The following is a 57,621-nucleotide window of genomic DNA, read 5'->3' on the forward strand; positions in this document are numbered from 1 at the left end:
CAGCGCGCAGGCAACGACCGCGGGGGATGCCCCGGACTCTGTCCAGCCCAGCGCTTCCGTTACGAAATGACGATGCGAGTCCAGCAACCCTAACGCGATTACCCCCGCCGTTACGATCCCGAACCAGATCAAGTACCCCTGAACGTAACGTTTGCCGCTATAGCCCTGCTCCAGCAAAATATATAACGCGTTGACGATTAAGCTGTAACTGGCGAGAATGACGCCGAATTCGAACCAATGTATTCCGGATACGGCAGCTCTTAAATCCGGCGCTAAAGCATATTGCAACGACAGCGCGATCGCGATATTAGTAACGACCATGACCACGGATTGACCGATTCTCGAGCCTACAATGACCGATACCGGGATCGGATACGCGCGCAGGATGGCCAGCTTCTTAGTAAACAAGTCGTTGCGCCAGATGCTGAAGATCGTGCAGTTCATGACCGTACCGAATATAGGGACCAGAACGAGATACAACCAATCCACCATGACGCGCAGCCCTACCGCAACCTCGTCTCCGCTGAACAATTGTCCAACGTTGATGCTCATCACGCTTCCCATATAGAGGCTAAATGCCAACGTTCCTAATACGCCTAGCCACTCTCTGCGCCACAAATGACCGGACAGCATCCTAGCAGCCTGCCAGTAACTCATCTGATCTACCCTCTCCCCACATTGTTCATGTGTGTATAACGATATACACACTATAATATGGAAAACGCTGGTCGTCAATCTCGGTTCTGAGATTATGCTCATAAAGATTAGTTAAACAGGAATCCCCCGCTTCCATCGCGAAAAGAGAAAGGTGCGAATTCGACATCGTCTCACGCCAGGAAAGCGAGGAATCACCATGTACCGGAAACTCATAACGCTCCTAATACTAACCGTTCTCCTATCCACGCCGCTCACGCCTCTCTCGACTACGCCGCTTTCTTCCGCCGCGGACAACGGGACGGACAGCGGACTCCCTTCCCGCAGCGGCGAACAAATCGCGGACATGTGGGCTAAGCTTATGCATCCGAAAGCCGATTTCAAGAAGCCTTATTCCGTTGCTCCCAAGACGGTTAAACCTTATAGCGCAGGTGCCTTGCGCGCCGATTATATCCAAGATGGCGTGAACGCGGTCAATTTCTATCGCTTCATCAGCGGACTCCCCTACGACTTGAAAGCAACCGCCGCGCTCAACGCGCAAGCCCAGTATGGCGCTGTATTGCTAGCGGCCACCGGTTATTTAACCCATACGCCCAAAAAAATTAGCGACATGCCCGATGACTTCTATAAGCAAGGCTACGACTCGACTTCATCGTCCAACATTTATTCCTCCTACGGGTACGACGACCATATCGTCGCGCGCTCGATCGATGCATACATGGAAGATTCCGATGTCGGCAACCTCGACAGAGTCGGACATCGCCGCTGGATTCTGAATCCGCCGTTGCAGGAGATCGGCATCGGACAAGCCGAGAGCGCCGACGATACGAGCTTCTCCGCGCTGCAAGTGTTCGATATGAACCGCAAGACAAAGGTAGATTATCATTACATCGCCTACCCTGCGGCAGGCTTGTTTCCCATCGAAGCGTTCGGGGCCAACTATGCTTGGTCGGTAAGCATTAATCCGGACGAATTCGCCGATCCGATTAAGAAGAACATCCAAGTTACGCTGAAACGGCAGCGCGACGGCAAGCAATGGACGATAGCCCCCGGCAGCTATAACGCGACGGTCAGCGGCGCTTATTTGAACGTCGAGAACAGCTACTACGGTAGCGGCCCGGCCATTATTTTCCGACCGGAAGGCGTCGATGCTTATCGCGCTGGCGACAAGTACGAGATCGCGATTACAGGGCTCAAGTCGACTAGCGGAGCCTCCAAAACCGTTCGCTACACGGTCGAGTTCATGAGTGCCGAGCACTATGTCCCTAGCGCCGCGACTACGCCAGCGACACGCTTCACCGATATTGCCAAGCACTGGGCGAAAGCCTCCATCGAATGGGCGGCGGGTAAAGGAATCGTCAGCGATATTAAAGGCCCGTTCAGACCCGAAGACGACGTGAAGGAAGAAGAAATGCTCAAGATGCTACTGGCTTCCCAGGGCGTTCCGATCCCTCCGCCGGACGACGGCGAGGAGTGGTCGACTAATTATTATGACTATGCGACGAATAACGGGTATAATTTAGCTGGGAGCACTGACCAGAAGCTCCGGCATCTACCGATGGACCGCCAGTCCGTCGCCGAGCTCATCGCCGCGGCCAAAGGTTTGAACTATACCGGCGACAGAGCGATCCAATATTTGCTCGACAACGGCTATTCCAAAGGCAAGACGGCCGCCACCGTCGCAGGCTACGCGGGAAGCGATCCGCTGACCCGTGCCGAAGCGGTGCAATTCATCCGTAACCTGATCGAAGCCGGCTACACCTTATAAGCGAGAGGATAGATTAAGAAGATGAAACGCAACGGACCTTCGCCCCGCCGCCAAGGCGGGGCTTTACCGCGCAAGACGACGCCCGCGAGGCAATTCGCGGTAACCGAACCGACCGAATTGCTGCTTTTCCTGCTGGACAAGCTTGCCGGACAAGGGCGCAACTCTGTAAAATCGATACTAGCGCACGGGCAAGTGTCGGTAGACGATCGCGTCGAGACGAAATATAATCACCCGCTTAAACCCGGACAGATCGTCAGCATCAGCAAAGACAAGAAAACGACGGCACCGGGGCTGATCGGGCTGCGCATCCTGCACGAGGACGATGACGTCATCGTCGTGTACAAAGATGCCGGACTGCTGTCTATCGCGACGGAGCAGGAAACGGAACTGACCGCTTACCGACAACTAACAGCGCATGTCCGATTGAAGAACGAGAAAAACCGGATTTTCGTGTTGCACCGGTTGGATCGGGAAACGTCCGGCGTCATGATGTTCGCCAAGAGCGAACGCGTACAACAGAAGATGCAAGACAACTGGAGCGAGGTCGTTAAGGAAAGATCTTACGTGGCTTTAGTCGAAGGATTAGTGAAGAAGTCGCAAGGCACGATCACCTCGTGGCTTAAGGAGAGCTCCACGCTGAAGATGTACTCCAGCCAGAACTCGAACGACGGCCAGCATGCCGTTACGCATTACAAGGTGCTGAAGGCGAGCAGAGCGTACTCTCTGCTCGAGGTGAATTTGGAAACCGGACGCAAAAATCAAATTCGCGTGCACATGCAAGATATCGGTCATCCGGTCGTAGGGGATAAGAAATACGGAGCAAAATCGAAGTCGATCGGCAGACTCGGCTTGCACGCCCGTGTGCTCTCGTTCGAGCATCCGACGACAGGCCAGCTGATGCGCTTCGAATCGCCGATTCCGAAGCCGTTCTTAAGCCAGTTCGCGGAAGATTCCGCGAAACATTAAGTTGTAACGCGCGCCTATTCCAGGCGCGTTTTTTATTTACTTGTACTTGAACACGATGATGCCCGCGATCATGATGCCGATACCGATCAAACGGTTCGCCGAGATCGCGATACGATCGACGCCGAATAGTCCGTAACTCTCGATCGCGAGCGTCGCGATAAGCTGTACGATCAGCATAATCGCGATGGCGTACGCCGGACCGAGCGCGGACACCGATTTCATCGCCGTGAACACGATGACGACGCCCATGCAGCCGCCGAGCAAATACAGCTTGTTCACGGACCCCAGCTTAACCGCGCCGCCGTCCTTCAGCATCCACAACACAATAAGCGAGAGCAGAAACCCGGTCCCATGCACCCACGTGTTCGTGAACCAGAAGCTTGTCTTCTCGCTTAGCCTCACGTTGAATATCCCTTGCAAGCTGACGAACAAGCCCGCGACTATCGAATAGATGATGCCTATCATATTGCTTCCCCCGCATTCAACTGTACAAATTCCCGTTCGAGAGCGCCCTCAAGCGATCGAGATCTTTAATGAAGAGCGCGCCCCTCTTTCGTTCCACCAATCCGTCTCTCGCGAATTGCGTAATGACCCGGTTCAAATGCCGGTAGCTCGTGCCTAACAGCTCCGCGATTTCCGTAAGTTTGGACGTCTTCAGCTCTTCGATCTGCTCGCGGCCGTTCTCGTCCGACGTAATCGACACGAGGTAACTCGCGAATCTCGTCTCCACAGGGTAGAGCAAATTCAAGCTCGAAGCGTTCGAGAACGTATCCAGCTTGTTCGCGAGCTGCTTTACGATGAACCGCAAAAACGCGGGGTCTTCGTTCGCCGTATCCGCCATCGCTTGCCGGCTAATGCCGATGAAGCAAGTCTCGTTCACCGATTCTACCGTGCTTCTGGCAGGAATATCGCTGAGCATCTCCAGATCGCCGATCGTGCTAAGCGGATTATAAAATCGGATTAGGATCGACTTCCCGTTGGGCAACACTTTGTAAACCTTTATTCTTCCTTCAACGAGCAAAAATAAATGCATAAGCTGATCCCCGGACGAGCAGATAATCTCTCCGCGGTCGAACGAGAACAGCTCCATTGCCCGCTCCGTCTTCCTATCGAACAGTCCGCTCAGCCGATGAGCGTCCATATAGCGCTTTAACGCATCCGGATCGTTGATTTTCCTCATCCCGTCGCGACCGCCTCTCTTGCGATTCATTCTAGCGTAACGGTAACGAGAACCGAAAGGACATATGTCCCATCGGACCGCTAACCGCGAAAATCAAGCACTGACCGCAAGTCGGGCATCCCGCCTTGCGCCCCGAACTTCGTCACGGAGAGCGCTGCGACTTTGCCCGCAAACCGAACCGCATCGGGAAGCTCGCTCCCGCTTGCGATCGCGTAGGCAAGCCCGGCGTTGAACGCATCCCCCGCGCCGGTCGTATCGACGACATCGACCTTATAACCCGCGACGAATCCGCTCTCACCATTTTCGTCAACAAAGGCGCACCCTTTAGCTCCGAGCGTCGTTACTACATTCCGAACGCCTTGCCGTTGCAGCCCTCTCATCGCTTCTACCACATCTTCTTCGGCCGCAACGTTCCCGCCGACGACCCCGAGTTCGATTTGATTCGGCGTCAAATAATCGATCTCCCTCAGCAACGTCTCCGGCAAAGCTCTGGCTGGAGCCGGATTCACGATAACCGTCTTTCCCAAGCGCTTAGCCGCTCGAACCGCGTGTATTACCGTCTCCATCGGAATTTCTAGCTGAACGAGCACGACATCCGCATTAGCAATTACATCGATATTAGCATCGACATCGCTTGGCATGCATAATCCATTTGCGCCCGGAATGACGATAATCCTGTTGTCTTGCTCCGCAAGTAAAATAGACGCGACTCCCGTAGGCGCCTCCGCGACTCGCTTCACGCTATCCATATGTACGCCGGCTTGCCGCATAGCCCCGATGATCTGATCGCCGAACGCGTCTTGTCCGACCGCGCCGACCATCGTCGTATTCGCGCCCAGCTTGGCGAGCGCATAGGCTTGGTTTGCCCCTTTGCCGCCTGGAACGAAGCGCACGCTTGAACCGAATTTCGTCTCGCCGGCTTGCGGCGGAGTGTCCACCTCGACGACGATGTCCATGTTCAAGCTTCCGATAACGGCAATTTTCGGCTGTTTACTCATCACGGTCTCTCCTTCGCGCAATAGAATAGGGTCGCCCCACTAGCCGCAAACCGGCCAACGAGACAACCCTATTATCGCTTATTAATACTCTTTGGTGTTAGTCGTGCTAAAGTCGTAAATCGTATAAGCATCCGTAATGATCCACGAGCCGTTCTGATATTCCAGCAGGTACTGGATATCCGACGTTACCGGCGCCAGCTCGTAGTCGCTTTCCATGCTCGCCGTCGCTTCGTTCGTCTCTTCGCGCACTTTGACCGAAGCCGTATAGCTGTCGTTGCCGTTCGCATAGAGCTGGAAGCTATCCAGGTCGTAGGTCATTCGCGTCAATTCGCCGATATACACTTCGCTGTAGTACTCGAGCGAGGACAAGTTATTGTTCATCCGCTCGAGCATATAATCGTTCAAGTTGGTAGCAAGCGCCGGGTTTTTCTCTTGCGTCGCCTGCATCCAATTTTTCACGAAATCGTTCGAAGACGTCATAATCGCTTCCTTCACGTCATCCGTCAACGGGTCGATATGGAAGCTCATCTCTTCGCTCGAGACCGGCTGCTCTTCGCTCTTCACCGAACCCCAAGGATATTCCGCTTGCACGTACATCGTGTTCGAACCGTCCATCGCGATCGGTCCGATTTCCTGATTGCCGTCCGCCTTCAGGCCGATGTCTTTGCCGTTAATATAGATTTCGGCGGAAGCGTTGTCCGAATACACGTAGACGTAGTCGCCTTGCAGATCCAGGAGCACTTCGTCGTCGTATTCCGCCATCGGGAACAAGCTGACGTTCTGCTTGTTCTCGAGCGTCGTGTACTCGCCCTCATAGACGACTTTAACTTCGTAGTTGCCTGGCAGAAGCGGTCCGACTTCGACTGCCGAGCCGTCCGCTTCCACCCCTGCCGCTTGCTCTCCGTTTACTACGATTTGAGCGCCTTCGAAGTTCGAGCTTACCGGAATCATATAACGTTTGACCTTCAACTCGTAGTCGTTATAGAGCAACCACTTCTTCTTGACTTTTTTCTCCAAATAGACGAACGGCGCATCGTCCTCCGTGCTGAACGTCTCGACGTCGCCGGATTTGAGATCCGTCGCCTCGGAACGGAGCTCTTCGACGAGATCTTGGACGACGTCCTCGTTGTCTTTGAGGTAAGCAGCCATCGCATCGGCGGTCTTCTGATCGAGCTTGATGTCTTCGTTGGACGCCGACAGAAGCTTGTACAGCTTCTCCCCGTCACCTTCCGTCGCCATCTTCTCGAATTTGGTGATGAGACGATCTTCGTCGGTCATGTATTTGCCGAGGAAATAAGCGCCTACGACAAGCAAGATGACAACGACTCCGCTTATGATCGAGATGATAGCTGCTTTCGAGAGCGGCTTTCTCGGAAGATTAGCTGTCAGTGGAGGAAAATCATCCGGTTGCACCGGCGGGAATAACGGCTGTTGACCGTTATCCTGCGGCTGGTACTGATACTGCGGTTGCTGCGGCGCAGGCGCGTAATATTGGGTTGTCTGCTGCGCTTGCGGCTCTTGCGGCTGCGAAACCGCCGAAGCCGTCGGAGTGCCGCACTCCGGACAGAACGCGAAGTCTCCGTCCATTTTGTGACCGCATTGTTTGCAGAAATGTATAGTAGAGATGCCAATCACCTTTTTCTCGCATAATCGTCGTGCGCTGGCTAGTTGCTACTTGCTTAGTTCAACATGTCCAAGAGATCGTTAAGCCCACTAAGCCCCGAATCATCATCGGAGCTATTGTCGCTGCCGCCCATGATAACTCTAATCAGCATTAATCGGAATACCATCACGTAGATATTGCTCAACACATCTTTTAGTAGGAAAACTAGCAGGACCGTAATAGCGATGGAAAGCAATGCGCCGTAGAATGCATCCAGTCCGCCCGTGTTCTCCGACTTATAGCTGTATACCGTAAAGCCGATCCCAAGAATCCATGCTACAATGCCGATTCCGAGAATGCTAATATCGAACGTCAAATTTGCGTCCATCAAGGACAATAAGAAAGCAACGAAAACAATCGCTACTGCAGGAACCGAGTAAGCGCCAAAGCGTGCTAGCACTTCCTTGTAGCTACGTACGACGTTGCCAAACTTCAAAGTTACGAAGATAAGCGTGTTTGCCGCGAGAACGATGAAGAGCATGAAGGCGAACGGCCGAAGCGCGAATTCACCAAAAGGAACGCTTTCCCCATTAGCATTGCTTTTAAACAAGAAGTACACGGTTAGCGGAGCCAACAACGCGAAAAGCACCAAAGAGATGATGCCGCTGGCCATTTGGCCGGCGTTCGTCTGCTCGCTGACGCGCATAGGACGCTTCAAAGCTTGTCCGAACAAGTTGAAAAATTGGTTCGCGACTTGCTTAGCTTGCTGCAGCTGCGGGTTCGGTTGATTGAATTGCGCCGGTTGGCCGTATTGCGGTTGAGCTTGCCCTGCATAAGCGCCTGGCTGCGCATAAGGAGGCTGCACTGCAGTCTGTTGTTGCGGTACGCCTTGCGGGAAACCTGGGTTCGCCCCTGCGGCGGCCGCCGCGGCTTCTAAACTAGCGCCGCATTTAACGCAAAATTTACCTGATTGATTGATATGTCCGCATTGAGTACATTGCACGTCCGAATCATCCTCCATAGAATGAAATAGATAGGAAATATCTCCTAATTAATCATTAGTATTATAGTGGGAATTAGGCGTTAAGTCTATGTTTATCACTTAAAGATGTTCCAAAGAATATCAAATCTCGCTATAATATTTATCTAATCTGCATAATTCGACCTTCCTGCGTACAAATATACAACTCCCCGTCGGCATCCTCTCCGAACGAGGTAAGGTTCTCCTCTGACGCCAATAAGTCCAACACTTCCGCGGATCCGTCCTCCCGTTGCCGGAGCACCCAGATCGTGCCGGAACCGTAGTCGCCGAACACGTACCAGCCGGTCAAATCCGGCCGCGACTTCCCGCGATACACGTAGCCGCCCGTTACCGATACGCCCGCATCTCTGCCGTACGTGTAGATCGGCTGCTTCAGACCGTCCGTCTCGCAGTTTTCCTGCGGATTAAAGCATGCCGTTCCCTCTTGAATGCGCCAACCGTAATTGCCGCCCTTCTCCACGAGATCGATTTCCTCGTAGCGGTTTTGCCCGACGTCCGCCGTCCATAGCTTCCCTGTCGCCTCGTCGAAGCTGAATCGCCACGGGTTCCGAAGACCGTATGCGTATATTTCGGGCAAACCGTCCTTCAAGAAAGGATTGTCCGCGGGAAACCCGTACGATAACCCTTCCGCGAATCGATCGACGTCGATTCGCAATATTTTGCCGAGATAGCTGTTCAAGTTCTGCGCATTATTATGAGGATCTCCGGCGCTGCCGCCGTCCCCCGTCCCGATATACAAGTAGCCGTCCGGACCGAACGCCAACTGGCCGCCGTTGTGATTCGCGTAAGGCTGCTTGAACGTGAGCAATTGCTCCTCGCTCAACGGGTCCAAACGCTCGGGATCATCCGCGGGGGCATCGAACCGGGCAATAACGGTATGCGTCTTCGTCGTATAGTTCACGTAGGCTTTCCCCGGATCGTTCGGATGGAACGCCAAGCCGAGCAGTCCCTGTTCGTCGCCTTCCGCATAGACACGGTCCGAAATATCCAGGAGAACTGCCGGTTTATCCTTCGGACGATCGAGATTCATGCCGACGATACGCCCAGCTTGTTCGATTATGTAAATGTCGCGCGGATGATCTTTGCGAGTAGCGAAGCCGACGGGGCGTTCGAACGTCGTCTCGCCGAATAGCGCGTGCAGCGTAATGGCTTCGGGCGTTCCCGCCGCCTCCGTTGCCTCCGTTTCGGTCGGGCTCGCCGAAGTTGCAGGTGGCTCCGAAGAGGCGTCCGGGGTCGTTTCGTTCGTCCTTTTCGGTTCGTTCGATGCAACCGGTTCGCCGTCCCCCTTCGGCTCGTCCGATCCGAAGCATGCGGTCAAGCTGAGCGCGAGCAGCGCGCATACGAATATCAATTTCAGGAATTTCATTCCATCTCCCCCTTTTCCATGATTCTCGCATAGGGATCACAACCGCACAACAAAAAAAACCTACCCGTCATTTCGACGGATAGGCTTCCATTTTGCGCAGCGTCTCGCCGTACTCCCAGCTGCTGAAGTGATCTTCCCAGATGATATGGTACAGGTTATCGTGAACCTCCATAATAATACCCTTCGTGCCGTCCTTCAGAAACTCGACGCTATCCCCGATCTTCAACATGCGCTCTTCCCCTCTCACCCGAGTCGAAAAACGATGCCGTGCCCACCCTTAGGGTACACCCACTTGATGTTCTGATGCGGACACCCGATCCGGCAGCTTCCGCATTCGTGACAGCCCTCGTAACCGACGTGCATCCGGATATCTTCCCACTTGTACACCTCTGCCGGGCAGAAAATGGTGCATATTTTATCCGGGCAACTCGTCAAGCAGACGTTCGCGTCCATTACGTGCAAGTGAGACTGCGTATCCGCGTTGAACCTCAGCAAATACTGCTTCTCTTCAATGCTTGCGGCTTTACCTGCCGCAGACGGTTCACTCATCACTTCATCACTCTCCAAGCCCGATAAAAGTCTTTGGCTATTCTGAATTTCTGCCTAAAGTTGCCGATGTCGCGCCAAATCTTCTTCTGCTTCTCCCGTTTCGACGCTCCGTCGACCGTGAGCATCTGGCTGGCGGCGCGGTTCATCATCGGAATGTACTGCTCGAAGTATTGCGGGAACTTGTCGAAATGATGGGTGGCGTCCTTGTACTTCTTCATATCCTGCCCGACGAAGCTTCCCATGAGCGACTTGCGGTACTCATCCAGCGAAGCTTCCGAAAAATCCTCGCGCCCCTTGGCGGCGATAATCGTCTCCGCCGCAAGACGTCCCGACGTCATCGCCATGTTCGAACCTTCGCGGTGGATCGCGTTAACGAGCTGAGCCGCGTCTCCGACGACGAGCACGCCCGCGCCGACGACCTTCGGAATCGACTTGAAACCGCCTTCAGGAATCAAGTGGGCCAGGTACTCCTGCGGTTCGCCTCCTTGGATATAAGGTCTAATCATCGGATGCCGCTTGACGTACTCCATCAATTCGTATGGTTTTATCTTATGCTTGATAAGTCCGGATAGTAACGTTCCGACGCCGATGCTCAGCGTATCTTTATTCGTGTACAGGAATCCGGTGCCGAGAATGCCTTTGGTCGCGTCTCCGAACAGCTCGATCGTGCAGCCTTGGCCTTCTTCCAAGCTAAAGCGGTCCTCGATGATCTTCTTGTCCAGTTTCAAAATCTCCATCGTGGCGAGCGCGACTTCGTCCGGACGGAACTCCTTGTGGAAGCCGAGCGACTTGGCGAGCAGCGAGTTCACGCCGTCCGCGAGCACGACGACATCGGCCCTGATTTCTCCGTCTGGCCGGTCCGTACGCACGCCGACGACCTTGCCGTTCTCGACGATGCAGGATAGGACGACCGTCTCGCAGACGAGCAGCGCGCCTTGCTCCACCGCCTTCTGAGCGAACCACTGATCGAACTTCGCGCGGAGTACCGTGAAGTTGTTGAACGGCTCCTCCGCCCATTCCATCCCTTTGTAGGAGAAAGTGACCGCCGAAGCTTTGTCCATCATCATGAAGCGTTGCTCCACGATCGGTCGCTCAAGCGGCGCTTCCTTATGGAAGCCTGGCACGATGTCCTCCATCATTTTGCGATAGAGCACGCCGCCCATGACGTTTTTCGAACCCGGGTACTCGCCGCGCTCGATCAATAAGACGCTGACGCCTGCTTTCGCCAGCTCGTAAGCGCAGGCAATGCCCGCGGGACCAGCCCCGACTACGATCGCGTCAAACTTTTCCGGCATCGGCCAACTCTCCTTTCGTTAATGCGGTTTTGAAAGCTTCGATCAAGAGAGGCACGATGGCGAGCGCGTCCCCGACAATGCCGTAATGGCAACATTGGAAAATCGCCGCGTTAGGATCCTTGTTAATCGCGATGATGAGTCCGGAGTTTTGCATCCCTACGATATGCTGGATAGCTCCCGAGATGCCGATGGCGAAGTAGATCTTAGGCGTTACCGTGACGCCGGTCTGGCCGACTTGGTGGTGATGCTCGACCCATCCTGCTTCGACGACGTCGCGGCTTGCGCCCACCGCGGCCCCGATCGTCTCCGCGAGCCGATGTATAAGCTGGAAGCCTGCAGGTCCGCCGAGCCCTTTGCCGCCGGCGACGATAATATCCGCCTCGTCGATCCGCACGCGATGCGTCGTCGCGCGGACGATCTCCAGCACCTTCGTACGGATGTCTGCTTCCTCCAGCGGAATCGATTCTTCGATTACCGTTCCCGCGCGGCCGGGCTCGCGAGCGAGCGGCTTCATCACCTTCGCGCGAACGGTAGCCATTTGCGGTCTATACTTCTTGCATAAAATCGTCGCCATAATGTTGCCGCCGAACGCCGGTCGGCTAGCGAGCAGTAACCCGGTATCCGCCTCGACGTCGAGCTGGGTCGTATCCGCCGTCAGTCCGGTCGGCAAGTCCGTCGCCACCGCGCTCGCGAGATCTTTGCCGGTCGACGTTGCTCCATACAGCAAAATTTCCGGCTTATGCTTCTCCACGCAGGCCAAGATGGCACGCATATACGTCTCCGTTCGATAGTGACGATAGATCGGAGCATCGTACACGTATACGACGTCCGCCCCGTATTCGAACGCCTTCTTCGCAAGTGGCGTTACGTTATGCCCGACTAGTACTCCGGCCAATTGCGTGGTACGCTTGTCCGCCAATTGGCGTCCGGCTCCTAACAATTCTAGCGATACGGGTACGATTTCTCCGTCTTTTACTTCAAGGAATACCCACGTTCCTTTGTAATCGCTGAAGTCGCTCATTGCGTACCTCCTGTTGGCTGCTGGATAGCCGCCGGGGCGGTGAACAGCTCTTTACGCGTCAGCAGAACGTCCAGCAGCTGCGCGACTTGCTGCTGCGCCTCGCCTTCGAGCAGCTTGCCGCCTTGCGGCTTTTGCGGTGCCCAGACGGAGCTGACGATCGTCGGCGATCCTTTTAAGCCTAGCTGCGTCCGGTCGATGTCCGGCAAGTCGTTCACCGACCAGATGATCGGCTGATAACGTGCCGCCTTAAGCATATTCGGCATGGAGGAGTAAGGCACGTCGTTAATCTCTTTCTCTACCGAGAACAGACAGGGTAGCGTAGAGCGAATGACCTCATATCCGTCCTCGAGCTTCCGGTGCACGATGGTGTAGCCTTCCTCCCGGTTCACTTCCGCCACTTTGTTGACCGAAGTAAGGGGAGGCATGTCTAGTCTGCGGGCAATGCCCGGACCGACTTGGCCGGTATCTCCGTCGATCGTCATTTTGCCGCAGATGATAAGGTCGATCGGACGCACTTCCGCCGCGATTTTCTCCAGCGCCTTCGTCAACGCGTAGCTGGTAGCGAGCGTATCCGCGCCCGCGAACGCCCGGTCTGTAATCATGTACCCTTCGTCGGCGCCGATCTCGATGCACTTCTTGATCGCTTTCACCGCCGGCGGCGGCCCCATCGTCAATACCGAGACGACGCCTCCGTAACGGGCGCGCAATCGAACAGCTTCCTCCACCGCATGCGCGTCGTAAGGATTCAAGATGGCCGGCGCGCTGGAACGGTCCATCGTATTCGTCTTCGGGTTCATCTTGATGATCTTCGTATCCGGCACCTGTTTAATGCAGGCGACGATATGCAACATACGCTTCACCCTTTCGGCAGCCATGCGAACTATTCCGATGCTATCGATCACTCTAATATATTAGCGGTGTCGCGCGAACATGACTGGGTTTGTCCGATTGCGCATTCAACTGCCGGTTGAATGTTCCCTAAATTCAATCGCGAGGTTATTGTTCCCTCTAGCGCAATCCAATAGAATGGGGGTAATTAAGGAGCGTGAACGCGATGAAGCAGCAGCTCGCACGGAACATTAGCACTTACCGTAAAGAGAGAGGGTTAACGCAGGAGGAGCTCGCGCAAATTCTCGGACTGTCTTTTCAGGCCGTATCCAAATGGGAGAACGCACAGACGATGCCCGACATCTCGTTGCTTCCGGAGCTATCGAGGACGTTGCAGGTAAGCATCGATAAGTTAATGGGATACGTATCACAGCAAAAGCCGATTACGATCTATGAGGAAGAATACAAGACGGAGGACTATTACTGGGGTACGGAGCCGAACAGCGCCTGTTATGAAGTACTTCGGAAGATTCCTCCGACGAGGCGGCTGCGGTTGCTGGACATAGGCTGCGGGGAAGGGAAAGACGCGGTGTTTTTCGCGCGGAACGGTTACGAGGTAACCGCGTTCGACGTGACGGACGCCGGCGTCGAGAAGACGAAGCGGCTCGCCGATCAGGTCGGCGTACACGTCCATGCGTTCAAGGCGGACCTATTGGATTATCGTCTGGATACACCCTTCGATATTTTGTACTCCAGCGGCGTTCTGCACTATATGAAGCCGGAGTTCCGAGACGAGATTTTCGCTAACTATAAGCAGTTCACGAACGAAGGCGGCGCGCACGTCTTTAACGTATTCATCCAAAAGCCGTTCATCGCCCCGCCCCCCGAAAAAGAACCGAACGCTCACAAATGGTACTCCGGCGAACTGCTCGCCCACTATCGCGACTGGCTTATCCTGGACAGCTCGGAGATCGTGTTCGATTGCAACTCCTCGGGCATTCCTCACCAGCACGCGATGAGCAAGATTATGGCTCGGAAGGTGAGCGCACAAGGCAGGTAGAGTAGGGGTTACTGCATGAACAGCTCGGTTGCGGCGAAATAAGCACATATGGTGATGTTATTTCCTAGGAAATGATCGATTTCGACGATATTAGCACTCACATTCGCTGCCACAGATAACAAAAAAACTGCCCCAGAGCCATAGCTCTGAGGCAGTTTCTCTTTTTACCCGAAGATCGCGTCGATAACCGGTTTCGTATGTCCGCCTGGATAGCAGAGATACAAGAGCACGTATACCGTTACGCCGGTGATCGCGGTCGCGAACCAGATGACCGCCGTCTTGCGGCCCCACTTGCGATGCTTCGCGAAGCTTTTGCGGAACGCTAACGTCAGCGTCGTAATGCCGAATATCGCAGCTACCGTCGCAAGCACGATGTGGAACAGCAAGAAGACCAAGTAGATCTTCTTCAGACTTTCCGGCCCGTTAAACATCGTATTGCCGACGAAGATCGTACGCGACACGTAGATGATGAAGAACAAGGAAGCCGCGACGGCAGCCGCCAGCATCACTTTCTCATGCGCCTCGCGCTTGCCCTGAATAATAAGGCGCCAACCAATCGCTACCAAAATCCCGCTAAGCGCGATAAAGCTCGTACTGATTAATGGAAAAATATCGAATACCGACATGTAAGGTCACCGCTCCATCGCTACGTCTTTACTAATACAACTATAGCTATTGTACCTGCCCCGACGCCCTACTTCAACGGTTCGACACAGGCGTCACACATTGTTCATTCCTGCCGGATCGACGCCCGCAAGCTCCATGGACGGTTCGTCCTCGCTCGCACGCTCTCTGCGATACCATTGCATGAATACCATATACAAGGCGACCGCGTTCACGAATTCCTGCAGAAGCTTCATAATAATGCCGCCGAGCTGTTGATCGTCGTGCGCGCTCATCATATTGAAGAACGCCGGTCCATCGAACTTGCTTAACATAGCCGCCGGATCGCCGGATACGCAATAGCCCATCGCCTTAACCCACACCTGCGGATCGTTGTACACCGCGAACAAAGGATTTTCCGCGAAAATAATCATTACGCAAGCCGGCGTCAGCAGCAGCCCGCCCAAGAAAATATAGCCAAGCGTGATAAGCGGCGATATTCTTCTCCACTCCGGTACCGGCAAAAACACGTGCCACCACATAATGATCGAGGAGATGAGAAGCGCGATATAATACAGCCGGTGCACCGTAAAATGAGTCATGATCCAGTCGTGATTGTCCGGCATGTGATAGAACGAGAATAGCAGGATGAACAATGCCAAGCTTACGATCGGATTCATGAACACACGTAGCGGACGCCAGAATTTAAGTCCGAATATATTCCGCCACAACCAGTCCGGAATACCGAACAACAATAAAGGCGGAACGATCATGTACGAAACCGCCATATTCGTCATATGGAAAGTGAACATCAAATGGCCAAGCAAGCTAAGCGGGCCGCCTTGCGTCAAATAGATCAAGAACGCCGCCAGGATGAACGAGAATTGTCTGCCCCACGACACAGGCGTACTATCTTTGAACCGCAGTCTCCATGGCCCTACGACGAACGCGTACAAGACAATAACCGCCATCATGAACACCATGAACAACGGACTCCACAAATCGCGGAACGAGAAATATTGTAAACCCCACATCCGTTAGATCCTCCTTCCTAATAGCCTGCATTCATTAAAAAAAGAGAGGTCGGATTGTGGCCCGCCTCTCTGCGATTTAACTCCGTATTACCACCATACCCAATAGGTCGCCATAATAACCATCGTTATTACGATGAATACGCCGGTTAATATTGCGATGATCGGGAACACATGTCCGCGATCCTTCATGTGCATCCAGAACGCCATTTGTACGAAAACCTGTAAAATCGCCATCCCTACGATGATGATATACGTGAACGTCGTGTTGATTTCACCGGCGGCAACGGCCGCGAAAGCGATAATCGTAAGCGCTAGGGACATTACGAAAGCGACGATATGCTTCTTAGGCCCTTCCGTTCTGTGGCGCTTAGCTTCTTCGCCGGTAGCCGAATGGTTGCTCGACATGCGATTAGCCCACCTTTCCCATCAAGTAAACAACGGTGAAGATGAATACCCATACGACGTCGATAAAGTGCCAGTAGATCGCCGATACGTAAATTTTCGGAGCCGTAACGACCGTAAGGCCCTTTTTGTAAATTTGAGCGATCAACAATCCGATCCACAATACCCCGAACGCTACGTGAGCTCCGTGGAAGCCGACCAACGTGTAGAAGGAGGAGCTGAACGCGCTTGTCGTAAAGCCGTGGCCTTCATGCACGTAGTTCTTGAATTCGTAAATCTCGAGTCCAAGGAAGCAAAGTCCGAGCAAGATCGTGACGATCAGCCAGCCGACCATCGCTTGTTTCTTATGGCTATGCAGCGCTTGAACGGCGAACACGCTCGTCAAGCTGGACGTAAGCAAAATCATCGTTGCCGCGAATACCATCGGAAGCTCGAAGAGCTCGGAGGCATGCGGTCCATCCATTACGTTGTGGCGCAAAGCCAGGAACGCGGAGAACAAAGTTCCGAACAGGACGGTTTCCGCGCCGAGGAAGATCCAGAAGCCGAGAATCTTATTGCGGCCTTCCATCGTTGCTGTTTCCGGTTGGTGCGGCAATTGCCCTTCGGCGTGATCGTGTGCACTCATGCGTGTACCCCCTTATCCTGATCTTCCGGCTCGATATGGAAGCCGTGATCGTCGAATACGGAACGAAGGAACATGCCCGAGAAAGTGATCAACAGTCCAGCGCCGCCGACGAAGAGATTATCATACATAAATCCGTAGCCCGCGATGAACAATCCGATACTCATGTAAAGCGGCAGAATCGACGGCGAAGGCATGTGAATCGGGCCTACCGGCTCGGCCGGCGTCATAGCCGTCTTGCCTTCCATCTTTTCTTTCCACCAAGCATCGTATCCGCGTACGAGCGGAGTTTGCTTGAAGTTGTACTCCGGAGGCGGCGAAGGAATCGTCCACTCCAGCGAACGTCCATCTTCCCAAGCGTCGGCTGCCGCGTTGCGCGGTTTCGACCATGTGATGAAGATGTTAAGTAAGAACGCGATCGTACCGATGCCCATGAAGAACGCGCCGAAGGTACTGATCATGTTCATCGTATCGAAGCCTTGGTTAGGCAAGTACGTGAATACGCGACGCGGCATACCGAGCAAGCCAAGGAAATGCTGTACGAAGAACGTAAGGTGGAAGCCCGTAAAGAACGTCCAAAACGTGATTTTGCCGATACCTTCGTTAAGCATTCGTCCGAACATCTTCGGCCACCAGTAGTGCAAGCCGGAGAAAATACCGAAGATCAAGCCGCCGACGATAACGTAGTGGAAGTGAGCGACTACGAAGTAGCTGTCGTGATATTGGAAGTCCGCAGGCGCGGATGCCAGCATAACGCCGGTTACTCCGCCCATTACGAACGTCGGAATGAATCCGATCGCGAACAAGCTTGCCGTCGTGAAGCGGATCGATCCGCCCCACAGCGTGAACAGCCAGTTGAAGATCTTAACCCCGGTCGGTACGGCGATCAACATCGTGGCGATGGAGAACAGACCGTTCGCTACCGGACCAAGTCCCGTCGTGAACATGTGATGCGCCCATACCATGAAGCCCAGGAACGCGATCAGTACGGTCGCGAATACCATGGAGCTATAACCGAACAACCGCTTACGGGAGAACGTACTGACGACTTCGGAAATAACGCCGAACGCCGGCAAAATCAGAATGTATACCTCGGGGTGACCGAACACCCAGAAGATGTGTTCCCACAATACGGAGCTGCCTCCGTTGCCGGTTTCGAAGAAATTAGCTTCGAACAGCCGGTCGAACATCAAGGCGACCAAACCTACCGTGAGGACAGGGAATGCGAACACGATCAAAGCGGACGTAATGAAAATCGTCCATGTGAACATCGGCAACCGCATGAAGGACAACCCTGGCGCACGCATGTTGATGATCGTCGCCATGAAGTTAATACCCCCGAGCAGCGTACCAATACCCGCTATCTGAAGACCGATTACGTAATAATCGACCCCGTGCCCCGAGTTGAACGTCGGCCCGGCCAGCGGTACGTATGAGGTCCATCCCGCATCAGGCACGGCGTTCGCGAACCAGCTCAGGTTCAGCAGCACGCCCCCGAAGAAGAAGGTCCAGAATCCAAGCGAGTTCAGGAACGGGAACGCGACGTCGCGCGCGCCGATTTGAAGCGGAATAACCGCGTTCATCAGGGCGAACAGCAGCGGCATCGCCGCAAGGAAGATCATTGTAGTACCGTGCATCGTAATTAATTCGTTGAATGTGTCCCCGGAGACGACGTCGTTCATCGGCTTCATTAATTGAACCCGGATAACGATCGCTTCCAAGCCGCCGATCAGGAAGAAGAACAAACCTGCAATCATGTACAGAATGCCGATCTTCTTATGGTCGACGGTCGTCAGCCAATCCATCAAGCCCGTATATCGCTTGACCTTATGCGCGTGTGCGTGTGCAGACAAGACCGCGTACCCCCTTCAAAATTCCCGCATGATTATTGCTCGTAATTGAGCTTATATTCCGCCAAATATTTGGCGATGCCGTCGATTTGCTCCGGCGTTAAGCCGTTATCCGCCGCGCTAGGCATCATGGCGCCCGATTTGACGTCCTGCGGATTGTTAATCCATTTGCGCAGGTTGTCCTCGATAGGCGTTTCATCGTTGTACAAGATACCCGCGATCGTCTGACGTCCGCCGACGCCCGTCAAGTTAGGCGCTGTTTTCTCGCCCTTCTCCCCTACCGCGTGGCAAGACAAGCACTGCGCGGTGAACGTATCAGCGATTTCTTTGTCCGCAGGCATGACCGCAGGCGCTTTCATCGCCGCGATCCAACGATCGAAGGAGGCTGGACTAACCGCTTTCGCCTTGAAATCCATTAGCGCATGGGAAGGTCCGCAAAGCTCGGCGCACTTACCGCGGAACACGCCTTCATTCGGGAACTCCAAGTACATGCGGTTGTTCACGCCAGGGTTGTTATCCATCTTGCCGCCGATGGCCGGAATCCAGAAAGCATGCTTAACGTCAGCCGATGCAAGCTGGAACTCGACTTTTTTGCCGGTTGGCACGATCAATTCCTGCGCGGTCGTAATGCCGTAATCCGTATACTCGAATTCCCACCAATATTGATGCGCGGTCACTTTGACCTGGATAGCGTTTTTGTCGTTCGTGTAATCTTTCGCCAATCCGAAAACGTGCTGAATGGTCGGCACGCCCAGAATGAGAAGCAGCACGAGCGGAATCACGGTCCAAATAATCTCGAGCGTGTGATTGCCTTCGACTTGCTTCGGAATCGTCTTGTCGCCTTTGCGGCGGCGGAACTTGATCAAGACGTAAATACAGATGGCGAACACGACGACGACGACCAAAGCCATAATGCCAATGGATAGTTTCATTAAATTGTATTGCGTCTCAGCTACCGGCCCTTGCGGGTTCAGCGTCGAGAGGTCTTTTCTTCCGCAAGCCGACAAAATCAGCATTAAGCCAGCCATTAGCGGAAGCAGCCGTTTCATTGCGTGCCACCGATTCATCATATCAACCCCAATTTGACGTTTTCATAGATAGCCCAGAACGTTCGGCACTATCCATATGTACACGGATGTTGGACCAAACAACAAACGCTCTTAAAGCACTCTAATAAATATAAAGATTGTGCCGCCTTGTTGTCAATGTTCACAGGACAGTTCACAAATTGTTCTCAAAACTGTCAAAAACGCCGCCGTTATAAGGTTTTTGATCATTTTTAACCTCTGGGCTATCCCCCTCTGAACGGTTCACTCGAATAATCGTCTCGAGCGATTTCGACACGCTTCGAAATTCGTCCGTCTGTACTCTTTTTGCCATTCGCACCTGCTTTTATGTATGGGATACGCCGCATAGTTTTCCGCTAACGGTAAACGATATGCATAGCTAACCTGCGTATTCTCCGTCAACGATTCAGGAGGGATTCCAATGAGGTACTTTCGCCGCTTGCTCGCGCTGCTTGCCGCCGTCGCACTGATGACCATGCTCAGCGCCTGCAATTACAAAAGCCATTATCAGAAGAGCAATTATGATTACGCCAGCCGGGCCGCCAACGACCCGAAAATGACGCATGTGCGCTCGTACGGTAATACGACGGGTAATCCGAAACAGCATGAAAACAAATATTTCGAGTACAGCTCCGCCGTGTCCAACAAAGTCGCCGATCTGCCGGGCATTAATACGGCCATCGTATTTTTGACGGATAAGAACGCGTATGTCGGCATATTGACGGACTGGACGGCTACGGGCACTAGGGCTCGCGGCGGCCCGCGCGAACAAGATAATAGCGGCACGACCGAAGGCGTGTACAACGTCTCTAACGGCAGTTCCAAATGGGACAATCGTCAGGTGGCCACGCCTTACAACTCATACTTCTCCCATAAGGACTACACCGACTTGTCCACCGAGCTTCGTCAGGTTATCGGCAACACCGTGCGCGATATGCACCAACGCGTCGAGGAAGTCCATATTTCGGCCAACCGCGAATACGTTAACCAATCGCTCGAATTCGCCAAAGCGGCCTGGAGCAATAAGTCGCTTTCCGAGCTGACCCCGGCTTTCAACAGGCTCGTCCAATACACATTCGGATATGGAAACGCGATTCCGTTGCCTCTGAGCGACGGCATTACGTCCCAGAAACAACCGAATCGCTGAGCGACCGTCGACTTACTTATTTAGTTAAAATAAGCGGTCCGTCTTCGGTGATCGCGACCGTATGCTCGAATTGGGCGGCCCAGCCGCCCTCTTCCGTCATAATCGACCAACCGTCTTCCTTCATATAAATATCGGGAGAGCCGATCGTCAGCATCGGCTCTATCGTTATGACCATGCCTTCGCGCAACCGAACGCCTTTACCCGGATGTCCGACGAACGGAACTTCTGGAGGCTCGTGCATCGCTCTTCCGATGCCATGTCCGCCGAATTGGCTAATGACGCCATAGTTCCCGGTTTCCGCGATGAGGCGAACTTGCTCCGCCACGTCTCCGAGCGTTCGTTTCGGACGCGTCTGCGCGATGCCGTTCATCATGGCCCGATAAGCGGCCGCCCGCAGCCTCGCGTGCTCAGGCGATAGTTGGCCAACACCGTACGTCCAAGCCGTATCCGCCATCCAGCCGTTCCATTCCACTACGAAATCAAGCGTGACCAAGTCGCCGTCGCGAAGCGGCCGATCGTTAGGAAGGCCGTGGCAGACACAGTCATTAACGGCGGCGCATATCGCGTAAGGGTATCCGTGAAAGCCTTTTTGCGCCGGATACGCTCCCCGTTCCGTCATATAATCGTCCGCGAAATCGTTCAATTCCAACGTCGTAACGCCCGGCTTAACCCTTCGTCCCAAATCGCGGCGCAACTGCGCAGCCAATGCTCCAACGACGGCCATCTGGCCGATGTCCTCCCGAGATCGAATCGGGATCGCGCTCTTACCGCCCGCCACCGCATCTCCTCCCATGCTCAGGCTAACGTTCTTGCTTCTTGCCCTATTGTATGCGGGTTCGCGGGATGGACTAACATCGAATTTATTTGAAACGCGAAAAAAAGAACCGTCAAAATTCAAGACCGTCGGCCTTGAATTTGTCGGTTCAGCGTCCCTCGCCGCCACTCAAGAGGCGGGGGTATTTAACTTGACCAGTTCTCGTTCGACGAGTACGGTCAATTCGTCTTCGTAACCACCGGTAATTCTGTACTTGCGAATATAATCCTTCACGAACTTGCGCGGATCCTTGGGGCGGAAAATTCTAGTCAGTTCTCGCAAACTTTCTTGAACTTCGTTGTGGCTGCGTTTGGCCATGCAATTCCCTCCCAGCGGAATGGGTTCCGGATTAGCAAACCCCGGAACGGAATTCGTGTTGCGCCACCCGGAGAACCAATCGGGTTCATCCTGCACTTTATTCAATTCGGCTACCGCATGCCTGCGATAATAATATCCTGCATTCTCTGATTATACCATTTTACGGACAGGTGTTAAAGCCTAACCTTTGTAAACTGCCTGCCTATTATTTGGAAGCGGACGCTGGATTAATCGCCCGCTTTCACTTCGAATGAATGCGCCGCGCCGGACAACGAGAATCGGTCTCCGTCGCGCAGTTCGTACTGCTTGCCCGGCTCAAGTCGGATACCGCTAGCCAAGAAAGTACCGTTAGAAGACCCGTGATCCTCCAACAGGAACATCTTCGTCTCCGGATTATATCTCACCGTGCAGTGCCTGCGGCTCACTTCCCCAGCTTCATAGGGGAATACGACGCCGCACTGTATCGCGTCTCTTCCAATAAGCAGCCGGCGATCCATCAGCCTGTAACTAGCTCCCGCATGCTCGCCTTCGATGCCGCACAATCTCGGTTCGCCTTCCTGCGCCGGTTCTGCCGCAGCCACCTGCGCTAAAATCTGCGTAATTGGAATCGTATAGTCCGTTAGCGTATCTTCATCGTAACCGAATTCGGTACCCGACTCCTCGTCGTTCCACGGTTCCGCGTCCGGCTCGCCCGGCATGTCGGCATCCTCATTCATATCCGACCGCAATTGGCCGCCGATGATTTTGCCTTTCGCCGTCATTTGCAAAAAGGCGATGACCGCTACTATCGCTACCGCGATCCCGAGTCCTAATGCCGCGAGCAACGGCAACGTGCCTACGGTAACTTGCGCCTTGGAAGCGGTAATCGGTGCTGCCGCGACTTGCGCCGGCACGGACGTCAATCCGATCAACGCGACGGATGTCGTACGGATCGCCTTGCCTTCGCGAAGTAGTCGTCTACTCCGCAACTTGATGCGACCCCTCCCCTCTATTTCATTCTTATGCCTCTCCGTCAACGTGACCACCTCCGCCTCGACACGCGTCGCTTGGAAAATTGTAAACGCTTTCTTTATTATACAGCGTACAAAACTAATTTGCATCACATGACTTAGTATAGCTAAATAATACCTTCGCTTCAATCAACCAAATCCAAATTTTAGCATTAATTAAGGTTGTCCTCCCTCCTCCTTTAATTTGCGGCGCAGCACCTTCCCGACGATCGATTGCGGCAGGTCTGTCCTGAATTCGTATTCTCTGGGCACTTTGAAGGCGGCAAGCCGATCCCGACACCACCGGTCGAGCTGCATGGAAGACGCTTGCCAGCCTTCCTTGAGCACGATGTACGCCTTCACGGTCTCGCCCCGGTACTCGTCGGGCACCCCCAATACGGCAGCTTCCTTAACAGCGGGATGCTCGAACAGAATCTCTTCCACTTCTCTCGGATACACGTTGAATCCGCCGGCGATTATAACATCCTTCATCCTGTCCATAATCGTGAAAAATCCATCGTCGTCCATCGTGCCGAGATCTCCCGTTCTTAGCCACCCCTCCTTCAAAACTTTGGCGGTATCCTCCGGCTTTCCCCAATAGCCCGCCATCACTTGCGGACCCTTGGCCGCGACTTCCCCTAGCTGTCCGACGGGCAACGGCTCAAGACTATCCGGCCCGACGATCCTTACGTCCGTGTCGGGTAGCGGCACGCCGATCGTCCCGGATTTGCGCATGCCTCTGACCGGATTGACATGGATGACCGGGGACGCCTCCGTCAGCCCGTAGCCTTCGATTAATTTGCCTCCGGATAACTGCTCGAACCGATCCTGTACCTCGCGCGGCAAAGGAGCGGCCCCGCTTACGCATAGCTTAATAGATGCTAGATCGTTAACGTCTAAATCCGGATCGTTCATGATCGCGATATACATTGTCGGCGCGCCGGGGAACACCGTCGGTTTCCGTCGGCGGATCGTATCCAGCACCATCTTAAGGTTAAAACGGGGAACGAGCAGCATCGTGCCCGCCCGGTAGACGCTCTGGTTCAGCAAGGCGGTCAACCCGAACACGTGGAAGAGCGGCAACGCGGCTAAATATCGCTCGCTTCCTTGCTCCAGCCCCACGCACCACGTCGCGGTTTGCACCGTGTTGGCGATTAAGTTCGCGTGCGTCAGCATGACGCCTTTCGGAGTTCCCGTCGTCCCTCCCGTATATTGCAGCATCGCCAAGTCTTTCCCGGCGTCCACTTCCTCGCAGATTGCCGTTGACGCGTTTCGCCGAAGCCAACTAGACCATCGCAGCACGCCCGCCTTGCCGTATTTCACCTTCAGCTTCGGATGCTCCTTGCGCCGCTTGATCGGATAGAGCCAACTCTTCGGAAAAGGCAGCGCGTCGGAGAGAGAGGTTACGATAATCCGCTCCAGCTTCGTATCTTTCCTAGCTTCCTCGACGCGGGGCATGAGCAGATCGAGGACGACGAGCACGCTCGCCCCCGAGTCCGCCAGCTGATGATGCAGCTCGCGCTCGGTGTACAGCGGATTCGTCTGCACGACCGTCGCGCCGGCCATCAATGCGCCGTAATACGCAACGACCGCCTGCGGGCAATTCGGGAGCATAATCGCCACCCGATCGCCCTTGGCAAGACCGATCGCTTTTAGTCCGTTCGCCATTTTGCGGCATTGGCCGAGCAGCTCCGAATAATTCATCGTTCGACCGAGAAAATCCAACGCTTCATGGCGCGGATAATCGGCCGCCGCGTCGACCAGCAGCTGCGCGACATTCATCGCAGGGTAGGCGAGAGTAAGCGGTACGTCTAACGGATAATAACGGAGCCATGGCTTGTCGGTCGTCTCGCTCATGGAGATTCGCTCCTTAAATTTAGCATCCGACATATTGCTCGGCCGATATGACGCGGGCGGCGATTCGCCTGCGAAGCGCGATGACATCCCCCGGATCGAACTTCAAAAGCCGCTTCAGCACGGAAAGCTGCAGACGCAGCGCTTCTCCCGAAGCAAGACTAGCTAGCATGAGCCTTGCCCGCTGTCCGGCTTTCTCCAGCGCTTCTTCCGCGAACAGCGTAGTCATATCGATGGCGTTATCCGCGGCGGCACCGCGAAGTTCCGTCAGCTTGCGCGTCCGAAGCAACGCGCTCTCCAGCGCGTACAGCTCGATCATCGCATCCGCCAGCGAAGCGACGATCTCTTGCTCGCGATCCATTCTCAGCCCGTGGGTCTGGATGGCAAGTCCGCCGATCATGAGAAACACTTTCTTCAGCGCCGTTACGATCGCCGCCTGTCTGGCGAGCGGTTGATTCGATAGCGGTGCGGAAGGACCCGGAATCAGCAATTCCCGCTGCACTTCCTGCGCCCTCGCGATCAAAGGCAATTCCCCCTTCAGGGCTCGCCTGATCAAGGTCGCCGGGATGAGCAACCGGTTAATTTCGTTCGTTCCTTCAAAGATCCGGTTAATCCGCGAGTCGCGGTACAGCCTTTCGATTTTGTATTCTTGAATGTAGCCGCAGCCGCCATGAATTTGCACGCCCTCGTCGACTACGCGATCCATCGCCTCCGAGGCGAATACTTTGTTGATCGAGCATTCGAGCGCATACTCCGCGACCGCTTTCGCCACCTCTAACCCGTCGTCCGAGTTCACGCTTTTCAGCGATTCGTCGATAAGGCCTGCCGTACGGTACACCATGCTCTCCGTCACGAACGCATTGATGTTCATATCCGCCAGCTTTGCCGCGACGAGCGGAAACGAAGAAATCGGCTTGCCGAATTGCTTGCGCGTATTCGCGTATGCGGCCGATAGCTTGATCGCCTCCTTCATGCCGCCGATGCAGCCTGCCGCCAGCTTGAAGCGACCTATATTGAGCGTGTTGAACGCGATCAGATGACCTTTGCCGACTTCCCCTAGCAGATGGGTCGCGGGTACGGCGGCATCCTCGAAAAAGAGCGGCCGAGTGGACGAGCCCTTAATGCCCATCTTGCGCTCCTCCGGTCCGATCGAAAAGCCCGGCGTATCCCGTTCTACGACGAAAGCGCTGAATTGCGTGCCGTCCACCTTCGCATAAACGATGAAAATGTCGGCAAATCCGGCGTTCGTAATATATTGCTTGGAGCCGTTCAGCACATAGTGTGTCCCGTCCTCCGAGAGCACGGCTGTCGTGCGAGCCCCTAACGCATCCGAGCCTGAGCCCGGTTCCGTCAGGCAGTATGCGGCAATCCGCGTACCGGTCGCGATGTCGGGCAGCCAACGTTCTTTTTGCTCCGGCGTTCCGAAGAAGACGAGCGGCAGCGTACCGATTCCGGAGTGCGCGCCCGCCGATAACGCAAACGAGGATGCCGGCGACAGCGACTCCGAGAGCAACGTCGTACTCGTCTTATCGAGCCCGAGTCCGCCATATGCTTCGGGTATGTCGGCACCCAGCAGACCGATCTCTCCCGCCTTGCGCAACAGCTTGACGGTCAATTCGTAATCCAGCTTCTCGATCGCCGCGTCCTGCGGCGCGATATCCCGCTCGACGAACGCCCGTACGGCGTCCGCGAGCATACGCTGTTCTTCCGTGAAGTCCTCCGGCGTCACGACATGCTTCGGATCGGCATCCTCCACGATAAACCTTCCGCCTCCCCATAACGGCGCAGCCATCGCGAGCCACCTCCTTGTCTTGTTGCCCCTAGCCCCCATCTTGCAATAAAAAGCTTAGTTTAGATCGCTTCGAAGACGCCTGCCGCGCCCATCCCTCCGCCGATGCACATCGTCACGACGCCGTAACCTCCGCCAAGCCGCAGCAGCTCGTGCAACAAAGTAACCGTAAGCTTCGCTCCGGTGCAACCGAGCGGATGGCCAAGCGCGATCGCGCCTCCGTTCACGTTCACTAGCTCCGGATCGATTTCCAAGCGGTCAATGACGGGGATGCATTGCGCGGCGAACGCCTCGTTGATTTCCCATAGCGACACTTGCTCGGTTGAAAGGCCAGCCAGCTTCAAAGCTTTCGGAACCGCTTCGATCGGTCCGAGTCCCATCACCTCCGGCTGTAGACCGGCAACGGCATACGAGCGGAAAACGGCGAGCGGCTGAACATTGAGCTGCTCCGCCCTCTCCCGGCTCATGAGCACGAGCGCCGCGGCGCCGTCGCTGTAAGGCGACGAATTACCCGCGGTCACAGTGCCATTAATAGAGAAAGAAGGCTTGAGCGCCGCAAGCTTCTCGTAGCTCGTGTCCGACCGCACGCATTCGTCCGCGGCAACGTTGCCGTACGGTAAAATTTCGTCCGCGAACCTTCCGCTCTCAACGGCGGCCGCCGCCTTCTTGTGGCTTTCCGCTGCGAACCGATCCTGCATTTCCCTTGTCACCCGGCATCTGCGGGCGACCAATTCCGCCGTGTGGCCCATGCCCATGTATGCGGCGGGAAGCTTCTCCAGCAACCCGGGGTGCGGAGACAGCCTAAAGCCGGTCATCGGGACCCGGCTCATGCTCTCCACGCCTCCGGCTACCACGACTTCAGCCGAGCCGCCGGCGATATACGACGCCGCTTGCGCGATAGCTTGCAAGCCGGACGCGCAAAATCGGTTAACGGTGACCGCCGGTACCGTAACGGGGAACCCGGCATGCAGCACGATGTGCCGGGCAACGTTAAGCCCTTGGTCACCCTCGGGCATCGCGCAGCCCATGACGACGTCGTCCACGTCGCCCGGCGCCAAGCCGGGGACGCGAGCTACCGCTTCCCGAAGCACGGCGGCGGCGAGATCCTCCGGACGCGTGTCGGCAAAGCCGCCTTTCCTTCCCCGCCCGACCGCCGTCCGAACGGCCGACACGATCACCGCTTCCCTCATCGCGATCCCTCCCTTCGTCGGAACTAGGTTTCTTGTGGTGTGCTTGCCGCCTCAACGGTCTGTTGGACCGTTGAGGCGGCGAAAACTGGCTCGTGTGTTGCTTCAGCGGTCTGTTGGACCGTTTAGGCGGTTGAGATCGGTTAGTGTGTTGCTTCAGCGGTCTGTTGGACCGTTGAGGTGGTGGAGATTGGTTAGTGTGTTGCTTCAGCGGTCTCCCAGACCGTTGAGGTGGTGAAAGCTAGTTTGTTTGATGCTTCAGCGGTCTCCCAGACCGTTGAGGCGGTTGAGATTGGTTAGTGTGTTGCTTCAGCGGTCTGTTGGACCGTTGAGGCGGCGAAAACTGGCTCGTGTGTTGCTTCAGCGGTCTGTTGGACCGTTTAGGCGGTTGAGATCGGTTAGTGTGTTGCTTCAGCGGTCTGTTGGACCGTTGAGGCGGTTGAGATCGGTTAGTGTGTTGCTTCAGCGGTCTGTTGGACCGTTGAGGCGGCGAAAACTGGCTCGTGTGTTGCTTCAGCGGTCTGTTGGACCGTTGAGACGGTGGAGATTGGTTTGTGTGTTGCTTCAGCGGTCTGTTGGACCATTGAGGCGGTGAAAGCTAGTTTGTTTGATGCTTCAGCGGTCTCCCAGACTGTTGAACTCTTTAACTATTCACGTTCAATCCCTCTAACCTCGCCAGACACCGCTACAGCTCCCAACTCCACACACTCTCCGCCCTAACCTCGCCATAAACCGCTACAGCTCCCAACTCCGCACTTTCATCCCTCTAACCTCGCCAGACACCGCTACAGCTCCCAACTCCACACACTCTCCGCCCTAACCTCGCCATAAACCGCTACAGCTCCCAACCCCACACTTTCGCCGCTGTAACCTCGCCAGACACCGCTACAACTCCCAACTCCACACACTCGCCCCTCTATCCTCGCCAGACACCGCTACAGCTCCTAACTCCACACACTCGCCGCTCTAACCTCGCCAGGCACCGCTACAACATCAAACTCCGCACTTTCATCCCTCTAACCTCGCCAGACACCGCTGCAGCTCCTAACTCCACGCTTTCGCCGCTGCAACCTCGCGAGAAACCGTTACAGCAGCTAGTTGCGAAGAGGCTTACCTGTTGCCAGCATGTGCCGCATGCGATCTTGCGTTAACCGCTCGCCGCACAAGCTGAGGAACGCTTCGCGCTCCAGATCGAGCAGACGCTGCTCGTCGACGACCGTGCCTGCCGGAACGTCTCCGCCCGTCAGTACGTCCGCCAGTTTGCCGGCGATTTTCACGTCATGCTCGGAAATATAGCCCCCTCTGCGCATCGATTGAACGCCAAGCTTCAGCACCGCCGCGGCATCCCGCCCGCCTACGGCGATCTTCCGATTCCCACCCGGCGACGCGTAACCGAGCCGATCCAGCTCGAGCACCGCCCGTTTCGCTTCGGCGATCCGCGACTCTTCCCGTACGACGACCGTGTCTCCCGGCCGCCAGTACCCGAGACGCTTCGCATGATAGGCGCTCTCCGACACTTTGGCCATGGCGATCGTCTCGAACAGCGCGACGATCGGCTGCCGAACGTCGTCAAGGTTCGCCGCTTCCGCCCGATCCTGCGCAAGCGCAGCCGCTGCCAAGCAGCCTCCTCCCGCCGGAAGGAGTCCGACGCCCGTCTCCACGAGGCCAAAATACGTCTCCGCGGAAAATACGATCCGATCCGCGGGCAAGCAAGCTTCCACTCCTCCCCCGAGCGTCATCCGGTGCGGCGCGGCAACGACAGGCCGCGCCAGCGTCCGAAGACCGCGCATGCTGTCCTGAAAATCGCGAATGATAAGGTCGATTTCCTCCCATTCTTCGTTCTCGGCTTCCATCAAGAGCAGCATCAGATTGGCGCCCACGCAAAAATTGCGCCCTTCGTTGGCAAGCACGAGCCCCCGCCAGTTACTGTCCGTCTCCCGAACGGCCCGCCTAATCGCCGCAAGCACGCCCGGTCCGATCGCGTTGCTCTGCGAATGGAACTCCAAGCACGCTACTTCGTCGCCCAAATCGATTAAGCTTGCACCGTCACCTGCGAATACGACCCGTCCGCTTTCCTTAAGCCGTCGCAACGAAATATCGTCCGGCGGCTCCTCCACCACCTTGTATTCGCCTTTCACGTAGTTAAACAGCTTGCCGTCCTTGCTGGAGTAGAACGTCTTCAAGCCTCGATCGAGCAAAGCGGCGACGGGCGCGGGAACAGCTTTGCCGCGTTCTTCAAGCGCGCTCGCAAGCACCTCCAAGCCTAGAGCGTCCCACGTCTCGAACGGCCCCTGCTCCCAATTGAAGCCCCATCGCATCGCTTGGTCGATTTCGCTTGCCGTATCCGCGATTTCTCCGAGCTTCTCCGCCGCATACTGAAGCGAAGCTTCGATCACGTCGTGGGCGAAAGCCGCCAGTCGGTCCTCGTCCGCAGCTTGCATGATCGCCCGCAGCTTGCCAGTCGTTCCTTTGGCCAATTTGGCCGCGTCTATGAACGAGGATTTCACCCCTACTCTTGGCGCATAGGTCATGGATGCGGGGTTTAACGCCTGAATGCGGTCGCTTCCCTCCTTCGCGTAGTTGTCTTTGCGGTAAAAGCCGCAACCGCTCTTATCGCCTAACCAGCCCCGGGAGACCAGTTCCTCGATGAGAGGCGGCGCGGCGAACGCGGCTGCCTCGAGTGCGTCGTCCGTCTGCTCGCGTACGTTGCGGCAGACATGCAGGAACGTATCCAGTCCGACGATATCCAGCGTGCGGAACGTCGCGCTTTTTGGCCGCCCCATCAGCGGCCCGGTAACGGCATCCACCTCCTCGACGGAAAGTCCATGCTTCTCCATCGCCCGCAAAGTGGCGAGCATCGCATACGTGCCGATCCGGTTAGCGATAAAATTGGGCGTATCTTTAGCGATAACGACCCCTTTGCCGAGCCGATCCCGGCAAAAAGTAGCCACCTCCTTGACCAGAGTAGGGTCCGACTTACTGCAAGGCACGACTTCCACAAGCTTCATATAACGAGGAGGATTGAAAAAATGCGTGACGACCGAGTAGCTGCGCATCTCTTCCCCGCACACCGAGACGATCGCATCGATCGACAAGCCCGACGTATTGCTGCTGACGACGATCCCCGGCTTCCATACCGAGGCGATTTTGCCCCATACTGCGTGTTTCACTTCGAGCCGTTCCGATACCGCTTCGATTATCCAATCGCAGCTAGCGAGCACGGCGAGGTCCTTATCCAAATCCCCCGCCGTTATCCGCGAGACGAAGGCAGGGTCATAAAGCGGCGCGGGCTTCGTCTCCTTCAGCTTCGCGATCCCCCGATCCGCCAGCCCTTCCAAATCGAGCAGCATACAAGGGATGCCCGCGTTGGCCAGATGGGCGGCGATTGCCGACCCCATTACGCCCGCTCCGATGACCGCCGCTTTTCGCACGTTCCACACCACGCATCACCCCTCCCGTTTACGCATCGGGAACACCGACATCGCGAGCAGCTCCGCCACGTCCAGCGCGGTCGTCCGCTCCTCGGCGCCATGCAAGCGCACCCCTTCTTCCATCATCGTCAAGCAATACGGACAAGACGATCCGATCAGATCCGCCCCGGTTTCCAACGCCTGCGCCGTTCTTACTACGTTCACCCTACGACCCGGCTCTTCCAGCCACATTCTTCCGCCGCCCGCGCCGCAGCACAGTCCTTGCTTGCCGGATCGCGCCATCTCGGCCACCTTCAACCCCGGAATCGCCGATAAAATCGCCCTTGGCGCCTCGGTCACTCCGTTATATCGCGCCAAATAACAAGAATCGTGCAGCGTCATCGTCCGCGCGACGGGCTGTCGCGGAGCAAGCCGTCCTTCGGCTAGCAACTCCGCAAGCAGTTCCGTATGGTGCTTCACCTCCCCGTCGAACCCGAAATCGCGATATTCGTTGCGGAAAAGATGATACGTATGCGGGCAAGTCGTAACGATTCGTTTTATGCCATAACGCCTGAACGTCTCGATGTTGCTCCTGCAAAGCTCTTGAAACAAATATTCGTCGCCTAGCCGTCTAGGCGTATCTCCCGAATTGCGTTCCTCGGCACCCAGCACCGCGAACGATACGCCGGCCTCTCGCAACAGTCGGGCGAACGCGAAGGTGACGCCTCTGGCGCGCAAATCGTACGCCCCCATGCTTCCGACCCACCATAACCATTCCGGCTTCGGATTGTCGCGGATCGTCGGAACTCGCCAGCCCTCGCGAGCCGCGAAAGCATCGAGCCAAGCTGCCCGTTCTTGACGGGGAAAACCCCATGGATTGCTCTGGCGATCTATGTTTTGCAGCGTTTTTTTGGCTTCGGCCGGCATTCTGCCTTCGGTCAACACGAGGTACCTGCGCATCTCGACGAGCGGCGTAAGCTGGTGATTGCCTACCGGACAACTCTCCTCGCAAGCGCGACAAGTCGTGCACGCCCACAGCTCCTGCTCCGTAATGACGTCTCCGATCAATGACGGCTCCGCAGAGGACGAATCGCTTATCATCCAGCTCTCCGATTGCCACGTCATCGTCTGCCGAATATCCATGGTCGACGAGGAGGATGGCAATGGCATCGCCGCGCTAGGACTGAATATTTTGCCTTTGGCGAGCAGCGTATCCCGTAGCTTCGTCATGAGATGCATCGGGGACAGCCCTTTATCCGTATTCGCAGCCGGACACGCGTCCGTGCAACGTCCGCATTCCACGCAAGCGAACAGATCGAGCCTCGTCGCGCGCGTCAAATCGGCGATCTCGTTCATACCGAATTTCTCCGACGTCTCATCTTCCAAATCCAGCGGCGCCATCTTCGGCGGCCCGCCCGGCCGGAACAACCAGTTCACGGGGGCGGTCAACAGGTGAAAATGTTTCGATAACGGCACGTAAACGAGAAATCCGAGCAATAGAGTCAGATGAGCCCACCATGCGGCTTCATAGCCATTGCGTATCCAATGGGCGTTACTAGAGATTTCTTGTAATGCTGAGGCCAACGCGGAAGACAAGGGAGCCATAGCCGAAGCTTCCTCTTTTCCCTCGCGCAACCGGTCGAACGCCAGGGTAAGCGCTACCGAAACCATTAACGCCGTAATCCAGATCAACACAAGAGCGGGTTTCCAGCCTTTCGGCAGACGGGAAAGCCTTCGGACGTAGCGCCGGTAAGCCGCGTAAGCGACGGCTAATAAGATCAGCACGACAGTCGTCTCTTGAAGGAACGCGAACCAGGAGCGATCCGCAAGCGGCAGCGAGCGATCGGTTAATCCTTTAAAAATAATCTCGAGCGCGCCTAGCTGCAGCACGATAAACCCGTAAAACAACACGAGGTGCATGAGCCCGCTCCTGCGATCCTGCAATAACCTTCGATGTCCGAACACTTGACCGCCCGCAACCGCCGTTCTTTGCCAAGACAGCTTCATGCGCCCGTCGGGCTTGCCAGCCATAATAAGCCGAACGCGACCGGCCACGATCCAAGCGAAGCAGCCGACGCCGCACAACGTAACCGCCACGAAAATCCACCCGTTAATCGTGCCCATCACCCCGCTTCCCTCGAAGCCGCGTATCTTCTGAACCGGGACCTCCCGTCATAAGATGGAGTAGAAGCTGTTGCCTTCCTTTACTCGTAAATTTATTCGCCTGCCGCCCTCCCATATGCCCGAATCGGCAAAAAAGGACACGTCTGAGCAAGGAATGATCAATAATCGACCGCGTTGCGGCACGTTCCGCGACGCGGTCATTGGCGCGAGTGAAACCTCGGGCGGACTGCCCGGAAGAAGGTGCCCAGATGGATATCGCCGTGTTAATCAAATCCGTCATCGCGACGGACGAACCGATCCGCGTCGTACAAGGCGCGATCGATCAGAATGCAAAGCGGACGATCAATCCGTACGACGAATACGCCTTGGAAGAGGCTTTGCGCATCAAGGAAACGCTGGGCGGAACAGTGACGGTAATATCGATCGGCGGAGACGTAACGGTGGAAGCGCTCAGGACGGCGCTTGCGATGGGTGCGGAAGAAGCCGTATGGATTCATGCGGAAACTGACCGGCTGGACGAATATGCGGTATCGAAAATGCTTGCGGGGGCGGTCGGAGTAAAAACGTATGATCTCGTGTTCGCCGGGCATTTGTCCGTCGATAACGGCGCGGGCCAAGTGGCCATCCGTGTAGCGGAGCTACTCGGTTGGCCCCATGCCGGTGCGATTACCGCGTGCCGGATCGAGGGGCGCGTCGCGCACGTTACCCGGGACGCGGAAGGCGACAGCGAGAGCTGGGAAGTTCCGCTGCCCGCCGTGTTGACGGCGCAGCAAGGGTTGAACGAGCCGCGTTATCCGGCTCTGGCGGGTATTATGAAGGCGAAGCGGAAGCCGCTGGCGGAGCTCGGCTTGGATGCGCTCGGCGGCGCGATTGCTCCGCGCGCCGAGCGGCTTGCGTGCGAGGCACAGCCCGCGCGCCCGGCGGGCCGGAAGCTGTCCGGCACGCCGAAGGAGCAAGCGGCAGAGCTGCTTGCGCTGCTTCGGGACGAAGCGAAAGTGTTGGAGCGGCGGTGAGTGAATGGTGTGCGGGTGGTGCGGCGCGGAAACAGTGGTTGGAGTACGGCGGATCGAGCATGAGGTAACTGTAACCGCGAAATATGAGGTTGGAGCGTGACGGAACGAGTGTGAGGCAGCTGTAACCGTGGAAACAGTGGCTGGAAAGCAGTGGATCGAGCGTGAGGTAACTGTAACCGTGGAAACAGTGGCTGGAGAGTGGCGGATCGAGCATGAGATAACTGTAACCGCGAAATATGAGGTTGGAGCGTGACGGAACGAGTGTGAGGCAGCTGTAACCGTGGAAACATTGCTGGAAAGCGATGGATCGAGCGTGAGGCATTGTTGATCTAGAGGCATACTTGTGTATTTCCCGGAGGTGAGCGGAAGATGATGCAGCATGTCGTTGTCGCGGAATGCCGCGACGGAAAGCTGCGGCGAGTATCGCTCGAGGCGATCGCCGCAGCGCGGCAGTGCATGGCGGACGGCGACACCCTCGCCGTCCTGCTGCTGGCTGGCGGCGCGGAAGACGCCGCCGAAGCAACCCACCTGGCGTGCCGCGGTCCGGATGAGGTGATCGTCATCGATCACCCCATCCTTGCCCGCTACACGCCGGAAGCGTTCGCCGCCGCCCTGCTAGCGGCGGCGGAGGCACTGCCCATGGCGCCCAGCGCGTGGTGGCTCGGCCACACCGCCATCGGGCGCGACCTTGCCCCGCGGCTGGCTGCCCGCCTCGGGGCAGGGCAAGTGTCGGACGCGATCGGCGTCGCCACGGGCGCCGACGGTCGCGTCCGGTTCACGCGCGCGCTGCACGCGGGCAAAGCGTTGGAGCAGCGCGCTTTGCTGCCGGGCGACCCGTGGGTCGTGACGGTGCGCCCGAATAACTTCCCACCCGCCGCCGAACGCGCCGGGCCTGCGGCGCCGATCCGGAGCGCCGCCTTCAACCCGCCTCCGCCGATCGTCCGCGTGCGCGATGTCGTACGGCGGGTATCGACCGCCGTAGACTTGACGGAAGCGCGCGTCATCGTCGCCGGCGGACGGGGCGTCAAGCACGCGGACGGATTCGCGCCGCTCGCCAAGCTCGCCTCCTTGCTCGGCGGAGCCGTCGGCGCTTCCCGCGGCGCTTGCGACGCGGGCTATTGCGACTATGCGCTGCAAATCGGCCAGACCGGCAAGACGGTCACGCCCGATTTGTACATCGCCTGCGGTATAAGCGGCGCGGTGCAGCATCTGGCCGGCATGAGCCGATCGCGCGTCATCGTCGCCATTAACAAAGACCCCGACGCACCGATCTTCAGCGTCGCGGATTACGGAATCGTCGGAGACTTGTTCGAGATCGTGCCGTTGCTGATCAATGAACTCATCAGCACCCCTTAAGTAACGAAAAAGCGGCTTCCCGCTCAGGCAACATCTGAGTTGGCAACCGCTTTTTTCCTTATAGCTCTTCGATAACGTAATCGCTCGACGTCTCCGAGAACAACCACTTGCCGTCCTGCTTGACTAAGCTTAATTCCATGACGTCGCGATAGGAATTGAAGTGCTCTCCTCCGAGCCATTCCATCTTGGAGGATACGAGAAGCTTGGCATGATTGTCGCCGTATTCGACAACCGCGACTTTGTCTACCGTTGCTTTCGAGTCGACGTATTGGAAGAACGTGCGCAAGTCTTGAATTTCATCGCCTAATCCGGGTGCGTCTGGCACGAACGTCGCGAAATACGCTTCATAGTCTTCCACGTTGATCGCCGCGATTTGGGTGTTCAACAGAGCTTCCATTGCTGCTTTATCCTCTTCGGGAGCTTCGACGGCTTGCGCCCAAAGGCTATCTTCGCTTAACACTGCGTAAGAAATTTGTTCGATATCCGAGATGAGCCACTTGCCAGTCCCATCGTTGGTCAGCGTATAGCGATATTCGCTTGCATTATCCGCGAAGAAGCCTTGACCGCCCGTTTTGCTAGTCAGCTCTCTAGTAACAACGACAGCCTTGGATGACGAGTAACTCTCCATTGCCATCTCCAGGTACTCCGTATGCGATTGTACGCTAGCGAATTGTTGGCGAATGCTTGGAGAGATCGCTTCCGCATAGACCCGGTCGAATTGGCTTATATACTTGTCCGCATCGTTCGCGGCTTCCGCGTCAGCCAACCTGCCCAGCACGTTGAACACGTTTTTGTACGCTGCTTTGTCTGTAATGAAAACCGTCCTGGACGTTCCGTTCCAGTCCACGGTTTTGTCCGACAGCGTCGCGATGAATCGAACGCCTACGAGCGTCCGGCCGTCAACTAACTTCATCTCTCCGTTATTCGGAACATTGACGCCGTTCACGAGCGCGTTAGTCCCGCCGAGCTTCATCTCGATGCTGCGGGTGAAGGAATTGGCCTTCACCGTCTTTGTAGCGGCAATATAGTCTACCTTATAGCCGAGAGCCGCGAACAAGCTCCGGAATTCAACGAAAACCTTATTGTTGATAATGGTCGGCGCCGCTTGAAAAGCGACAGCTTTACCGTTCGTTGCCTTGGCACATTTACCCGGTTCCCCCGCACCTTGAAAAAACGCGCAAAGCGGCCGCCCGCACGGATTTTTGCCCGCCGGTCGACCGCTTTATTGTTGTCTGTTCTTCCTTTATCCTTTAACCGAACCGCCCAGAAGGCCGCGCACGAAGTACCGCTGCAGACCGAAGAAAACGGCCAGCGGCATGAGCATCGAGATGAAGGCCGCTGCGGTAAGAAGATGCCAGGCGTCGCCGCGGGAACCGACCATGTTGGCGATTCGCATGGACATCACTTGAACGTCTTCCTGACCACCTAGGAAAATTAAGGATACGAGGTAGTCGTTCCACACCCAGAGAAACTGGAAGATGCTGATCGATGCGATCGATGGTACGGCTAGCGGTAATATCAGTCGGGTGAAGATCGTGAAGTTCGTCGCGCCGTCCATATAGGCCGATTCGAACAGGTCCTTCGGAAGCTGGCTGATATAGGAGTACATGAAGTACGTCGCAAGCGGAAGTCCGAAGCCTGCGTGCACGATCCAGATGCCGAGGAAGTTTCCGTTCAGCCCAAGCGATGCGAAATCCTTGGAAACCGGGATAAGGGCAACCTGAATCGGGACGACCAGCAGCAAGATCACCATGATGAACAACGATTTGCGGAAAGGAAATTTCAGCCACGCGAATGCATAAGCGGCGAAGCTTGCGATCAGGATCGGAATTACCGTAGCCGGGATCGAGACAACGATCGTATTCAGGAAAGCCCGGGACATATTGCTGCCCTTCTCCGTCCGTTCGCTGCCGTCCGGCTGCTTGAGCTTATAGGTTTTCCCCGTCAGCACGCCTTCGTAGTTGTCCAGCGTAAAGTTGGTATTCATTTTCCAGCCTGGTTCCTGTATGTTGATCAGGCGAGCGCGGCGGTTTTCCCATACGAGCGTGGACCCGTCGGGAGCTTTCGCTCCTTGGCGCAGTTCCGCGTCGCTGTAGGTTTTCCCCTCCACCTCGATGGGTTGTCTTAGATCGGTGTCTTTCGGCAACTGTATCTGGTCTTTCGTTACGTTCTCCTTGTGAGGCGCGACCGTCCACCAGCCGGAGCTTAGGATATCGCTTGCGGGCCGGAACGAGGAAACGAACAAACCCAGCGTTGGGATTAACCAGATCAGGCATATAACGGCCAATATCGTATTGACGAGCGTCTTAGAGCCGGTACGACGCGATTTCCTTCTCATGTCAGATCTCCCCCTGTTTCCGGATCTGGCGCAAATTGAACAAGATCACGGGAATGACGGCGATCAGAAGCACGATGGCGAGCGTCGAGCCGTATCCGAAATTCTGATACATGAAAAACTGGCGGTAGAACTGGGTTGCCACGACCTCGGTGTCGTACTGCCCGCCGGTCATGACTATGACCACGTCGAAAATTTTCAACGTAAACACGATAACCGTTGTCGTGACGGACAATAGGGTCGTCGAGATATACGGAATGATGATGCGGAAAAAGATGCGAAACTCCCCTGCGCCGTCCATCCGCGCGGCTTCCAGCATATCTTCCGGAACGCTCTTGAGCGCAGCGGAGAGAATGACCATCGCGAATCCGGTCTGCATCCATATCAGGATCGCGATTAGGAAGAGATTGTTCCAGGGCTGCGTCATGCTGGTCCAGGCTTGCGGCTCGCCGCCGAAGTACACGACGATCGCGTTCAGCAGACCGATCTGTTCGTCGCCCGGCTGATAATAGTAAATGAATTTCCAAATAACGCCCGCGGCCACGAAAGAAATCGCCATGGGCATGAAAATAATCGCCTTCGCCACCCGCTCGAAGCTACTCCTGTCAGCCAGTACGGCGATCAACAGCCCGAGGATGATGCAAGTTGTTGCTCCGAACACGACCCACAGCAGATTGTTCCGCAATGCAGTCAGCAGTAGACGGTTGGTGAACACCGCCGCGTAGTTCGCGAATCCGACGAATTTACTGGAGGTTTCGTCCTGAAAGCTCATGATGATCGTTCGGATCGTCGGAATCAGCAACAACCAGCCAAGCAGCCCGATCGCGGGCCCGATGAACAGGTACGGTTGGATTCTCCTTTTCCAAACGTCCGAGTACTGCTCGATCACCCAGTTGAGGGACCAATATATTGTATATATGCCCCCGACTCCCCACAGAATGGCCAGAATCGCGTATACAACCGGATGCAGCGCGCTATCCCTCAGAAAAATGAAGATCGCGGTATGCACGATAACGTTTAATAGCGGTACGATAACCGTCCACAAGGCGATTCGAGGCAAGCTGCGTTTGGCAGCGGAAGCTGTTGACATTGGGATCTTCCTTTCTGTGAATCTTATCCTTAACGAAAGTAATGTAAAAACGGAGGGCAACGCGCATCGGATGATAGGGGCGCCCTCCGTTTACTTATGATTGAAATGATTTATTATTTAGGCCAGCCTGCTTGAATTTCTTCCATGGCTTTATCTAGGTCAACCGTTCCGCTCACATAATCGGCCATGCCTTTCCAGAACGTGCCTGCGCCAACCGCGCCTGGCATCAAGTCGGAACCGTCGAACCGGATTGTCGAAGCGTTTTTTACGAACTCGGCCATATGGCGCTCGACGTCCGTGGAGTACCAGGAAGGATCAGCGTCGTTCATCGGAGCGATTACTCCGCCGGATTGAACCCAGGTTTTGATGGATTCGCCGGTCGTGAAAAATTCCATTACGGCGCGTACTTCTGGACGGTCGTTGAACATCGCATAGATGTCCCCTGCTACCAGGGCAGGCGTGCCGTATTGCGGATCAATCGAAGGAAGTGGGAACCAGTCATAGTCTTCGCTGGCTTTCAGTCCTTCCGGGAAGAAGCTAGTAATGAAGCTTGCTTGACGGTGCAGCCATGCTTTCGGCGGATTGTCGAACAGCACTTTCGGAGCGTCGCCGAACGACGTGGAGACGATCGATTTCGTGCCGCCGTATACAGCGCCTTCTTTAAACCAGATGTCGGACATTTTTTGAACCGCGTTCTTTACGATCGGATCGGTGAACGGAAGCTCGCCTTTAACCCACTTGTCATAGTTTTCAGGGGTAGTTGTACGAAGCATAATGTCTTCTACCCAGTCGGTAGCCGGCCAGCCGGTAGCGGCGCCGGACTCGATACCGATCGCCCATGCCGGATCCCCGTCTTTTGCGATTTGATCGGTTAGAGCGAGCAGTTCATCCCATGTTGTCGGAACGGTATAACCAGCGGCTTCGAATTCCTTCTTGTTGTACCATACCAAGCTCTTAACGCTGCTGCGCGCCCAGACGCCGGACATGATTTTGCCGTTCGCGCCGTCCATCGTCGCCATGTCGAGCCAGCTTTGATTGTACTTCTTCTCCATCGTCGCTTTGTCGAGGAACGTGGAGATGTCCACGACCTTGCCCGTCTTAGCGATGTTCGCAAGCAGACCCGGCTGCGGGAAGTCCGCGATGTCGGGAGCGTTGCCTCCGTTAACGCGAACGCTGATCGTCGCTTCGAACTCTTTGGAGCCTTCGTATGCGATGTCGATACCGGATTTATCTTCGAAATCCTTGATAGCCGCTTCGAACTTCACTTGGTCCACGTCCACGAACGGACCGAACATCGTGACCTTCGTGCCTTTAAACTTACCGGCGAGCGCATCCGCCAACGCGCTGCCGCTTGCCGCGCTCTCGCTCGGAGAAGCCGCTGCGGAGCTTGCCGGCGTAGTTTCCGATGCGCTTGGAGTAGCACTTGGAGAAGCATTGTTCTCCTTGTTATTGTTACCGCATGCTGTCAACAGCATGGAAGCCGAGACTACCGCTACGAGTGAAGTTGCCAATGTCTTTTTCTTTAACATTCGATATAGCCCCTCTCTGGAAATGTTGTTGCTTGCCTCAAATGGAAAGTCCGCTTATGCATCTGCTTGCTTTATGACGACACGCCCCACCTCCCAACATAAATTTCCCCGTTCCGATAATGTAATGGCCAACATTCTGAAAAGCTTTTCAAAATGCTGCAAAAACCGTCCATTAAAGCCTTCCCGTCGACGCTCGCACGACGATTTCATGGGGAACGATTTCCCGAAGCACGGGATCGGCTTCTCCGTTAATCAGAGCGTGGAGCTTCTCTACCGCGCGGTATCCGATTTGGTACATCGGCTGCGCGACCGTCGTCAGCTTGGGAACGGTGAAGGCGGACAGCCGAATATTGTCGAATCCAACGACCGAAACCTCGTTCGGAACCGCTACGCCCTTCTCGTTCAGGTAGCTGAGCACCCCCATGGCAAGCACATCGGAGACGGCGAATACGGCGGTCAAGCCGGAAGATTGCCGGAATAGGGATTCCGCGGCATCATAGGGATCGTGAAAATACTCGCTGACGAAAAAAATATTGTCTCTCTTAAGCTCCAGATTATTTTCTCTCAAAGCGCGCACAAAGCCCTGATAGCGAGTCTGGCCCGCGATGCTGTCGCCGAGGTCGAAACTAATCATGCCGATATTGCGATGACCGGAGTCGATCAAGAACTGAGTCGCATCATAAGCCGCTTGTTCATCGTTAATCTTTACAGACGGAAGTTCATACTCCATCGAATGCGTGGCCACTAGAACGACGGGCATGCGGAGTCTCTTCAATTCTTTGTAATAGTCGGGAAAGATTGGGTTGCTCGTGTAGAGAAGACCGTCGATCTGCTTCTCGTAAAACGTGTTCAGGTAAGAGAATAACCTGTTGCCGTCCGTGTCCGTGTTGCAGATGATGAGGCTGTACCCGCTCTTCTTGGAGGCATCCTCCATGCCGCGGATAATATCCGCGTAGTAAGGATTCCGGATGTCCGGAATGACGACGCCTAGCGTGTGGGTTTTCTTGTAGATCAATCCCCTGGCCAGCGCGTTCGGTTTGTACTTGAGCTCTTCGATCGCATCAAGGACGCGCTTCTTTTTGTTTTCCACCACGGTATCCGGGGCGTTCATAACCCTTGATACGGTGCTGATGGATACGCTTGCAATCTTTGCAACGTCTTTAATGGTCGGTTTCATTCAGAACCCCGCTCTTTTTGAAAAGCTTTTCAAAATGTGGCGCAAATTTATGATACCGCTTTCAATTTGGGCTGTCAACCCTCATTTACGATAGCTTATTCGCCCCCGAAGCTCTCACCGCCTTGCGCGACGGCAACAGCTCCGGATGCACCAATCTCCCCTACAACAACTCCCGCAAATCCTTCAAACTAGGCTTCTTAAGCTTCACCTTAATCTCCCCGACGCCCCAGTCGATTTTCTCGATCTTAAGCGGCTTCGGCAGCTCATCGCCAAGCGGGATGACGAAGCCGGCAATCGCAGACGAAGGCAAGGAGATCGATTTGATTTTCGCTTCTTCTACGGTAGCGATAATGTTCGGGCTTTCCCAATGCAACCGGTAGACGATGCGCAAGCTGGACGGTACGAGATCCTTCCATAGCACGTTCAAGTCCGCGATCAGCAGATCGCCGATTACCGTGAACTTGGCTCCGGTCACCTCGACGTTCTTTTGCACGATCGGATCTTCGGACAGCTTCGTCTTCAGCAAATTGTTCACGTCCGCCTCGGTTACGATAAGCTCGAGGGATGTCCGCTTAACCATGTCGATCGCGCGTTCCTTGATCGGAACCTTACGATGAGTTAAGTCCAACTCTTCGGTCGGCTTAATGTAGAACAACCCGGCTACGACCGCAATGATGGCGAGAATGAGGAACAGGACGAGTCCTACGAACATTTTTTTCAATGCAAACGCCTCTCTTTCTATCCGAACAAACAAGCAATTGACAACTTCGCGCTCGAAGCGTATAACAGGAGGTACATTCATTGACGGGAACGCGTTGCCCTGCGCCTTCGACCTCCAGAGAGCCGGCGATTTGCTGAGAGCCGGCGGTACGAAACCAGGACCAATATCCTCCCCGAGAAGCCGCGCCGAACACTGCAAGCGATCGATCCGGTAAGCGCGGACGCCTTCCCCCGTTACGGGAATACGTCGTAATACGATACGACGAACGAGTGCCGAGCGTTTCATGATGAACATGACGCGTTTCGGAACGAGGGTGGTACCACGGAGCTTAATCCGTCCCTTTTGCGGGGGCGGTTTTTTTGTACCCAAAAATGGTTTTACGCACACCACATGTTCTTATTTCACCCGAAGCACCCAGTTTCAGCGCTCTAAGCACACCGCGTGTCCTTATTTCACCCGAAGCACCGAGTTTCAGCGCTCTAAGCGCACTGCGTGTCCTTATTCCACCCGAAGCACCGAGTTTCAACGCTCTAAGCGCACAGCGTGTCGTTATTTTCACGATGCTCTTATCCCGCTCGCCAAACCGAGTTGTGGCGATCCATCGCCCACTCTCAAACTATATCGGCTCTCGCCGGCAAAAGAAAGGATGATGTTCTCATGAACCAGCACGAATCCGGCTTTCCCATACCGCTCGCCGACATGCTGAGCGCCCATCGCGTGCTCCAAGAGGTGCTTGCGCCGACGCCGCTGCAGCATAACCGCGCTTTGTCCGCCAAGTTCGACTGCAACGTATATTTGAAGCGCGAGGATCTTCAGATCGTTCGCTCTTTCAAAATCCGCGGAGCGTACAACCTCATCTCCTCGTTGTCCGAGGAAGAGCGGTCTCGCGGCGTCGTCTGCGCCAGCGCGGGCAACCATGCCCAAGGCGTGGCTTTCTCCTGCCAGAAACTCGGGATACGCGGCATTATCTACATGCCGGCGACGACGCCAAGGCAGAAGATCAACCAAGTCAAGCTATTCGGCGGCGATTGGATCGAAGTTAGGCTCGTGGGCGATACGTTCGACGACGCCTATGCGGAAGCGATCCGCGCAAGCCGGGAGCAAAATATGCCGTTCGTGCATCCGTTCGACGACCCGCGCATCGTCGCGGGCAACGCGACCGTCGGCAAAGAAATCGTTGAAGCCGGCGTCCACCCGATCGACATGCTGCTACTGACGGTCGGCGGAGGCGGATTAGCCGCCGGAGTCGCGTCTTACGTCAAAGCGATCAGCCCAACGACGAACATTATCGGAGTCGAACCGGAAGGCGCTCCTTCCATGCGCACGGCGCTCAACCAGGGTAGCGTCGTCACGTTGTCCGAGATCGACAAATTCGTGGACGGCGCAGCCGTTAAACGCGTCGGCGACTTGACGTTCGCGCTATGCCGCGAGCTGCTTGACGATACGATCGCCATCCCCGAAGGCCGCGTCTGCACGACGATTCTTGAACTGTATAACGAGCATGCGATCGTGGCCGAGCCTGCCGGCGCGTTAACCGTCGCCGCGTTATCCGCGCTCGATCCGGAGACGATCCGCGGCAAAACGATCGTCTGCGTCATTAGCGGCGGCAACAACGACATCGACCGAATGCAGGAGATCAAAGAACGCTCCCTCATCTACGAAGGGCTGAAGCATTATTTTATGATCAACTTCCCTCAGCGGGCGGGCGCCCTACGCGAATTTCTCGACGACGTGCTCGGTCCGAATGACGACATCGTCCAATTCGAATACACGAAAAAGCACAACAAGGAGAACGGGCCGGCGCTCGTCGGCATCGAGCTCAAAACCCGCGAGGACTACGATCCATTGGTAGAACGAATGAATCGCAAAGGCTTCCAGTTCGTAGAATTGAACAAAGACCCGCTGCTGTTCAACCTGCTAATCTAACCGGGCTTCTAACCGGGCTGTTTCACCGTTATCGCCTCTCGATTCTCGTCCATTCTTCCGCTTAGACCGTCTCCCTTTATTCGCCATTAACAATTGCCGATTACACTTATCGTATAACGGCAAGTTAACTGCAACGAGGTGCGAATATGGGGAGACAAATAAAGCTGCTCATCGTGTACGCGCGTTTCGGAGACGGTCACCTGCAGGCCGCGACAGCGCTCTCGGACAGCTTCGCGCGACTCGGCATTGCCGAAGCGCAAATCGTCGATCTGCTTGCGCAATCCCATCCTCTTCTGAACGAAGTAAGCAAATTCGTCTACCGCAAAAGCTACGATATGTTCCCGCATCTATACGGCTGGGTGTACGAGACGACGAGAGACATGAAAGCAAGTTCTCCGTTCGCCCACTTTCTCCATTCGTTCGGCGCCGACGAGCTTTTGAAGCTCATCGAACTCGAACGACCCGATGCCATCATCCATACTTTTCCTTCACTCGCTCTTCCCCTTATTACCACGCGTCTCGGACGACGCATTCCAATGTTCAACGTAGTAACCGATTTCGACCTCCACATGCGATGGGTTCATCCCCAAGTTGACAAATACTATGTCGCAACCGACGATCTTCGTCTGCAATTGAACAAGCTCGGCATCGGCGATAACCGAATCAAAGCAACCGGCATTCCGTTGCGGCGTTCATTCGCCGAACAGCTTAGCTTGTCCGAGCGCGAAGCTGTCGCGGCCCGTTACGGCTTAACCCCGGATCAACCGATCGTGCTGCTCATGGCCGGCGCTTATGGCAACTTCGCGAATTTGCGCAATCTATGCGGGAAGCTTTCCGTTCAAAAGAACATCCAGACCATCGTTGTCTGCGGGCATAACCGCTCGGTACAATCCGAGCTTCATCGGAGATTCGCTATGCACGCGAATGTGACGGTGCTCGGTTACGTGGACCGAATAGACGAGCTCATGCGCCTTGCGGCTTGCATCGTAACGAAGCCGGGCGGACTGACGATGTCCGAAGCGATCGAAGCCCGATTGCCGATCTTTCTGCTGCGGCCGGTGCCCGGACAGGAGCGCAATAACGCCCTTTACTTGCAGCGCCAAGGCGCCGCGTTCATTAGCAGGTCGATCGAAGAGCTGTTTCAGGCGATACTCCGGCTGCTTCGCGACTCCCACCATCGGCTGGCAATGTGCCGAGCGCTGGAGCGTTTAAGCAAAGAAAGCGCATCGGACCGGATCGCCTTGGATATTACTAACCAATTGCATATAATGGAAGAGGCTTCCGTACCGCTCATACGGGGTTGATCTTCCCAAAGGAGCGAGCTTTACGCGTGAATTCGGCGTCAAAGAGATCATTTTTACAATCGGACATGCTGCTGTATATCGTGATATTGTTTCTCGTGGAATTCGTGCGCGGAGCCGCTTTGATCAGCTTCCTTCCCATCTATGGCGAAAAGGAGCTCGGTCTTAGTCTCGACGTCATCGGCGCGGCGATCACCGCGTCTTTCTTGACCGATACCGTGCTTAAGCTCGTCATTGGGTATTTGCTCGACCGGTTTTCGGTACGCACGATCGTCTGCATTGCCCTGTTGTTCTCGCTGGTCGGCATCGCCGTATTGCAATACGCGGACGTCGCTTGGATGTTCATCGCCGCTGCTGCCGTATATGGCATCGGTATTTCTCCGATTTGGATCGTCTGCTTAACGAAGGTTCGCGAGGATCGCCGGGCGACGCAGATGGGATTCTTGTATACGATTTGGTTCGTCGGTCTAGGCGCGGGTCCCGTCGTTACGAACCTGCTGCTGGACTACGACACGGAATTGACGTATTGGGTGTTAGCCGGCGTAGCGCTCGCGGCTTGGTTGTTATCTTTTCTTATTAACGAACAACGAAGCGTCCATCTGGACGTCGTACCGTTCGGACAACAGCTGTCCATTCTCGGCAGCAGGCTTCGGGAGATGAAGCTTCTCTTGCCGGGAATGGTGCTTCAGACGCTGGCGGCCGGCATGCTGATGCCGATCCTTCCAAGCTTCGCGGTGAACGATCTCGGCATGACGGCGAGCCAATATTCGATGCTGCTCATTATCGGCGGCGGATGCACGGTTCTTGGTTTGATTCCCATGGGCAAGCTATCGGACGCTCACGGCAAAAAATGGTTCCTAATTATCGGATTCCTGCTTTTCGGGATGATCATGCTCGCGTTGACCGGCAAACCTCCGATCGCCTTGGCGTTGTTCTGGGCTTTGATCCTGGGTTTCTCCTACTCCGCGGTTTTGCCGGCTTGGAACGCTTTGCTCGCCGCTTACGTCCCGCCCGGACAACAAGGTTTAGGCTGGGGCGTGCTTTCCACCGTAGAGGGCTTAGGAGGCATGATCGGACCGTATATCGGCGGTTTGCTTGCCACAAGGTTCAGCCAATCTTCCGTCGTCGGGCTGACGGGTATTCTGTTCATTTTCATCAGCTCGTTTTACGTCTTTTTCCCTTTCCGGCTGTTTAGGGGCGAAGGCCCGCCTCCTTAAGAAAACCGCCAATCATGAACCTAGGAATGGAGCCTGTCATCATGTCTAGCTTATTAAGCTTCGCCAAAAGCATTACCTTAGACGACATCAACTCGTTGCTTCATCGGTACTCCGAGCTCGGTCCGCTTCCCGGCATTATGCTCCCCTTGCTCGAAGCGTTCCTGCCGATCCTGCCGCTTGTCGTGTTCGTCGTAGCCAACGCGTCCGCATACGGCATGTGGTTCGGCTTCCTTTATTCCTGGATCGGCGTATCCATCGGTTCTTTGCTCGTGTTCATGATCGCGCGTAAGCTTAGCGTCCGATACGGAGACCGTATTCGTCTCCGCTTTCCGAAGGCGCAAAACTTTTTCGATTGGGTCGACCGCAAAGGCTTCACACCGATCTTCATTCTGTCCTGCTTCCCGTTCTCGCCGTCCGTTCTCATCAATATCGCGGCCGGCATGTCGAAGATCCCTCTACATACGTTCGTAACTGCCGTGTTGCTTGGCAAAGCGGTCATGATCTTCACGCTGTCCTTCCTCGGACACGACCTTAACGCAATGGTCGAGAATCCTTGGCGCATCGTGATGGCGGTCGCGGTTCTAGTGCTGCTATGGATTGGCGGCCGCAAGCTGGAATCAAGACTCACCTAAGCTAACGAAGCATAACGCCCCCTCTCCCGTGGAACCCTATGCGAGGAATCGATCGCTAAGGAGGATACAGCCATGTCGGGCGAACACCCATCCCGCAAGCAGTTAGAGGCTAGCATCGCCCAATCGAAAGCCGACCGGTCCGGTCAGGGCAAGGCACAGGCGCGCGAGATGCAATCGGAAGCCGATCGTGCCGCCGTTCCGAAACACGGATTGTAGGGGGCGTAACAATGAGCGAAGATAAACGCATGGAGCCCTTTACGGGCGAGAAGGTCGAAGTAGACGGCGTGTACGAGAACGAGTGGGGTGCGGAAGCGCATCTGAATCGAGGCGACATTTTCCCATCCGATACGATGCTCGGGCATACGGAATGGAAGCTTACCGAGCTCAATATCGAGAATCATCACGACGGCCGTACCGATCCGAGGCTCGTGCCGAAAGCGAACGATACGGACCAAATGGGCAAAATCGACCACCCTCGCCGACAAATGGATCGCGGGAAGAAGTAACGTATAGGGTTTGGGCAAGGCTGCCTCGCAAGCAACGATCGTTGCTTCGGGGCGGCTTTTTGTATGGGCCGCGGTTGCCTCTACCCGATCTGGGCAAAATTGTTAAACGATAGCATGTAACTCCGAAAGCTTACGCATCGTCTAATCTAACAGGAAAGGAAGTGGATCTTCATGAGATTTCGTAACCCCATCAAGCTTCTATTCGTTACGATCCTGATTGCCGTTCCGCTACTCGGTTGCTCGAACGGCAACGGCGTGGCTACTAACAGCACTGTCAGTCCATCGATTATGCCGAGCGCGACGCCCGAAGAGACGGCATCCGTGCCTCCGAGCCCGGAGGAACCGAGCAGCTCCCCCGTTTCATCCGAGAGCCCCCCTCCCGCTTCGTCCCTGCCCCCGCCTAAGCTGGGAACGGTAACGGCCATGCGGCTTGCGGATTATAAGACCGGATGGACGGGCGGCGAAGGCTGGATCGCGCGTACCCGCAACGGCGGCAACAGTTGGACGAAGCAATGGGAAGGCCAAGAAACGGTTCAACAACTGTTCGCGCTGAATAATATCGAAGCATGGGCAACATTGGATAAGGGCGACGCGAAAGAGCTCTCCCTCATTAGAACGACGGACGGCGGGAGCAATTGGTCTGCGGCCGGCACCGTGCCGAATCGCGATTTCCTTCATTTCGTATCCGCGAACGAAGCTTTCAGCGGCAACGACCATACGACCGATGGCGGAAAGACCTGGACAACGTACAAACTTCCGGCCGAAACGGTAGGAAACGCTTATTTCCACGATAAAAATAACGGCTGGATCGTCACCCAGACGAACGGCAAATTCGATTTCAGGCGAACGACGGACGGAGCTAAGTCGTGGAAAGTCGTATATACGCGAGCTACGGAAGCTCCCGTGACGGGAACGGTCATCCGCTCTGCCGGTAAGAACGATGCGTGGATCGAGCTGATCGGAGATTCAGGCATGAGCCAGACTTCCTATTCTTTGTTCCATACGGAGAGCGGCGGCAAAAGCTGGACACCCGTGCTAGCGAACAACCAAGCGGGGTCAGGTCCCGCTCCCGGCTTTAAAATGAGCGAAGAGACGAAAGTTCCGCGCAACGACGGATCTAGTCCGGGTACACTTAACGTAGTCAATACCAAGGTCGCCTTCATGGGCGGCAGATGCAGCGCCTGCGATCTTAGCAATACGATGGGTAAGACGACGGACGGCGGCGCGACCTGGGTTAACCTGAAAGCCGCGTTTCCCGGATACGGTCCTCAATTCATAGGCGCCCAGGATGCCGACCATATTTGGTGGATCAACACCGAGAACGAGCAGCCGTCCGTGTTGTACACGTCTTCGGACGGAGGCAACACCTGGAACAAGACATATACGTTCGATAAATAAGGGAGATTGGCGAAGGTTAGATTGTAGGCGGCGGGTTGAGATCGTCGGAGTCAGATAGAGGTTGTCTGAGAAATCTGGTTCGTGCAGTCGTCTAGTCCCGTGATTTCTTGACTGTTGCTCGCGGACACAGATGCCGCTATTTCCGGATAAACTTATGATTATACGAATAAACCGGACCTAGCAGTCCTTATTAGGCCAGATTCGTAAGATCAACCCTAACTTGTCCATGAATAACGCCCCTACTGTCCGCAAAACTCATCGATGTCAGCCCATTTCGTCGATATAGCGTCTCTACGGTCCGCTGTATTCGATAGCCTCGCGCGCGCAAGTCAAAAAATCCCGCCCGGACGCAAGTCGGGGCGGGATTTTGGTTTGGTGTTACGGAGTACTGTCGGCGCGGGCTTTGGACGTAACAGGGTCATGACGCTATGGCTTCCGGCTTATCTTCCCGTTGCAGCCATTGCTCCATCAGCTTATCTAACCGACGAAGCCGTTCCTCGTAAGTGAATACGGCCGACGTAATGACGAGCAATCTGGCTCGCGAAGTCGGATCGTTCTCTTCGCGATCGAGGATGAGCTCGGAAAGCAACATCGAAGCTTCCGGTGGCGGCGCGGCGGCATGGGAGCCCGGCTTCATCTTGCCTTGCCACTTCCACATGAGTTGCTCTTGGTACCCGCACAGCGATTCGATCTGCCGGTCGATCAGCCGATTCCAAGCTTGCGCCGTCGAGACGCTGAAGTAGTGTTCCTCGACCGCATCGATCAGCGATACGCCCTTTTCGAGCGCCGACAGCATCCCTTGATAGACGACGAGCAGACGGACCCTCTGAAGACGGGCTTGCTTGCGCCATACCCGCTCTTCCGCGAATAGCTCGTAATACTCGTCCAGCTTGCGAAGCTTCGTCCGCAGACGTCCATACTCTTCCCGGTACACGTTTTCCTTCAATTCGTTCGATATCGCCGTTCGCAATAGACGGGAGAGAAGCGTCTCCGTCTCTTGAATATAGCTTACGAACCGGCTCCGGTGCCGCGGCGGCGCAACCGTCACGTTAACGACGAAAGCCGCGACGATTCCCGTTAAGATCGCCGCCAGCCTGTCCAACGCGATCAGCCAGCTTTGCCCGTGCGCTTCCATAATGACGACTACGGTAACTAACGTTAACCCGACGATCGCCTCGTCGGCTTTGAGCCGAATGCATAACAGAATAACGCATATGCAGACGATGCCTACGATAATCGGATTGCTGCCTACGGACCACAGCGCCGCGATCGCGACGGCGGCTCCGAGCAAGTTGCTCTGCACCTGCTCGAGTACTTGCTTCCAAGAGCGGTAGATCGAAGGTTGTATCGTGAAGATGGCGGCGATCGCGGCAATGATCGGAGAGCCGAGATTGACGAGCGTCCCCACCCATAGAGCGACGGCGACGGCAAGACCGGTCTTGAGCACTCTAGCGCCGATCGTCATGGCCTATCTTCACCTCCACGCTCGCTTGCTCGCAGCATCACGTCGGCCGAAGCCAACTCTTGTCCGTTCACGACGAGCGCCAGCCTATGCGAGCCGGGGTAATGGCGTCGCGTGGACAAGTCCGCGAAAGAGAACTCGCGTCCGCCCTGCTGGAGCGTTCCTCCGCCTACCGTCTTTTCGCTAAGCTTGAATAGCTTGCGATAATATTTGCCGGTCGTTCGAACGAAATAAGCCGCCATTTCGATTCTTAGCTTAATCGGCTCGCCTTGCGGCAAGCGTATGGCGTAGCGAAAACGAACCGAGTCGCCGATGGCGACCGCGTCCGGCGTAACCGTCCACGACTCTACCGTTACCCCTGCCGGTGGAGCCATGCCGAAGAGCGCCATCACGGCCGGATGAGCCGCCTTTAGCAACCCTCGGCATCCGTGGCGGAGCACCCAATCGGTATGCGCGTTATCGCCGATCCATGCTTGAGCCAACGCGACGACCCGCTCGGGATGATCCTTGGAAATATCGTTCAAATTGTTGGCCACGCTGCGGCGAACGTATTCGGACGGGTCCGACTTGAGCCGCTCCAGGATCGGGAGAATCGGTTCCGGATCCCGCTTCAGCGCGGGCAACGCATCTGCCCACGGCAATCGGGGACGGCAACCTTCGCTGGCCAATCGACGCACATGATCGTCCTCGTCGCCGCTCCAAGTCAACATTTGCGCTATCATGCGCGATTGATCTTGTTTCAAGAACGGCCTTACCGCGAACTCCGACGTCGACATCCGCGTAAATTTCGCAAGCGCCGCAATCGACAAGTCCCAGTCGTTAAGCCCGTAAATTTCCACGAAATCGGGGAAGAACAAATAAGGCAGCCCCCCGCACGTCTCGTAGATCGCTTCTAATATAGCTAGCGCCTTGCCGTAATCGGACGGTAAAGTCGCTCCGAGGCTTAGCGTGATTCTGCGCATGCGGCCTTTCAGTTCAAGCTCGTCCCAACCCGGACCTAGCACGGCCGAGGAGAATGCCCCCGTATCGAATGGCGGATAGGCGCCCTTTACTTTGTCCGCGAATGAGCGTATGAATGCTTCATGATAGATCGCTTTGAGCGGTTCTGCCACGTTCGTTCCTCCTTGATGTGTCCGTTGCCCTGTATGGATGATTATAACATGTCCGCGCTCGCGGCTCTTAATTTGATCTTCCTTTCTACCGGACCTCCCCTTATAATGGGCTCAAACCCACTATACCCGAGGAGACGTGAACCCTTGATTCTGTTCGTCGTGAATGAGAACTCCGGCAACGGCCGGGGCGCCAAAGTCTGGCAGCAAGTAGAATCGCAATTGCAGGCGCGGGGAACGTCCTATACGAAGATCTTGGCGACTAGCGGAGCGGATGCGTTCGAACGAACGGACAAGCTATTGCGCTCCACGAAATTGAAAGCGGTTGCGGTCGTAGGCGGAGACGGAACGTTGCACAGCGTTCTGCCTTTGCTGACGGGCACCGGCATTCCGGTCGGCATCATTCCCGCCGGCTCCGGCAACGATACGTCCCGCGCTTTCGCCATACCGCGCGATCCGTTACAAGCATTGGATATTATTGTGTCCGGACGGACGAGATTAGCCGACGTCATCGCGAGTACCTCTGGAGACGAAACCCAAGTTACGATTACGGCCATCGCCGTCGGTATGGACGGTGCCGTCGCCGCCGACGTGAACGGCTCGCGCTACAAGCGGTGGTGCAACCGACTGGGCCTCGGCTCCTTGGCTTACGTAATCGGTTTTTTCCGCGCGTTGTCCCAGTTCTCCCCGGGAGAGATCACGGTGACGATGGACGGCGTAGTCCATCGCTTCGATCGCGGGTGGCTATCGGCGATCGCCAATATCGCTTCTTACGGCGGCGGACTTAGAATTTGCCCGGATGCCCGCTTCGACGACGGGCAGCTGCACGTATGCGTCGTGCATGGCTGCGGCATTTGGCGTATTTTATTCGTATTCCCGACGTTACTAAAAGGCACCCACGTTAAGCGGCGCAATGTAACGCTGCTTAAGGGGCGCCAGGTAACGATCCAGACGAAAGGACGATTCCTCGCCTACGGCGACGGAGAGCCGTCGGGAGAAACGCCAATCGAAGCGAAGCTGCTCCAGGGTCAACTCGTCTTTTTAACTACGCTTTCCGGATAACGGAACGGCAGCATGATCTCGAACAACGTGCCTTTGCCGATTTCGCTTTTCACGTTGATTTTTCCTTGATGATTGTCCACGATCTTATAGCTGACCATCAGGCCAAGACCCGTACCTTTCTCTTTCGTCGTATAGAAAGGCTGCCCGATCTTGGCCAGTTGGTCTTCCCCGAAGCCCGGTCCTTCGTCTCGAATCCGTACGTATATGCAATCATGCTCGCGCGACAGCTTGATTCGGATGGAACCTCCGTCGATCATCGCTTCGATGGCATTTTTGATCACGTTGATGAACACTTGCTTCACTTGGTTTTCCACGCCATAGATCCAGAGCGGATCCGTGCCGTATTCCGCGTCGATCGCGATATTGTGCAAGATCGCCTGCGTCTCTAGCAGCGTCACCGTATCCCGCATCATAACTCGCATGTCTTGATAAGTCAGATCGTACACTTGCGGCTTAGACAGCATCAGCAATTCGCTGACGATATCCTCGATTCGGTCGAGCTCCGAGTTCATTATGTCGTAATATGTACCGTTGTTCTTGCGCCCGGACGCGATCAATTGCAGGAAGCCCTTGAGCGACGTGAGCGGATTGCGAATTTCGTGCGCGATCCCCGCGGCCAACTGGCCGGCCACGTACAGCTTCTCGGAGTTGATAAGAAGCTCCTCGTTCTTTTTGCGCTCGGAGATGTCGCGAATGATCACTTGCACCGCCGGCTCGTTATCGATCGCTGTCATCGTCTCCACGATTTCGGTATGTAGCGTATGCCCTTCGAGCGTGTACCATTCTTGCTCGATCGGCTTCCCGCTTCCCGTAAACACGAGATTTTGCAGCCGTTCCTTCACTTTCAAATGGTCGCGTACCGGCAGGAACGTATAGATGGACTTGCCGACCAGTTCATGGCTCTGGTTAGCCTCGAACATGCGAAGCCCCGCGGAATTGACGAATGCCCATTGGCCCCCTTTGAAAATCGCGATCGTATCCAGCGAGTTTTCGACTAGAAGCCGGTAACGTTCGTCCATCTGACCGAGCCGCTTATCGATATACCACGTAATATGGGTCGAGAGCAAAATCAAAAGAGCACCGATCCCGATAATAATCGCAAGCAACGAAATATCGGCGTTGAGCTTGTCCTCCGTGTAGAAAGGGGAATACTCGAACTGCATTCCTTTTTCTCCGAACAATTGCACGACGAGCGCAGATGTCCCAAGAATGATGCTGGACAGAAATCTCAGCTTCCGATTGCTGTTCTCCGAGAACAGGAAAGCCACGTACGTGCCTACGAACAGCACCAAAAGCGACAAAACCACGTATGCGGGCTGCACGTCGAGCTTCTCGATCGGCTGTCCGAATATCGTAAAGTAACTCATGAACGCTATACCGGAGGCGAGGATGAGACTTCCGAACAGCAAGCGAAATGCGACCGCTCCTTGGAAAGTCAGCAACACGAACGTCATCAAGGAAAAGAAAATAATGAAGCAAAGCGCGACAAGCATCGTCCAATCGAAGTAAAGCGTCTGCTCGAGCGCCATCAGCATGACCAGATGCTTCGCCCATATACCTATTCCGAAGATGAATGCGCCTCCGGCAAGCCAAAACTGGCGGAATCCGCCGTTCGAGCGCTTAAGGTTGCCAATAAAGTTGAACATCGTATAAGATGCGAGTATGCTGATCAACAGTGCCAGCAGCAAAAAAAAGACAGGTCCGACCGCACCGGTACCGTGCATATTACACTCCCTCGCAATACATGACATCGTTCTCCATCTTTTATATCCATTCGACGATGATCGTCAAAATCCTTTTCCAAAATCAGTTGAAAAATGGAGGTTATTGCATGCTGAAATCTATGTTCGGCGAATTCAAAACTTTCGCCATGCGAGGCAATGTCGTCGATCTGGCCGTCGGGGTTATCATCGGCGCGACGTTCGGCAAAATCGTCACCTCGCTCGTTAACGACATCGTCATGCCGCCGGTCGGCAAGCTGCTCGGAGGGGTCGACTTCACCGATCTGTTCATCAATCTCGACCCGGGGAAAAGGCTGGACAACAATATGTTCCCGAAGACGCTCGCCGAAGCGAAGGAAGCCGGCGCGGCCGTTATCGCCTACGGCCAATTCATTAACGTGCTGCTCGACTTCCTCATCGTCACGTTCTGCGTGTTCCTGCTCGTGAAATTCATTAACCGTTTGGGACGCAAAAAACAAGCGGAAGAGTCCGCGGCTCCCGCTCCAAGCACGCGGGAATGCCCATATTGCCTATCGGAAATCCCGATCGCCGCGACGCGCTGCGCCCACTGCACGTCCGATGTCGCCGCGAGCGGACAAGCCGAGGGAGCGCGAGGGTAAGCATGGGAGAAACGTTCGACGTCTACGACGAGGAAGACCGCTGGATCGGAACGGCGGAACGCTCGGAGGTGCATGCGCGAGGCTTGTGGCACAGATCGTTCCATTGCTGGCTGGCGCGGGCCGGAGAGGGCGATGAGGTTACGATCCTATTCCAGCAGCGATCTTCGGGTAAGGACACGAATCCGGACAAATTCGACATCACCGCGGCAGGTCATCTCGTTGCCGGAGAAACGCCTAGGGAAGCCGTCCGGGAGCTGGAGGAAGAGCTCGGCGTCGCGATCGGCTTCGATCAGCTGACGCCGTTCGGCACGGTGCGGGAGGAAGACGAGGGGACAGCGCTCGGCATACGATATATCGATCGCGAAGTGAGCTACGTGTACGGTTGCGTCTCCGATTTCGACCTAACGCGCTTCCGGCTCCAAGAGGAAGAAGTAGCCGGCGTATATGAAGCGCGCGCTAGCGATCTAATCGCTTTAATGGAAGGGAAGCTTGCGGAGCTTCTGGCACGGGGCATCGTCTCCCGTGGCGGATTGATCTCGCCAAGCGAAGCGAGCGTTACCCGCTCGGCTTTCGTCCCCAGGAGCGAAAGCTACTATCTCGATGTTTTCAAACGATTGCGCGAGTTAGCCGGACGATGACCTCTCTTGCTAACGCGTCGCACGCAGACGGACAGGTTGCCAGTGCAACCGTCCGTCTTTCATTTTGCCTTCTCTCCACATTCCGTCAGCCGGATTACAGAATATGACCTCCAGCTTCCCGTCGCCGTCGATATCCCACACCCGGAAAGGCCGCCCGTCTCCGATCGGTCCGAAATTCCTGCTGTCTCCGATTGCCGCCCATTCCAGCGCCGAAGCTTGAAGCCTGTTCGACGGCTCGCCAGGCTGCGACTGCCCTAGCCACCACGTGCCGTCCTCTCTATAGTAAAGAACCTCGTCGTCCGACTCGCAGAACGTTCCGCACCAGTAGGCCATCCCTTCGCGAAACCTGCCTAATCCTTCCCAGTTTTGATACCAACGATTGATCATCCCGTGAATGTTGTAGAACACCGTCTGACGCGGAGCCACGTCGAAATCATTGATTTCGGGCTCTTCATAGAGCTTCGCGGCTTCTTGGTGGATGCAGCCGTGAATGCCGGAGGACTCGATAAACCTGCCCAGCTCATCCGCGTTCGCGAACGATTCCGGCTGGAACAAGATGCGCGCTTCCGCCGCTTGGTCGTAACACGGCGCCCTGCGAATCGGCTCCGGAACGCTTGCCCACGGCTCGACAAGACTCGGATTGTTGCCGCTTTGGTTGTACCAGGACAACACGCGCGAAATGAAGTTGCGATGAAACTGCAAAAAAGCCATTCCGTATCCGGACGGCGGCTGATCAAGATCTACGTTATGCCTGTCGTGATGCCACTTCTTATGCTCCTCCAGCAACGGCTCCGGAAAATTCGGGATCCTCGGCATAATGTTGTTCCCCCTCCGTTCGGCGCATGCCGAAATCGACTACTCCGCGCGGGCAGTCTATTGCCAATACTATATGCCGACTGCGTCGCTCGCATGATACTCCAGATTTCAAGTGAGCTTAATTGACATCTGTTGCAATTCCTCGCGATACGTTATACTTTATTCCATCAACCGCACGTCCGCGAGGTGTCCAATGAAGAAGCAAAATCCGAAGCAGAGTCCGAAACAAAATCCGCACGCCCTATCTCTACTAGGCCTTATGATCGTCATCTTCGGCATCGTCGATACGATTTTCCTGAGCACGGCCGTCGGCATGACGCTTCTAGTCGCAGGCATTATCATCGGCTACACGGGACTCACCCGCGCCAAACAAACGAAGAAGAAATAATCGAGTAGATAGGGGCGGCAAGCCCCTGACCTCTCACACCACCGTACATGCGGGTCCGCATACG

The 57,621-nt window shown here is 55.5% G+C and carries 52 protein-coding genes and 1 pseudogene (1 of these 53 running past the window's edge); 17 read left to right on the plus strand and 36 right to left on the minus strand.

From position 1 onward, the window contains the following. A protein-coding gene (locus ACFPQ4_RS18830) for a hypothetical protein (protein WP_378113441.1) crosses the window boundary here: on the minus strand, window positions 1–657 show its 5' portion. It extends 78 nt beyond the left edge of the window; the window shows 657 of its 735 coding nt (coding positions 1–657); the start codon lies at window positions 655–657; the stop codon falls past the left edge of the window. Between the two features lie 196 nt (window positions 658–853). Here ACFPQ4_RS18830 and ACFPQ4_RS18835 point away from each other — a divergent pair, with 196 nt between their 5' ends. Both ACFPQ4_RS18835 and ACFPQ4_RS18840 read left to right on the plus strand, forming a co-directional pair. After that, window positions 854–2,422, plus strand: a complete 1,569-nt coding sequence (locus tag ACFPQ4_RS18835; RefSeq protein WP_378113442.1) for a CAP and S-layer homology domain-containing protein — start codon at window positions 854–856, stop codon at window positions 2,420–2,422. Window positions 2,423–2,443: 21 nt separating this feature from the next. Continuing rightward, window positions 2,444–3,388, plus strand: coding sequence for an RluA family pseudouridine synthase (locus ACFPQ4_RS18840; RefSeq protein WP_378113443.1), 945 nt, complete (start codon window positions 2,444–2,446; stop codon window positions 3,386–3,388). Window positions 3,389–3,424: 36 nt separating this feature from the next. Here the strand turns inward: ACFPQ4_RS18840 and ACFPQ4_RS18845 are convergent, their stop codons facing one another. The 11 genes from ACFPQ4_RS18845 to ACFPQ4_RS18895 all read right to left on the minus strand — a co-directional run bounded on the left by ACFPQ4_RS18845 (window position 3,425) and on the right by ACFPQ4_RS18895 (window position 13,293). Beyond that, window positions 3,425–3,853 carry a DMT family transporter gene (locus ACFPQ4_RS18845; protein WP_378113444.1) on the minus strand — a complete coding sequence of 143 codons (429 nt, stop codon included), beginning with the start codon at window positions 3,851–3,853 and terminating at the stop codon, window positions 3,425–3,427. Between the two features lie 16 nt (window positions 3,854–3,869). Beyond that, window positions 3,870–4,568, minus strand: a complete 699-nt coding sequence (locus ACFPQ4_RS18850; RefSeq protein WP_378113445.1) for a Crp/Fnr family transcriptional regulator — start codon at window positions 4,566–4,568, stop codon at window positions 3,870–3,872. Window positions 4,569–4,648: 80 nt separating this feature from the next. Then, window positions 4,649–5,566: a ribokinase gene (gene rbsK, locus ACFPQ4_RS18855; RefSeq protein WP_378113446.1), complete on the minus strand. Its 918-nt coding sequence runs from the start codon at window positions 5,564–5,566 to the stop codon at window positions 4,649–4,651. An 81-nt stretch (window positions 5,567–5,647) separates the two neighbouring features. Beyond that, on the minus strand, window positions 5,648–7,153 hold the full coding sequence (locus ACFPQ4_RS18860; protein WP_378113447.1) for a zinc ribbon domain-containing protein: 1,506 nt from the start codon (window positions 7,151–7,153) through the stop codon (window positions 5,648–5,650). A 92-nt stretch (window positions 7,154–7,245) separates the two neighbouring features. Continuing rightward, window positions 7,246–8,172 carry a hypothetical protein gene (locus ACFPQ4_RS18865; RefSeq protein WP_378113448.1) on the minus strand — a complete coding sequence of 309 codons (927 nt, stop codon included), beginning with the start codon at window positions 8,170–8,172 and terminating at the stop codon, window positions 7,246–7,248. A 139-nt stretch (window positions 8,173–8,311) separates the two neighbouring features. Further along, window positions 8,312–9,577 carry a PQQ-dependent sugar dehydrogenase gene (locus ACFPQ4_RS18870; RefSeq protein ID WP_378113449.1) on the minus strand — a complete coding sequence of 422 codons (1,266 nt, stop codon included), beginning with the start codon at window positions 9,575–9,577 and terminating at the stop codon, window positions 8,312–8,314. Between the two features lie 67 nt (window positions 9,578–9,644). Further along, window positions 9,645–9,806, minus strand: coding sequence for a hypothetical protein (locus ACFPQ4_RS18875; RefSeq protein ID WP_378113450.1), 162 nt, complete (start codon window positions 9,804–9,806; stop codon window positions 9,645–9,647). A 14-nt stretch (window positions 9,807–9,820) separates the two neighbouring features. Then, window positions 9,821–10,126, minus strand: coding sequence for a ferredoxin family protein (locus ACFPQ4_RS18880; RefSeq protein WP_378113451.1), 306 nt, complete (start codon window positions 10,124–10,126; stop codon window positions 9,821–9,823). Then, window positions 10,126–11,421, minus strand: coding sequence for an FAD-dependent oxidoreductase (locus ACFPQ4_RS18885; protein ID WP_378113452.1), 1,296 nt, complete (start codon window positions 11,419–11,421; stop codon window positions 10,126–10,128). Before ACFPQ4_RS18885 ends, ACFPQ4_RS18880 begins: the two co-directional genes overlap by 1 nt. Further along, the gene (locus ACFPQ4_RS18890; RefSeq protein ID WP_378113453.1) at window positions 11,405–12,442 is read right to left on the minus strand and encodes an electron transfer flavoprotein subunit alpha/FixB family protein; all 1,038 of its coding nucleotides are present in this window, start codon (window positions 12,440–12,442) and stop codon (window positions 11,405–11,407) included. The genes ACFPQ4_RS18885 and ACFPQ4_RS18890 overlap by 17 nt, the downstream gene beginning before the upstream one ends. Continuing rightward, entirely contained in the window at window positions 12,439–13,293 is an 855-nt protein-coding gene (locus tag ACFPQ4_RS18895) for an electron transfer flavoprotein subunit beta/FixA family protein (RefSeq protein ID WP_378113492.1), read from the minus strand. Before ACFPQ4_RS18895 ends, ACFPQ4_RS18890 begins: the two co-directional genes overlap by 4 nt. A 203-nt stretch (window positions 13,294–13,496) precedes the next feature. On the opposite strand from ACFPQ4_RS18895, the gene ACFPQ4_RS18900 reads away from it, so the two are divergent. Continuing rightward, window positions 13,497–14,330, plus strand: coding sequence for a helix-turn-helix domain-containing protein (locus tag ACFPQ4_RS18900; protein WP_378113454.1), 834 nt, complete (start codon window positions 13,497–13,499; stop codon window positions 14,328–14,330). 164 nt (window positions 14,331–14,494) lie between these two features. Here ACFPQ4_RS18900 and ACFPQ4_RS18905 read toward each other — a convergent pair whose 3' ends face one another. The 6 genes from ACFPQ4_RS18905 to coxB all read right to left on the minus strand — a co-directional run bounded on the left by ACFPQ4_RS18905 (window position 14,495) and on the right by coxB (window position 19,911). Beyond that, a complete protein-coding gene (locus ACFPQ4_RS18905) occupies window positions 14,495–14,956 on the minus strand; it encodes a DUF420 domain-containing protein (RefSeq protein ID WP_378113455.1) in 462 nt (153 codons plus the stop codon). A 93-nt stretch (window positions 14,957–15,049) separates the two neighbouring features. Beyond that, a complete protein-coding gene (ctaG, locus tag ACFPQ4_RS18910) occupies window positions 15,050–15,967 on the minus strand; it encodes a cytochrome c oxidase assembly factor CtaG (protein ID WP_378113456.1) in 918 nt (305 codons plus the stop codon). Between the two features lie 87 nt (window positions 15,968–16,054). Continuing rightward, window positions 16,055–16,372, minus strand: a complete 318-nt coding sequence (locus tag ACFPQ4_RS18915; RefSeq protein ID WP_378113457.1) for a cytochrome C oxidase subunit IV family protein — start codon at window positions 16,370–16,372, stop codon at window positions 16,055–16,057. Window positions 16,373–16,376: 4 nt separating this feature from the next. Then, on the minus strand, window positions 16,377–16,994 hold the full coding sequence (locus ACFPQ4_RS18920; protein ID WP_378113458.1) for a cytochrome (ubi)quinol oxidase subunit III: 618 nt from the start codon (window positions 16,992–16,994) through the stop codon (window positions 16,377–16,379). Continuing rightward, window positions 16,991–18,796, minus strand: a complete 1,806-nt coding sequence (gene ctaD / locus ACFPQ4_RS18925) for a cytochrome c oxidase subunit I (RefSeq protein ID WP_378113493.1) — start codon at window positions 18,794–18,796, stop codon at window positions 16,991–16,993. The genes ACFPQ4_RS18920 and ctaD overlap by 4 nt, the downstream gene beginning before the upstream one ends. Before the next feature lie 80 nt (window positions 18,797–18,876). After that, window positions 18,877–19,911, minus strand: a complete 1,035-nt coding sequence (coxB, locus tag ACFPQ4_RS18930) for a cytochrome c oxidase subunit II (RefSeq protein WP_378113459.1) — start codon at window positions 19,909–19,911, stop codon at window positions 18,877–18,879. A 418-nt stretch (window positions 19,912–20,329) separates the two neighbouring features. On the opposite strand from coxB, the gene ACFPQ4_RS18935 reads away from it, so the two are divergent. Continuing rightward, entirely contained in the window at window positions 20,330–21,055 is a 726-nt protein-coding gene (locus ACFPQ4_RS18935; RefSeq protein WP_378113460.1) for a YhcN/YlaJ family sporulation lipoprotein, read from the plus strand. 16 nt (window positions 21,056–21,071) lie between these two features. Here the strand turns inward: ACFPQ4_RS18935 and map are convergent, their stop codons facing one another. The 8 genes from map to ACFPQ4_RS18975 all read right to left on the minus strand — a co-directional run bounded on the left by map (window position 21,072) and on the right by ACFPQ4_RS18975 (window position 33,540). Next, on the minus strand, window positions 21,072–21,833 hold the full coding sequence (map, locus tag ACFPQ4_RS18940; protein WP_378113461.1) for a type I methionyl aminopeptidase: 762 nt from the start codon (window positions 21,831–21,833) through the stop codon (window positions 21,072–21,074). 165 nt (window positions 21,834–21,998) lie between these two features. Further along, entirely contained in the window at window positions 21,999–22,187 is a 189-nt protein-coding gene (locus tag ACFPQ4_RS18945; protein ID WP_378113462.1) for a hypothetical protein, read from the minus strand. A gap of 227 nt (window positions 22,188–22,414) precedes the next feature. After that, window positions 22,415–23,155, minus strand: a complete 741-nt coding sequence (locus tag ACFPQ4_RS18950; protein ID WP_378113463.1) for an FHA domain-containing protein — start codon at window positions 23,153–23,155, stop codon at window positions 22,415–22,417. Window positions 23,156–23,353: 198 nt separating this feature from the next. Beyond that, window positions 23,354–25,033 carry a long-chain-fatty-acid--CoA ligase gene (locus tag ACFPQ4_RS18955; protein WP_378113464.1) on the minus strand — a complete coding sequence of 560 codons (1,680 nt, stop codon included), beginning with the start codon at window positions 25,031–25,033 and terminating at the stop codon, window positions 23,354–23,356. Window positions 25,034–25,052: 19 nt separating this feature from the next. Then, window positions 25,053–26,822, minus strand: coding sequence for an acyl-CoA dehydrogenase family protein (locus tag ACFPQ4_RS18960; protein WP_378113465.1), 1,770 nt, complete (start codon window positions 26,820–26,822; stop codon window positions 25,053–25,055). Between the two features lie 59 nt (window positions 26,823–26,881). Continuing rightward, window positions 26,882–28,009: a thiolase family protein gene (locus tag ACFPQ4_RS18965; protein WP_378113466.1), complete on the minus strand. Its 1,128-nt coding sequence runs from the start codon at window positions 28,007–28,009 to the stop codon at window positions 26,882–26,884. Window positions 28,010–29,100: 1,091 nt separating this feature from the next. Then, window positions 29,101–31,449 (minus strand): 3-hydroxyacyl-CoA dehydrogenase/enoyl-CoA hydratase family protein, encoded by a 2,349-nt coding sequence (locus ACFPQ4_RS18970; RefSeq protein WP_378113467.1) that lies wholly within the window; start codon window positions 31,447–31,449, stop codon window positions 29,101–29,103. 3 nt (window positions 31,450–31,452) lie between these two features. Then, window positions 31,453–33,540 carry a (Fe-S)-binding protein gene (locus ACFPQ4_RS18975; RefSeq protein ID WP_378113468.1) on the minus strand — a complete coding sequence of 696 codons (2,088 nt, stop codon included), beginning with the start codon at window positions 33,538–33,540 and terminating at the stop codon, window positions 31,453–31,455. Between the two features lie 248 nt (window positions 33,541–33,788). On the opposite strand from ACFPQ4_RS18975, the gene ACFPQ4_RS18980 reads away from it, so the two are divergent. Together ACFPQ4_RS18980 and ACFPQ4_RS18985 are read left to right on the plus strand one after the other, a co-directional pair. Further along, a complete protein-coding gene (locus tag ACFPQ4_RS18980) occupies window positions 33,789–34,553 on the plus strand; it encodes an electron transfer flavoprotein subunit beta/FixA family protein (protein ID WP_378113469.1) in 765 nt (254 codons plus the stop codon). 372 nt (window positions 34,554–34,925) lie between these two features. Further along, window positions 34,926–35,909 (plus strand): electron transfer flavoprotein subunit alpha/FixB family protein, encoded by a 984-nt coding sequence (locus ACFPQ4_RS18985; protein ID WP_378113494.1) that lies wholly within the window; start codon window positions 34,926–34,928, stop codon window positions 35,907–35,909. 58 nt (window positions 35,910–35,967) lie between these two features. Here ACFPQ4_RS18985 and ACFPQ4_RS18990 read toward each other — a convergent pair. The 6 genes and pseudogenes from ACFPQ4_RS18990 to ACFPQ4_RS19015 all read right to left on the minus strand — a co-directional run. Then, a pseudogene (locus ACFPQ4_RS18990) lies at window positions 35,968–37,026 on the minus strand (copper amine oxidase N-terminal domain-containing protein); the annotation flags it as partial. A gap of 126 nt (window positions 37,027–37,152) precedes the next feature. Continuing rightward, the gene (locus ACFPQ4_RS18995) at window positions 37,153–38,247 is read right to left on the minus strand and encodes a carbohydrate ABC transporter permease (protein ID WP_378113470.1); all 1,095 of its coding nucleotides are present in this window, start codon (window positions 38,245–38,247) and stop codon (window positions 37,153–37,155) included. Window position 38,248: 1 nt separating this feature from the next. Beyond that, window positions 38,249–39,334, minus strand: coding sequence for a carbohydrate ABC transporter permease (locus ACFPQ4_RS19000; RefSeq protein WP_378113471.1), 1,086 nt, complete (start codon window positions 39,332–39,334; stop codon window positions 38,249–38,251). A 113-nt stretch (window positions 39,335–39,447) separates the two neighbouring features. Next, window positions 39,448–40,863 carry an ABC transporter substrate-binding protein gene (locus ACFPQ4_RS19005; RefSeq protein WP_378113472.1) on the minus strand — a complete coding sequence of 472 codons (1,416 nt, stop codon included), beginning with the start codon at window positions 40,861–40,863 and terminating at the stop codon, window positions 39,448–39,450. A gap of 172 nt (window positions 40,864–41,035) precedes the next feature. Further along, on the minus strand, window positions 41,036–42,040 hold the full coding sequence (locus tag ACFPQ4_RS19010) for a LacI family DNA-binding transcriptional regulator (protein WP_378113473.1): 1,005 nt from the start codon (window positions 42,038–42,040) through the stop codon (window positions 41,036–41,038). A 160-nt stretch (window positions 42,041–42,200) separates the two neighbouring features. Beyond that, window positions 42,201–42,761: a hypothetical protein gene (locus ACFPQ4_RS19015; RefSeq protein WP_378113474.1), complete on the minus strand. Its 561-nt coding sequence runs from the start codon at window positions 42,759–42,761 to the stop codon at window positions 42,201–42,203. A 657-nt stretch (window positions 42,762–43,418) separates the two neighbouring features. On the opposite strand from ACFPQ4_RS19015, the gene ilvA reads away from it, so the two are divergent. From ilvA to ACFPQ4_RS19050, 7 genes are all read left to right on the plus strand, one after another. After that, window positions 43,419–44,687: a threonine ammonia-lyase IlvA gene (gene ilvA / locus ACFPQ4_RS19020; RefSeq protein ID WP_378113475.1), complete on the plus strand. Its 1,269-nt coding sequence runs from the start codon at window positions 43,419–43,421 to the stop codon at window positions 44,685–44,687. Window positions 44,688–44,833: 146 nt separating this feature from the next. Further along, window positions 44,834–45,991, plus strand: coding sequence for an MGDG synthase family glycosyltransferase (locus ACFPQ4_RS19025; RefSeq protein WP_378113476.1), 1,158 nt, complete (start codon window positions 44,834–44,836; stop codon window positions 45,989–45,991). A 26-nt stretch (window positions 45,992–46,017) separates the two neighbouring features. Further along, window positions 46,018–47,205, plus strand: a complete 1,188-nt coding sequence (locus ACFPQ4_RS19030; RefSeq protein ID WP_378113477.1) for an MFS transporter — start codon at window positions 46,018–46,020, stop codon at window positions 47,203–47,205. Between the two features lie 41 nt (window positions 47,206–47,246). Beyond that, window positions 47,247–47,837, plus strand: a complete 591-nt coding sequence (locus ACFPQ4_RS19035; RefSeq protein WP_378113478.1) for a TVP38/TMEM64 family protein — start codon at window positions 47,247–47,249, stop codon at window positions 47,835–47,837. Window positions 47,838–47,909: 72 nt separating this feature from the next. Beyond that, window positions 47,910–48,053: a hypothetical protein gene (locus ACFPQ4_RS19040; RefSeq protein WP_378113479.1), complete on the plus strand. Its 144-nt coding sequence runs from the start codon at window positions 47,910–47,912 to the stop codon at window positions 48,051–48,053. Window positions 48,054–48,064: 11 nt separating this feature from the next. Continuing rightward, window positions 48,065–48,343, plus strand: coding sequence for a transposase (locus tag ACFPQ4_RS19045; RefSeq protein ID WP_378113480.1), 279 nt, complete (start codon window positions 48,065–48,067; stop codon window positions 48,341–48,343). Between the two features lie 171 nt (window positions 48,344–48,514). Then, on the plus strand, window positions 48,515–49,741 hold the full coding sequence (locus ACFPQ4_RS19050) for a WD40/YVTN/BNR-like repeat-containing protein (protein ID WP_378113481.1): 1,227 nt from the start codon (window positions 48,515–48,517) through the stop codon (window positions 49,739–49,741). A 418-nt stretch (window positions 49,742–50,159) separates the two neighbouring features. On the opposite strand, the gene ACFPQ4_RS19055 is transcribed toward ACFPQ4_RS19050, so the two are convergent. Next, a complete protein-coding gene (locus ACFPQ4_RS19055; RefSeq protein WP_378113482.1) occupies window positions 50,160–51,206 on the minus strand; it encodes an FUSC family protein in 1,047 nt (348 codons plus the stop codon). After that, on the minus strand, window positions 51,203–52,315 hold the full coding sequence (locus tag ACFPQ4_RS19060) for a DNA alkylation repair protein (RefSeq protein WP_378113483.1): 1,113 nt from the start codon (window positions 52,313–52,315) through the stop codon (window positions 51,203–51,205). Before ACFPQ4_RS19060 ends, ACFPQ4_RS19055 begins: the two co-directional genes overlap by 4 nt. A gap of 144 nt (window positions 52,316–52,459) precedes the next feature. Here ACFPQ4_RS19060 and ACFPQ4_RS19065 point away from each other — a divergent pair, with 144 nt between their 5' ends. Then, window positions 52,460–53,374 carry a diacylglycerol/lipid kinase family protein gene (locus tag ACFPQ4_RS19065; protein WP_378113484.1) on the plus strand — a complete coding sequence of 305 codons (915 nt, stop codon included), beginning with the start codon at window positions 52,460–52,462 and terminating at the stop codon, window positions 53,372–53,374. On the opposite strand, the gene ACFPQ4_RS19070 is transcribed toward ACFPQ4_RS19065, so the two are convergent. Next, window positions 53,341–55,098: an ATP-binding protein gene (locus ACFPQ4_RS19070; protein ID WP_378113485.1), complete on the minus strand. Its 1,758-nt coding sequence runs from the start codon at window positions 55,096–55,098 to the stop codon at window positions 53,341–53,343. The genes ACFPQ4_RS19065 and ACFPQ4_RS19070 overlap by 34 nt on opposite strands. 107 nt (window positions 55,099–55,205) lie before the next feature. On the opposite strand from ACFPQ4_RS19070, the gene mscL reads away from it, so the two are divergent. Both mscL and ACFPQ4_RS19080 read left to right on the plus strand, forming a co-directional pair. Next, window positions 55,206–55,715: a large conductance mechanosensitive channel protein MscL gene (gene mscL, locus ACFPQ4_RS19075; protein ID WP_378113486.1), complete on the plus strand. Its 510-nt coding sequence runs from the start codon at window positions 55,206–55,208 to the stop codon at window positions 55,713–55,715. Window positions 55,716–55,717: 2 nt separating this feature from the next. Further along, the gene (locus ACFPQ4_RS19080) at window positions 55,718–56,353 is read left to right on the plus strand and encodes an NUDIX hydrolase (RefSeq protein WP_378113487.1); all 636 of its coding nucleotides are present in this window, start codon (window positions 55,718–55,720) and stop codon (window positions 56,351–56,353) included. Between the two features lie 9 nt (window positions 56,354–56,362). Here ACFPQ4_RS19080 and ACFPQ4_RS19085 read toward each other — a convergent pair whose 3' ends face one another. Continuing rightward, window positions 56,363–57,169 carry a hypothetical protein gene (locus ACFPQ4_RS19085; RefSeq protein WP_378113488.1) on the minus strand — a complete coding sequence of 269 codons (807 nt, stop codon included), beginning with the start codon at window positions 57,167–57,169 and terminating at the stop codon, window positions 56,363–56,365. Window positions 57,170–57,362: 193 nt separating this feature from the next. On the opposite strand from ACFPQ4_RS19085, the gene ACFPQ4_RS19090 reads away from it, so the two are divergent. Continuing rightward, window positions 57,363–57,557, plus strand: a complete 195-nt coding sequence (locus tag ACFPQ4_RS19090; protein ID WP_378113489.1) for a hypothetical protein — start codon at window positions 57,363–57,365, stop codon at window positions 57,555–57,557. Window positions 57,558–57,621 lie beyond the last annotated feature (64 nt).

The organism is Cohnella yongneupensis, assembly GCF_042655785.1.
In the GTDB taxonomy this organism is placed as follows: domain Bacteria; phylum Bacillota; class Bacilli; order Paenibacillales; family Paenibacillaceae; genus Cohnella; species Cohnella yongneupensis.

Coding starts and splice junctions, on each gene's coding strand:
- ACFPQ4_RS19000 (WP_378113471.1), bottom strand. CDS start 39,334: ATGTCAACAGCTTCCGCTGCCAAACGCAGCTTGCCTCGAATCGCCTTG.
- ACFPQ4_RS18900 (WP_378113454.1), top strand. CDS start 13,497: ATGAAGCAGCAGCTCGCACGGAACATTAGCACTTACCGTAAAGAGAGA.
- ACFPQ4_RS19040 (WP_378113479.1), top strand. CDS start 47,910: ATGTCGGGCGAACACCCATCCCGCAAGCAGTTAGAGGCTAGCATCGCC.
- ACFPQ4_RS19035 (WP_378113478.1), top strand. CDS start 47,247: ATGTCTAGCTTATTAAGCTTCGCCAAAAGCATTACCTTAGACGACATC.
- ACFPQ4_RS18985 (WP_378113494.1), top strand. CDS start 34,926: ATGCAGCATGTCGTTGTCGCGGAATGCCGCGACGGAAAGCTGCGGCGA.
- ACFPQ4_RS18965 (WP_378113466.1), bottom strand. CDS start 28,009: ATGAGGGAAGCGGTGATCGTGTCGGCCGTTCGGACGGCGGTCGGGCGG.
- ACFPQ4_RS18980 (WP_378113469.1), top strand. CDS start 33,789: ATGGATATCGCCGTGTTAATCAAATCCGTCATCGCGACGGACGAACCG.
- ACFPQ4_RS19055 (WP_378113482.1), bottom strand. CDS start 51,206: ATGACGATCGGCGCTAGAGTGCTCAAGACCGGTCTTGCCGTCGCCGTC.
- ACFPQ4_RS18885 (WP_378113452.1), bottom strand. CDS start 11,421: ATGCCGGAAAAGTTTGACGCGATCGTAGTCGGGGCTGGTCCCGCGGGC.
- ACFPQ4_RS19025 (WP_378113476.1), top strand. CDS start 44,834: ATGGGGAGACAAATAAAGCTGCTCATCGTGTACGCGCGTTTCGGAGAC.
- ACFPQ4_RS18890 (WP_378113453.1), bottom strand. CDS start 12,442: ATGAGCGACTTCAGCGATTACAAAGGAACGTGGGTATTCCTTGAAGTA.
- mscL (WP_378113486.1), top strand. CDS start 55,206: ATGCTGAAATCTATGTTCGGCGAATTCAAAACTTTCGCCATGCGAGGC.
- ACFPQ4_RS18920 (WP_378113458.1), bottom strand. CDS start 16,994: ATGAGTGCACACGATCACGCCGAAGGGCAATTGCCGCACCAACCGGAA.
- ctaD (WP_378113493.1), bottom strand. CDS start 18,796: ATGGATTGGCTGACGACCGTCGACCATAAGAAGATCGGCATTCTGTAC.
- ACFPQ4_RS18850 (WP_378113445.1), bottom strand. CDS start 4,568: ATGAGGAAAATCAACGATCCGGATGCGTTAAAGCGCTATATGGACGCT.
- ACFPQ4_RS18905 (WP_378113455.1), bottom strand. CDS start 14,956: ATGTCGGTATTCGATATTTTTCCATTAATCAGTACGAGCTTTATCGCG.
- ACFPQ4_RS19080 (WP_378113487.1), top strand. CDS start 55,718: ATGGGAGAAACGTTCGACGTCTACGACGAGGAAGACCGCTGGATCGGA.
- ACFPQ4_RS18845 (WP_378113444.1), bottom strand. CDS start 3,853: ATGATAGGCATCATCTATTCGATAGTCGCGGGCTTGTTCGTCAGCTTG.
- ACFPQ4_RS18945 (WP_378113462.1), bottom strand. CDS start 22,187: ATGGCCAAACGCAGCCACAACGAAGTTCAAGAAAGTTTGCGAGAACTG.
- ACFPQ4_RS19090 (WP_378113489.1), top strand. CDS start 57,363: ATGAAGAAGCAAAATCCGAAGCAGAGTCCGAAACAAAATCCGCACGCC.
- ACFPQ4_RS18975 (WP_378113468.1), bottom strand. CDS start 33,540: ATGGGCACGATTAACGGGTGGATTTTCGTGGCGGTTACGTTGTGCGGC.
- ACFPQ4_RS18875 (WP_378113450.1), bottom strand. CDS start 9,806: ATGTTGAAGATCGGGGATAGCGTCGAGTTTCTGAAGGACGGCACGAAG.
- ACFPQ4_RS19070 (WP_378113485.1), bottom strand. CDS start 55,098: ATGCACGGTACCGGTGCGGTCGGACCTGTCTTTTTTTTGCTGCTGGCA.
- ACFPQ4_RS18935 (WP_378113460.1), top strand. CDS start 20,330: ATGAGGTACTTTCGCCGCTTGCTCGCGCTGCTTGCCGCCGTCGCACTG.
- ACFPQ4_RS19010 (WP_378113473.1), bottom strand. CDS start 42,040: ATGAAACCGACCATTAAAGACGTTGCAAAGATTGCAAGCGTATCCATC.
- ACFPQ4_RS18960 (WP_378113465.1), bottom strand. CDS start 26,822: ATGGCTGCGCCGTTATGGGGAGGCGGAAGGTTTATCGTGGAGGATGCC.
- ACFPQ4_RS18860 (WP_378113447.1), bottom strand. CDS start 7,153: ATGGACGGAGACTTCGCGTTCTGTCCGGAGTGCGGCACTCCGACGGCT.
- ilvA (WP_378113475.1), top strand. CDS start 43,419: ATGAACCAGCACGAATCCGGCTTTCCCATACCGCTCGCCGACATGCTG.
- ACFPQ4_RS19005 (WP_378113472.1), bottom strand. CDS start 40,863: ATGTTAAAGAAAAAGACATTGGCAACTTCACTCGTAGCGGTAGTCTCG.
- ctaG (WP_378113456.1), bottom strand. CDS start 15,967: ATGTGGGGTTTACAATATTTCTCGTTCCGCGATTTGTGGAGTCCGTTG.
- ACFPQ4_RS18895 (WP_378113492.1), bottom strand. CDS start 13,293: ATGTTGCATATCGTCGCCTGCATTAAACAGGTGCCGGATACGAAGATC.
- ACFPQ4_RS18835 (WP_378113442.1), top strand. CDS start 854: ATGTACCGGAAACTCATAACGCTCCTAATACTAACCGTTCTCCTATCC.
- rbsK (WP_378113446.1), bottom strand. CDS start 5,566: ATGAGTAAACAGCCGAAAATTGCCGTTATCGGAAGCTTGAACATGGAC.
- ACFPQ4_RS19050 (WP_378113481.1), top strand. CDS start 48,515: ATGAGATTTCGTAACCCCATCAAGCTTCTATTCGTTACGATCCTGATT.
- ACFPQ4_RS18955 (WP_378113464.1), bottom strand. CDS start 25,033: ATGAGCGAGACGACCGACAAGCCATGGCTCCGTTATTATCCGTTAGAC.
- ACFPQ4_RS18870 (WP_378113449.1), bottom strand. CDS start 9,577: ATGAAATTCCTGAAATTGATATTCGTATGCGCGCTGCTCGCGCTCAGC.
- ACFPQ4_RS19045 (WP_378113480.1), top strand. CDS start 48,065: ATGAGCGAAGATAAACGCATGGAGCCCTTTACGGGCGAGAAGGTCGAA.
- coxB (WP_378113459.1), bottom strand. CDS start 19,911: ATGATGAATCGGTGGCACGCAATGAAACGGCTGCTTCCGCTAATGGCT.
- ACFPQ4_RS18915 (WP_378113457.1), bottom strand. CDS start 16,372: ATGTCGAGCAACCATTCGGCTACCGGCGAAGAAGCTAAGCGCCACAGA.
- ACFPQ4_RS19085 (WP_378113488.1), bottom strand. CDS start 57,169: ATGCCGAGGATCCCGAATTTTCCGGAGCCGTTGCTGGAGGAGCATAAG.
- ACFPQ4_RS18995 (WP_378113470.1), bottom strand. CDS start 38,247: ATGAGAAGGAAATCGCGTCGTACCGGCTCTAAGACGCTCGTCAATACG.
- ACFPQ4_RS18840 (WP_378113443.1), top strand. CDS start 2,444: ATGAAACGCAACGGACCTTCGCCCCGCCGCCAAGGCGGGGCTTTACCG.
- ACFPQ4_RS18880 (WP_378113451.1), bottom strand. CDS start 10,126: ATGAGTGAACCGTCTGCGGCAGGTAAAGCCGCAAGCATTGAAGAGAAG.